Raw genomic sequence first — 53,168 nt, 5'->3', positions numbered from 1 at the left:
CCTACGGCAATCCCTTACGGCGTCACCGCCGGATGATCTAGCCCCGTGCGTAGTTCGGCGCCTCGGTGATCATCTGCACGTCGTGGGGGTGGCTCTCCTTGAGGCCCGCGGTGGTGATGCGGACGAAGCGGCCCTTCTCCTTCAGCTCGGGGATGTCGGCGGAGCCGACGTAGCCCATGGAGGCGCGCAGGCCGCCGACGAGCTGGTGGGCGACCGAGGCCAGCGGGCCGCGGTAGGGGACCTGGCCCTCGATGCCCTCGGGGACGAGCTTGTCCTCGGACAGGACGTTGTCCTGGAAGTAGCGGTCCTTGGAGAAGGAGCGCGCCTGGCCGCGGGACTGCATCGCGCCCAGCGAGCCCATGCCGCGGTACGACTTGAACTGCTTGCCGTTGATGAAGACCATCTCGCCCGGCGACTCCTCGCAGCCGGCCAGCAGCGAGCCCAGCATGACGGTGTCCGCGCCGGCCGCGATGGCCTTGGCGATGTCGCCGGAGAACTGCAGGCCGCCGTCGCCGATCAGCGGGATGCCCGCGGCGTGCGCGGCCTGGGCGGCCTCGTAGATCGCGGTGACCTGCGGCACACCGACGCCGGCGACGACGCGGGTGGTACAGATGGAGCCGGGGCCGACGCCGACCTTGATGCCGTCCGCGCCCGCGTCGATCAGCGCCTGCGCGCCGTCGCGGGTGGCGACGTTGCCGCCGACGACGTCGACGGTGATGTTGGACTTGACCTTGGCGATCATGTCGAGGATGCCGCGGCTGTGGCCGTGCGCGCTGTCCACGACGAGGAAGTCGGCACCGGCCTCGACCAGCGCCTGCGCCCGGTCGTACGCCTCGCCGCCGACGCCCACCGCCGCGCCGACGACCAGCCGGCCCTCGGCGTCCTTGGCGGCGTTCGGGTACTTCTCGGCCTTGACGAAGTCCTTGACCGTGATCAGGCCCTTGAGCAGACCGTTGTCGTCGACCAGCGGCAGCTTCTCGATCTTGTGGCGGCGCAGCAGGTCGATGGCGTCGTCGCCGGAGATCCCGACCTTGCCGGTGACCAGCGGCATCGGCGTCATGACCTCGCGGACCTGACGGGCGCGGTCCATCTCGAAGGCCATGTCGCGGTTGGTGACGATGCCCAGCAGCTTGCCGGCGGCGTCGGTGACCGGCACGCCGCTGATGCGGAACTTGGCGCACAGCGCGTCGGCCTCGGCGAGCGAGGCGTCGGGGCGGACCGTGATCGGGTCGGTGACCATGCCGGACTCGGAGCGCTTGACCAGGTCGACCTGGTTGGCCTGGTCCTCGATGGAGAGGTTGCGGTGCAGGACGCCCGCACCGCCCTGACGCGCCATGGCGATGGCCATGCGCGCCTCGGTGACCTTGTCCATCGCGGCGGACAGCAGCGGGATGTTGACCGAGACGTTCCGCGAGACCCGGGAGGCGGTGTTCACCGTGTTCGGCAGCACCTCCGACGCACCGGGCAGCAGCAGGACATCGTCGTATGTCAGCCCGAGCATGGCGAATTTGGCGGGCATACCGTCGACGTTGTCACTCATGACACCTTCCCCAATGCTCTTGCCTCAGCGCGGACTCCCATGCTAACGGCCTGGAGGGGTGTCCGATTCCACGGCGGATGAGGGGCTCGTCACTTGTGGGTTCGTACGGCGAGATCGGGCCGTGACGGCGGATGCGGCCTACTGCTCGGCCAGGGCCCGCAGGCGGCTGAGCGCGCGGTGCTGGGCGACCCGTACCGCGCCGGGCGACATCCCCAGCATCTGCCCGGTCTCCTCGGCGGTGAGCCCGACGGCGACCCGCAGCAGGACGAGCTCGCGCTGGTTCTCCGGGAGATTCGCCAGCAGCTTCTTGGCCCATTCGGCGTCGCTGCTCAGCAGCGCCCGCTCCTCGGGGCCGAGGGAATCGTCGGGCTGCTCGGGCATCTCGTCGGAGGGCACGGCCGTACTGCCCGGATGCCGCATCGCGGCCCGCTGCAGGTCGGCGACCTTGTGGGCGGCGATGGCGAAAACGAACGCCTCGAAGGGCTTTCCGGTGTCGCGGTAGCGCGGCAGCGCGCAGAGCACCGCGACGCAGACCTCCTGCGCCAGGTCCTCGACGAAGTGCCGGGCGTCCCCCGGCAGCCGCGACAGCCTGGTGCGGCAGTAGCGCAGGGCGAGAGGGTGGACATGGGCCAGGAGGTCATGGGTGGCCCGCTGGTCCCCTTCTACGGCGCGTGCGACGAGATCGCCGATCTCCTGATTGCCGTCATCGCGCATCGGTCCATGGTGCCTTGGTGCCGGACGATCAGTGGCAGCACCCCCGTCGTTGTGCCCCGAACCGTTACGAGCCGTCGCGCTAGCACTCACGTTCCACGCCTCCCCCGTTCGGGTTGTACCCATACCGACCGCGATCCCTCGCCGGTAGCTTGTCTGCGTGCCGTACGGCGTCGGGCAGGGCTTGTCCGTCATGAGGTCTCTTCTGGCCGAGTGAGAAGCCCCGGCCTCCGCCGGGGAGGAGTCACACCTCAAGGATGCGGCATCCGGTGAGGTTTCGGCGCCGGGCGTCGTCGCGGCGGGGTTACGACGGTCGCCGCCCGGTCAGCGGGTGGGTGCCGTAACCCCGTTTGCACAGCGGATTCAGCGGACCAGTCCCCAGCGGAAACCGAGCGCCACCGCATGCGCGCGGTCCGAGGCGCCGAGCTTCTTGAACAGGCGCCGGGCGTGGGTCTTGACCGTGTCCTCGGACAGGAACAGCTCACGGCCGATCTCGGCGTTGGAGCGGCCGTGGCTCATGCCCTCCAGCACCTGGATCTCGCGCGCGGTCAGCGTCGGCGCGGCGCCCATCTCCGCGGACCGCAGCCGGCGCGGGGCGAGCCGCCACGTCGGGTCGGCCAGCGCCTGGGTCACCGTCGCCCGCAGCTCGGCGCGCGAGGCGTCCTTGTGCAGATAGCCGCGGGCACCGGCGGCGACCGCGAGCGCGACACCGTCGAGGTCCTCGGCCACCGTGAGCATGATGATCCGGGCGCCGGGGTCGGCGGACAGCAGCCGGCGCACGGTCTCGACACCGCCGAGACCGGGCATCCGTACGTCCATCAGAATCAGGTCCGAGCGATCGGCGCCCCAGCGGCGGAGGACTTCCTCGCCGTTGGCCGCGGTCGTCACACGCTCGACGCCGGGCACGGTCGCAACCGCCCGTCGGAGCGCCTCTCGGGCAAGCGGGGAGTCGTCGCAGACGAGGACGGATGTCATGGCCGTCCTCCGCAGCTGATGCGCGTCACCTTGAGCCTCCAGGCTGGTACGTATCGTCACCTGTGCGATTGACGGCCCTCGGACACTTGCCCGAGGACTACCTCTGTCAACCGCCTCCGCACACTCAACGACGGTCACTCGAAAGAGTTACGGCTTCGGTGACCGTCTTCAGCACGCTCCGTAAGGAGCCGGATACGCAGACGGCATCGTGGGCGACCGGCATCCGCGCGTGCACCCTATGCCCTATTTGGCTCCCTTGCTTCCATTTTTGTGGAGTCTGCGACTAGATTCGCAATGAGTCATATTTACATCTGCTTCGACAGTAGATGTACGACCTTGAGTGGCCTTGAGTGCGGACTTGAGCACCGAGCCCGAATCAGCATCGCTTCGAGGGGACAAGCCATGGCAGATTTCTCCCGCCTCCCGGGCCCGAACGCAGACCTCTGGGACTGGCAGCTCCTCGCCGCCTGCCGCGGCGTGGACAGTTCGCTCTTCTTCCACCCGGAAGGCGAGCGCGGAGCGGCCCGCAGCGCGCGTGAGACATCGGCGAAGGAGGTCTGCATGCGCTGCCCGGTGCGGGCCGAGTGCGCGGCGCATGCCCTGGCGGTCCGCGAGCCCTACGGGGTCTGGGGCGGACTCACCGAGGACGAACGCGAAGAACTCATGGGCCGGGCCCGGCACCGGCTGATCCCGGCGACGTCACTGACCGCCGGACAGGCAGGCATGGGCGGCACCTGACCGTCCAGAGCGGATCATTTTCGAGGAAACGTTTCTGCAGAGACTGGGGCCCACGGACCGGGGCCCTTCCGCCGGTGCGGTCCACCGCACCTGTCGCACCCGTACGGCCGGTCCGGGCCCTTCAGCGCCCGTCCGCCGCTTCAGCGTCCGCGCCCCGCGGCGTCCACCAGCTGATCGAGCATCGCCCCGACCGCCGGAACCCGCGCCAGATCCGGCAGCGTGAGCGCGACGATCTCCCGGTGCACGGCCGGCTCCATCCGCACGGTCGTCGCCCCCTTGGGACGTACCGACTCCAGCGTCAGCTCGGGCAGTGCGGCGACGCCCAGACCCGCGCCCACCAGGCCGATCACCGCCGGATAGTCGTCCGTCGCGAAATCGATACGGGGGGTGAAGCCCGCGCTCTCGCAGACCTCGACGAGATGCCGGCGGCAGCGCGGGCAGCCCGCGATCCACGGTTCACCAGCCAGTTCTGCGAACCCCGCCGACTCCGCCCCGGCCAGCCGGTGGCCGTCCGGCACCAGCCCCGTCAGGCGGTCCTTGAGGATCGGCCGGACCACCAGGTCGTCCCACTCCGCGCCGGCCGCCGGGTCCGCGCCCCGCACCTCCGGGTAGCGGAAGGCCAGCGCGATCTCGCAGTCGCCGTTGCGCAGCATCTCGATCGAGCGGGGCGGCTCGGCCTCGACCAGCGAGACCCGGGTGCCGGGATGTGCGGCGCGCATCTTGGCCAGCGCGGTCGGCACCAGCGTCGAGCTGCCGGACGGGAACGACACCAGCCGCACCCGCCCCGCGCGCAGCCCGGCGATGGCCGCGACCTCCTCCTCGGCGGCGGTGAGGCCCGCCAGGATGCCGACGGCGTGCCGGACGAGCGCCTCGCCCGCCTGCGTCAGCCGCGTTTCACGGCCCGTACGGACCAGAAGGGGGGTGCCGGTGGCCTGTTCCAGGGCCTTCATCTGCTGGCTTACGGCGGGCTGGGTGCAGCCCAGTTCGCGCGCGGCGGCGGAGAAGGAACCGGTTCTGGCGACGGCGCGCAGCACGCGGAGATGGCGGGCCTCGATCATGCCTCAAGCATAAGCGAATCTTGGAGAGATCGTGAAAAAGCGACTGGGTTCTTTGGGTGGTGTGGTAAACGGTGGTGCGGGGGCGGCTTCCGGTTGCGCGCGCTGTGCGCGGCGGTGCGCCGGCGGGCTCCCCGTCGTCTGGCGACTGGGGTGGTGGGCCACACGGCGGCTGGGGTGGCGCTCGGGGTGGCGGCTCGCGCGGTGGTCCGCGCGGTGGTGGTGGCGTCTCGGGTGGTCATGGGGCATCCGGCGGCGGCGCTTCCGGTGGCCATGGGCCATGCATCGTCGGCATCGCTTCGGGCGGAGCAGTCGGCGGCGCCTTCTGCGGCGCCATGGCTTAGCGTGACGAGAGTGAGCACGACCTGGCGGCCCGGGAGCCCGATATGCAGCTGCTGACCGTGAATCTGGGGCGGGCCGCGCCGTCCGCCCATACGTCGACCGGGGGCACGGGCATCGACAAACGGCCGGCGGACGGCCCCGTGGCGGTCGCGGCCCCCGGCCCCAAGGGCGTCGGGGCGAGCGGGCTCGACGGCGACACGGTGGTCAATCTGCGCCACCACGGCGGCAACGACCAGGCCGTCTACGCCTACGCCCGCGAGGACCTGGACGACTGGGAGCGGGAGCTGGGCCGGCAGCTGGCCAACGGGGCGTTCGGCGAGAACCTCACCACGCTCGGCGTCGAGATCAGCGGCGCCCGGATCGGCGAACGCTGGCGGGTCGGGCCGCGGCTGCTGCTGGAGGTGTCCTCGCCGCGTATCCCGTGCCGGACGTTCCAGGAGTGGCTCGGGGAGCACGGCTGGATCAAGCGGTTCACCCAGGCGGCGGTGCCCGGCGCGTATCTGCGGGTGCTGGAGCCGGGCGAGATCCGCGCGGGTGATGCCGTCCAGGTGGTGCACCGGCCCGCGCACGAGGTGACCGTCGCGCTGATGTTCCGGGCCCTGACGACGCGGCCGGAGCTGCTGCCGCGGCTGCTGGAGGCGGGGGCGGCGCTGCATCCGGAGGCGCGGGCCAAGGCGCTGAAGCGGGCAGGGGACGAAGGGAACTGAGCGGCCGTTCGGGGTGGGAGGCCGCCTGCCGGGGCGGATAGCGTTCCGGTATGACGACTGCATTGATCACAGGAGCGACGGCGGGCATCGGGGCGGCGTTCGCCCGGCGGCTGGCGGGTGACGGCCACAACGTGGTGCTGGTGGCCCGCGATGAGAAGCGGCTGCGCGAACAGGCCACCGAACTGCACGACCGGCACGGCATCGAGGCGGAGGTACTGGTCGCCGACCTGGCGACCGAGGACGGCATCGCGGCCGTCGAGGCGCGGCTCGGCGAGTCGAAGCACCCGGTGGACGTACTGGTCAACAACGCGGGCTTCGGCAACAAGGGCGAGTACCTCGAAGTGCCGATGGCCGACGAGCTGAAGATGCTGAAGGTGCACTGCGAGGCGGTGCTGCGGCTGACCTCGACGGCGGTACGGGGGATGCGGGAGCGCCGGCGGGGTGCGGTGGTCAATGTGGCGTCGGTGGCGGCCTTTGTGCCGCGCGGTACGTACGGGGCGAGCAAGGCGTGGGTGGTGCAGTTCACGCAGGGGGCGGCGCGGGATCTGGCGGGCAGCGGGGTGCGGCTGATGGCGCTGTGCCCGGGGTTCGTACGGACCGAGTTCCATCAGCGGGCCGGGATGGGGACGGACAACATCCCCTCGTGGATGTGGCTGGACGCGGACAAGCTGGTGGATGCGGCGATGAAGGATCTGCTGCGAGGGAAGTCGCTGTCCATTCCCGACCCGCGGTACAAGGCGCTGATGGGGGCGGTGAAGCTGGCGCCTCGTGGTGTGCTGGGCGGCCTGTCCTCTCGGACCGGCCGCAAATACGGGCCGCGCTAGGCGGCTCGCTGCGCTTTGCCGGAACCCCACGTTGTCGGCTTTCCCGCCGTAGGGCTACTCGCCGTCGCGCCTGCGGCGGGGCCGTCCGCTGCGCTTAGCCCGGGCCCCACGTTGTCGTCTGCGGCGCCACGGTTCTTCTCGCCGTTGCGCCTGCGGCGGGCCCGTCCGCTGCGCGGGGCTGTTCGGCAGCGGCGCCGGGCTTACACGGCTCCGCCGCTACAGCCCGGCGCCTCCCGTGGGAGGTGGGGGAAAGACAGGTGGGTGCTGGTGCCGTCGTGCCAGGTGATGTGGATCGTGGTGCCTGTGATGGTGGTCGTGGCCAGTTCGCTTACGGGTGCGGGAGTTGGGTCGTCCGTCAGGGATGCCAGGGAGAGGAAGAGGGTGCCCCGGGGGTCTGATGTGGTGGTGCCCTCCAGGGCGGCTGTGTGGGTGGCGGGAGCGAAGAGGGTGCTTCCCGCCGGGGTTGTGCGGGGTGGGTGGGTGTAGCCCCGTACGGGGTGGAGCTGGGCAGTGGGGCCGTCGGGGGTGGTGGCCCAGCCGGTTTGGCGTACGGGGGTGCCGGGTGGGGCGCCGGTTACCAGGTGGGCGCGGACTTCGGTGCGGCCGTGGGCGGCGGTGGCGGACAGGATCCGGATTCCGGGGAGTTCGGCGCCGTCGGGGTGGTGCGGGGTGTGGGCGGAGGCCGCCCAGTCGGCGCCCGAGCTGTGCGGGACGGCGGGGCCGCGGGTGGTGGGGCGGCCGTCGATGAGCAGGGCGAAGTGGTTGTCGTCGGGCTCCCCTGCGGTCGGTCCCGTGCGGGTGGAGTAGGCGTAGCGGGCGTAGTACGGGTCGGGGGCGGGGCGGGTGCCGTTGCTGCCGTGGTTGTGGACGCGGACCAGGCCGTCGGAGGCGGTGGAGTGGAGGAGCAGACCGGTGGGGCCGAGGGGTTTGACGGTGTCCTTGGTTTCGGCGGGGAGGGGCTCTTCGGGGGACGTCCAGGCCGGGTGGCCGGGGGGCAGGAGCAGGCCGAGGAATCCCTTGGACGCCCAGTAGGGGGAAGCGGGGCCCGAGTAGGTCTGGAGCATGGGGGCGTAGGGGCCGTACCAGCCGAGGGGCAGCAGGCCGTGTGCGGTGACGGCGCCGCGGTCGAGGAAGTGCCGCAGTGTGCCGGAGGCCAGGCGGCGGGTGGCGCCGGGGGTGAGCGGGGTGTGGCCGGTGAGGGCGCCCAGCCAGGGGGCGGCGGTGGCGGCGAAGCGGTAGGTGAGGGAGCGGCCGAAGGGCAGCGGGGCGCCGTTGGCGTCGAACAGGCGGGTGTAGTCGGCCAGTTGGGCGTGCAGGCGGGTCCCGTAGGCGGTCAGGAGGGCGCGGTCGGCGGCGAGATGGGCGTGCAGGACGGGGTAGAAGTGCAGGGCCCAGGCGTTGTAGTGGTCGAAGGCGCGGTTGTCGCCGTCGGAGTACCAGCCGTCGCCCAGGTACCAGTCCTCGATACGGGTCAGTGCACGGTCGATGGCGGCCTGGGCGCGTACGGGCTCGATGCCCGCGTCCTGGAGGAACCCGGCGACGGTGAGGCCGAAGAGCCACCAGTTGTTGTCCACGGGGGACGGGGTGAGCGCGGGCAGCAGCCAGTCGGCGAGGCGGGTGCGGACCCGGTCGTCGAGGGTGTCCCAGAGCCAGGGGCGGGTCAGGCGCAGGCCCAGCGCGAGGGAGGCGGCTTCCACGCGGGCCTGCCGGGTGGTGTGGATGCGGGGCCAGGAGTCGGGGAGGGCGGTGTGCAACTCCCGCTCCGTGGTGGGGTTCCGGGGGCCTTCGGTCAGGCCTTCGGCGTAGCGGGGCAGGTGGCCCTGGGGGTCGGCGCCGTCGCTGCCGGCGACGCGGAGGGCGGCCAGCAGGAAGGTGCGGGCGAAGCCTTCGAGGGCGTCCGAGCGGGGGCCGGAGGAGCTGGGGCGGCCGCCGGGGAGGGCGATCAGGGCGTGGTGCGGTGAGGCGTACGGGACCGTGGCGCGCAGCAGGGCGTCGGCCGTGGCCTCCCAGTGGGCGCGGGTCCAGCCGGTGTACGGGCTGCGGGCGCGGTCCTCGGGCGGGAGCGGGAAGGGGTGTCCCGCGCCGGCGGTCCGCGCATCCTGCGGCGATGTGCTGTCCATGCCGTGCTCCTGTGCCATGTGTGGATCCAGGCCGGTCGATGGTGCGTTGTCACCCCCTCGGACGTCTCGTTCCTCCCCGCGAGGGGCACTCACTCACTATGCACGCGACCGCCGACACCCCGTCCGGGCCTGTGGACAACCCGCCGGCTCCGCCCGCCCTGCTGCTGTCGATGGGCCCCGGTGTCGCCGACCGGCTCCTGACCGGCCGCCACCGCGCCCGCCTCGTGGCCCTCGCCCGTACCGACCCGCATCTCGTCGCGCACGAGCTGGCCGACCCGACGCCCGCGGTCGGATCCGCCCTGGCAGCGGCCGAGGTCCTCCTCACCTGCTGGGGCGCCCCGCCGCTGACCGCCCATGTCCTCGACGCGGCCCCCCGGCTGCGTGCCGTCATCCATGCCGCCGGCTCCGTCAAACACCACATCACCGACGCCTGCTGGCAGCGCGGCATCGCCGTCACCTCGGCCGCCGCCGCCAATGCGCTGCCGGTCGCCGAATACACCCTCGCCGCGATCCTCTTCGCCAACAAACGCGTTCTGCACACCGCCCACCGCTACCGCACCCTGCGCGCCCCGCACGACTGGCAGCACGAGCTGACCGGCGCCGGCAACCACGGCCGCACCGTCGGCGTCATCGGCGCCTCCCGTATCGGCCGCCGCGTCATCGAGCTCCTCCGCCCCTTCGACCTGCGGGTCCTCCTCCACGACCCGTACGTCGCCCCCGCCGAGGCCGTCCGCCTGGGTGTCACCCCGGTGCCCCTCGGCGCCCTCTGCGCCGACAGCGACGTCGTCACCGTCCACGCCCCCGAACTGCCCGCCACCCGCCACCTGCTCGGTGCCCCGGAGCTGGCCCTGATGCCGGACGGCGCCACCCTCATCAACACCGCCCGCGGCTCTCTCGTGGACGAACCAGCCCTCCTCGCCGAGCTGCTGACGGGCCGCCTGAACGCCGTCCTCGACGTCACCGAACCCGACCTCCCGCCGCCCGCCTCCCCGTTGTACGAGCTCCCCAACGTCCTGCTGACGCCGCACATCGCCGGCTCCCTCGGCGGCGAGCTCCACCGGATGGCCGACCTGGCGCTGGACGAACTGGAGCGCTACGTCCACGGCCGGCCCTTCGCGGACCCGGTGCACCGGGGAACCCAGCACCGTTCGGCATGATCACGCCGAGCGTCACATTCCCCACTAAGCTGGGCATAACAATGCATATATCGCGCCGAGCTGCCAGGGAGGCGCCATGAAATTCGTACAGATAATCGACTACAAGACCGGGCGGCCCGAGGGCATGAACGCGCTCATGGACAAATGGGTCGAGCAGACCAAGGGCAAGCGGACCGCCACCCACAGCCTCATCGGCAAGGACCGCTCCGATGCGTCCCACTACGTCGAGATCGTCGAATTCCCCTCGCACGAAGAGGCGGTGAAGAACTCCCGGCTGCCGGAGACCGACCGGATCTTCCAGGAGATGGTGGCGCTCTGCGACGGGATGCCGTCGTTCACCGACCTCGATGTCATCCGGGACGAACAGCTGAACACCGCAACCGCCCGCCGGTTCTTCCACGAGATCGCGGTCGGGGGCAATCTCCAGGCCGTCGACGAGGTGTTCGCGGCCGACTACCGGGACCACGACGTCATCAAGGAGGAGGAGACCGTGGTCGGGTCCGACGTCATGCGGCAGGACGTCACCTCCTGGCGGGCCGCCTTCGACTTCACCTTCGACCTGGAGAGCCAGATCGCCGAGGGCGACGACGTGGTGACGCGCTGGACCTGGACCGGCACGCACAAGGGCGCGTTCATGGACGTCCAGCCGACCGGCAAGGTGTGCACCATGACCGGCATCACGACCTTCCGGTTCCGCGACGGAAAGATCCAGGAAGGCTGGTGGCACTACGACGTCCTGGGCCTGATGCGGCAACTGGGCGCGCTCTGACCGGACCGTCCGGCCGAGCCGGATGGCCAAGCGGGAGGACAAGCGGGAGCCCAGGCAAAAGGCCCCCGTTCCCGTCGTTCACGAACGGGAACAGGGGCCCTTCTGCTCGTTACGCAGCCGACGGCACGGCTACGCGGCGGTCAGGCGTCAGTGCGCGTGGCCGTGACCGTGGCCGTGACCGGCCTCGCCGTCCTCTTCTTCCTTCTTCTCGACGACCAGGGTCTCGGTCGTCAGGAGGAGGGAGGCGATGGAGGCGGCGTTCTCCAGGGCGGAGCGGGTGACCTTGACCGGGTCGATGACGCCGGCCTTGACCAGGTCGCCGTACTCGCCGGTGGCGGCGTTGAAGCCCTGGCCCTTGTCCTGCTCGGCGACCTTCGCGGTGATGACGTAGCCCTCGAGGCCGGCGTTCTCGGCGATCCAGCGCAGCGGCTCGACGGCGGCGCGGCGGACGACGGCGACACCGGTGGCCTCGTCGCCCTCCTTGCCGAGGTTGCCCTCGAGCACCTTGACGGCGTGGACCAGCGCGGAGCCACCACCGGAGACGATGCCCTCCTCGACCGCGGCGCGGGTCGCGGAGATGGCGTCCTCCAGACGGTGCTTCTTCTCCTTGAGCTCGACCTCGGTGGCCGCACCCACGCGGATGACGCAGACGCCGCCGGCGAGCTTGGCGAGGCGCTCCTGGAGCTTCTCGCGGTCCCAGTCGGAGTCGGTGGTCTCGATCTCGGACTTGATCTGGGCGACGCGGCCGGCGACGTCGTCGCTGTTGCCGCCGCCGTCGACGATGGTGGTGTCGTCCTTGGTGACGGTCACGCGGCGGGCGGTGCCCAGCACGTCCAGACCGGCCTGGTCGAGCTTGAGGCCGACCTCCTCGGCGATGACGGTGGCACCGGTGAGGGTGGCCATGTCGCCGAGCATCGCCTTGCGGCGGTCACCGAAGCCGGGGGCCTTGACGGCCACGGCGTTGAAGGTGCCACGGATCTTGTTGACGACCAGGGTGGAGAGCGCCTCGCCCTCGACATCCTCGGCGATGATCAGCAGCGGCTTGGAGCCACCCGCCTGGATGACCTTCTCCAGCAGCGGCAGCAGGTCCTGGATGGAGGCGATCTTGCCCTGGTGGATCAGGATGTACGGGTCCTCGAGGACGGCCTCCATCCGCTCCTGGTCGGTGACCATGTACGGCGAGAGGTAGCCCTTGTCGAAGGCCATGCCCTCGGTGAAGTCCAGCTCCAGACCGAAGGTGTTGGACTCCTCGACGGTGATGACACCGTCCTTGCCGACCTTGTCCATCGCCTCGGCGATGAGCTCGCCGACCTGCTTGTCCTGGGCGGACAGGGCGGCGACGGCAGCGATGTCCGACTTGGAGTCGATCGGGCGGGAGCTCGCCAGCAGCTCGTCGGAGACGGCCTTGACGGCCGCGTCGATGCCCTTCTTCAGGGCGGCCGGGGAGGCGCCCGCGGCGACGTTGCGCAGGCCCTCGCGGACCAGCGCCTGGGCCAGCACGGTGGCGGTGGTGGTGCCGTCACCCGCAATGTCGTTGGTCTTGGTCGCCACCTCCTTGACGAGCTGGGCGCCCAGGTTCTCGTACGGGTCCTCGACCTCGACCTCGCGCGCGATGGTGACACCGTCGTTGGTGATCGTCGGGGCGCCGAACTTCTTGTCGATGACGACGTTGCGGCCCTTGGGGCCGATCGTCACCTTGACCGTGTCGGCCAGCTTGTTGACGCCGCGCTCGAGGGCGCGACGGGCGTCCTCGTCGAACTTCAGGATCTTCGCCATGGGTTGCTTCAAGTCCTCTCATTGCGATCGTCGGCCTCGCCGCCGTGACCGCTATCGCTCATACGAACTGCGCCCCTGCCCCGGGTCGGTGAGAACGCGGGAACCAGGGGCGCAGATCAAGGCAAAACGTGGGTGAATTACTTCTCGACGATCGCGAGAACGTCGCGAGCCGAGAGGACGAGGTACTCCTCGCCGCTGTACTTCACCTCGGTGCCGCCGTACTTGCTGTAGAGCACGACGTCGCCAACGCTGACGTCGAGCGGAAGACGGTTGCCGTCCTCGAAGCGGCCCGGACCCACGGCCAGGACGACGCCCTCCTGGGGCTTCTCCTTCGCGGTGTCCGGAATGACCAGGCCCGAAGCCGTGGTCTGCTCGGCGTCGAGCGGCTGGACCACGATGCGGTCCTCGAGCGGCTTGATGGCAACCTTGGAGCTGGCGGTCGTCACGATCCGACCTCCCCCTTCGGAGATCTCACGGGGTTAACTGTCTGAGGTGGCGACCAGGTGGATCCGTCGTCGCGGGTGCCGGACCTGCCCGTTCGCGCATAGTTGGCACTCACCGGTGGAGAGTGCCAACGCCGAGACTATGACGCGGTTAGCACTCGGTCAAGCGGAGTGCCAATCGAGGTCGCGGCCTGTCGTCCGCGCGGCGACGCCCTGCCGCCGCCGGGGGCAGGAATTCGGACACACCCCTCACACCCGTCGCAACCCTGCGCACCGCTCCCTCGTCTCCTTTCCCGGACCGAAGGCCCCGGTGGGAGGGCCCGGACGGACAGAACGACGGAGGACTCGTGCGCGAACCGACCAGCGCTTCCCGGGCGTCACGGAGACGGCAGCGGGAGAGCGACGTCGAGCGCACGATGACGTTCGCCGCCCTCGCCCGCGCTCCCGACCGCCGCCGGACCGAGGCCTGGCTGCTCGCCCTCGTCGTCCCGATCGCCGTCTTCGGCTATGTCTGCACCGGACTGTCGATGACCGGCCGGCTGCCGTCCGGTCTGGCCGTGTTCACCGCCGTCATGCTGTCCGTCGCCTGGCTGCCGCACCTGGTCCTGCGCCGCTTCGCGGACCGCGCCGATCCGCTGATCCTGCCGCTGACGACGCTGCTGACCGGGCTCGGCCTGGTGCTGCTGAGCCGGCTGGACATCACCTACGCCGCCACCCCCCGGCTCAAGATTCCGCAGGCGGCCCCCGGGCAGCTGATGTGGACCGGGATCGGGGTGGCGGTCTGCATCGGGGTGCTGATCCTGCTGCGCGACCACCGGCGGCTGCAGCGCTACCTCTATCTGACGATGGCGGTCGCGCTGGTGCTGCTGATGGCGCCGGCGTTCTTCCCCGGCGACACCTTCGGCGCCAAGCGCTGGATCTTCCTCGGGCCGCTGTCGCTCCAGCCCGGCGAGTTCGTCAAGATCGCGATCGCGGTGTTCTTCGCCGGCTATCTGACGGTCAACCGCAATGCCCTGGCGCTGACCGGCCGGCGCGTCCTGGGCGTCCAGCTGCCGCCGGGGCGCCAGCTCGGGCCGATCGTCACCATCTGGGCCGTCAGCCTGCTGGTGCTGGTATTCGAGCGGGACCTGGGCACCTCGCTGATCTTCTTCGGCGTGTTCGTGATCATGCTGTACGTGGCGACCGAGCGCACCAGCTGGGTGCTGTGCGGGCTCCTGCTGGCCGTGGTGGGCGCGGGGACGGTGGGATCCCTCGAGCCGCATGTCCACGGCCGGGTCACCGCCTGGCTGGACCCCATGTTCGCGTTCACCAAGGAGGGCGAGAAGGCCGGGGCGTCGCAGCAGCTGGGGGAGGCGCTCTTCAGCTTCGGCTCCGGAGGCATCACCGGCACGGGGCTGGGTCAGGGCCGGCCCGAAATAGTCGGCTTCGCCGGCAACAGCGACTTCATCCTCACCACCGTCGGCGAGGAGCTGGGCCTGGCCGGGGTGATGGTCGTGGTGATGCTCTACGCGCTGCTCGCCCAGCGGGGCCTGCGGGTGGGCCTGACCTCCCGCGACCCGTTCGGCAAACTGCTGGCGGTCGGACTCTCCAGCGCGCTGGTGCTCCAGGTCTTCGTCGTCTCCGGCGGCGTCACCGGCCTGATCCCGCTCACCGGCAAGGCGCTTCCGTTCCTCGCCAAGGGCGGCTCGTCGCTCGTCGCGAACTGGGTGATGGTGGGGCTGCTGCTGCGGATCAGCGACACCGCCCAGCGCCGCCGCGAGCCGGTGGGCCCGCGGCCCCGGACGTAGCCCCGCGGACCGCGCGGCACGCTACGCGTAGTCCTCCAGCCGGGCGATGGCGAAGCCCTGCTGCTGGGCCGCGCGCAGCGCCGCGAGGGTCGCGGTCACCGCCCCGTGCCGGTCCCGGCGGAGGTCGAAGCGGACCAGGACGATGTCGCCGGGTTGCAGCCGGTGGTCCCGGGCGTGATAGGCCATCCGGCCGGGGGACGCCTCCTCGTTCCACAGCGGTACGACCTTGACGCCGCAGGCGGCGGCCATCCGCAGGGTGTCCAGGGTGTAGGCGCCGAGCGGCGGCCGGAACAGCTGCGGCCGCTGCCCCGTCTCGCGCCGCAGGGCGTCCTGCTGCCCGCAGATCGCCGCGCGCTGCGGCCCCGCACCGCCCAGCCGCGGCAGGGCGCGCCGGTGCCAGGTGGGGAACACGCTGTAGGGCACGTCGAGTTCGCGCATCATCCGGACGAACTCCGGGTCCTTCGCCGCGGCGTCGTCGACCGTCAGGAAGACCACCTTGGCGCGGGTCGGCACCCGGGTGATCACCGCCGGCAGCCCCTTGCCACGGCCCCGGGCGAGCCGCGGCTCGGTGGTCAGGAACGGCTTGAAGGCCGGCGGCTGCGGCACGCTGAGCGGCGCCCCGGCCAGCCCGTACTGGCGGCCCGCGGTCACCTGGCGCACATGCGCGTCCACCATCCTCAGGGCCTGGGAGTGCAGCGCGCGGGCATCGGGCGCTGCGACGGCCGGCCCGGCGGCCGGTACGTTGTCCAGCAGGTCCTCGCCGCGCACCGCACCACAGCCGGCGGCCAGCAGTCCGAGTACGGAGAGGGCCGCCAGGCCCCGAGCCCCGGCGGCGGCCCCCGCGGCCTCGGCCCCGGTCGTGCCCTCGCCGCGCACCCGGCCGGATCGGAAAAATCTGACAATCTGCATAACCCGGATCTTGGCAGTGCGCCCCGCCCGCACCGCGGCGCCACAACCCGCCACGCCGGTGCGGTCAGCCGACTGGCCCACAATGGGGCAGGTGACCGACCTCGACACCTTCACCGCCCTGCTCACCCCCGAGGGGCAGGAGCTGCTGGCCGCACTGCGGGACCACGATCCGGCCGACGACCTGGCCGCCGCGACCCGGCTGCGCCGTACCCACCCCGCGCCCCTGGTGTCGGCCGCCCTCGGGCAGGCCCGGCTGCGGCAGCGCGCGGTGGCGAAGTTCGGGGACGACGCCCGGCGGATGTACTTCACGCCGAACGGCGTCGAGCAGTCCACCCGCGCCACCGTGGCCGCCCACCGCGCCGCCCGGCTCGCCGCGCTCGGCGTCCGTACGCTGGCCGACCTCTGCTCCGGCATCGGCGGCGACGCCCTCGCCCTGGCCCGCGCCGGCATCTCCGTCCTCGCCGTCGACCGCGACCCGCTGGCCTGCGCCGCCGCCCGCGCCAACGCCGAGGCGCTGGGGCTGGCCGGTCTGATCGAGGTGCGCTGCGCGGATGTGACGGAGGTGGACACGGCCGGGTTCGACGCGGTGTTCGTGGATCCGGCGCGGCGGAGCACGGGCCGGGGCGGCCGCATCTTCGATCCCGAGGCGTACTCGCCGCCGCTGTCCTGGGCCGTGGAGGCGGCCCGTAAGGCCCCGTACGCGGCGCTGAAGATCGCGCCCGGCGTGCCGCACGAGGCGCTGCCGGAGGACGCCGAGACGGAGTGGATCTCCGACGGGGGCGATGTGAAGGAGGCGGTGGTCTGGTTCGGCGCCGCCTTCACGCCCGGCGGCCGCCGCGCGACCCTGCTCCCCGGCGGCGCCTCACTGCCCGGCGCCGGCCTGCCCGACCCCGAGCCGGGCTCGGTCGGCCGCTGGCTGTACGAGCCGGACGGCGCCGTGATCCGGGCCCACCTGGTGGCCGATGTCGCCCGGCAGATCGGCGGCCGGCTGATCGACCCGACGATCGCGTACCTCACGGCCGACGAGCTGACCGCGACCCCGTACGCCACCGCCTACGAGATCACCGACGTCCTGCCCTTCAACGTCAAGAAGCTGCGGGCGCTGCTGCGGGAACGCGGGATCGGCATCGCGGAGATCAAGAAACGGGGGTCGGCGGTCTCACCGGAGGAACTGCGCAAGAAGCTCCGCCTCGAAGGGGTGAACTCCTGCACGATCATCCTCACGCGGGTGGCGGGAAAGCCCAGCATGCTGTTGGGCAGGCCGGTACGAGGGTAGTCACGCGAGGGAGCCAGAGATGACCGGCGAGTACGTCACCGAGTGGGAAGACCCGGCCGATCTGCTGGTCGCGCTGGAGAAGGCGTACGGAATTCCGGTTCGTGCCGAGTACGTCGAGGAGCACCCGGTCCTCCTGCCACCCCGCGAAGACAGCCATGACCACTGCGCGTCGGAGCTCGCCTTCCAACTGCACAATGCGGGCGTACGGCCAGGAAAGGGCAACGGCTATCGCATCGGATCACCAGGAGACTGGTCGGGTGCGCTGGTCATCCCCGACTTCTCCGTGCTGCGCCGCGAGCCCACCGCGGCGGACGAGGCTCGCTACCAAGCTCACGAGGGCTGGTACCCGGTCGATCTGCTCGGCCTCGTCGGCGAGGTCACCTCGTCCCTCCACGAGATCGACTCCGGGCCCAAGTACCGGGCCTACGCATCCGCCGGAGTACCGGTCTATGCACTGATCCACCGTCAGGCCGGCAAGGCGTACGCCTTCTCCCATCCTGCGGCGGGTGAGTACACCACCGAAGTCGAGGTGGAGATCGGCCACACCCTGCCCCTCCCCACCCCCTACCCGGCCCTGGAGACCGCCTTCATGGTGGAGAGCTGAGCCCATCCCCTCAGGAGTACAGGTTCCGCTTGCTCAGCTCATGAACGTGGTCATGGGTGTGCCCGTGCCCGTGCCCGGTGTCCTCCCCCGGCACATGCGGCTCCGTCACCGGCAGCGACGAGTCCGCCGAGAGCCCCCAGTCCGACGCCGGACGGTTGCGGGCCACCATCTCCGCGCCCAGGGCCGCGACCATCGCCCCGTTGTCGGTGCACAGCTTGGGCCGCGGCACCCGCAGCGTGATCCCGGCGTCCTCGCAGCGCCGTTCGGCCAGGGCCCGCAGGCGGGAGTTGGCCGCGACCCCACCGCCGATCATCAGGTGGTCGACGCCGTTGTCCTTGCAGGCCCGCACGGCCTTGCGGGTCAGCACATCCACCACGGCCTCCTGGAAGGACGCCGAGACATCCGCCACCGGGACGTCCTCGCCGGCAGCCCGCTTGGCCTCGATCCAGCGCGCAACCGCCGTCTTCAGGCCGGAGAAGGAGAAGTCGTAGACCGGGTCGCGGGGGCCGGTCAGCCCGCGCGGGAAGCGGATCGCGTCCGGGTTGCCCTCCCTGGCGTAGCGGTCGATGACCGGGCCGCCCGGGAAGCCGAGGTTCAGCACCCGCGCGATCTTGTCGAACGCCTCGCCCGCCGCGTCGTCGATGGTCGAGCCCAGGGGGCGTACGTCCGAGGTGATGTCGGGGGCGAGGAGGAGGGAGGAGTGGCCGCCGGAGACCAGCAGGGCCATGGTCGGCTCCGGGAGCGGCCCGTGTTCCAGCTGGTCGACGCAGATGTGCGAGGCCAGGTGGTTGACGCCGTAGAGCGGCTTGCCCAGGGCGTAGGCGTATGCCTTCGCGGCCGAGACACCGACCAGAAGGGCGCCCGCGAGGCCGGGGCCCGCGGTGACCGCGATGCCGTCGAGGTCGCTCGCCGCCACCCCGGCGTCCTTCAGGGCGCGCTGGATGGTGGGGACCATCGCCTCCAGGTGCGCCCGCGAGGCGACCTCGGGGACGACGCCGCCGAAGCGGGCGTGTTCGTCGACGCTGGAGGCAACCGCGTCGGCCAGCAGCGTGTGGCCGCGGACGATGCCGACTCCGGTCTCGTCGCAGGAGGTCTCGATGCCGAGGACGAGCGGTTCGTCAGCCATGGGTCGGGTTTCCTTGCGTTCCGTGGACGGGAGATGCGGGTGATGCGGAGGGCTCCGCGGATGCGGACGGCTCGGCGGATGCGGACGGCTCGGCGGATTCGGTGGTCGGGCGCATGACCAGACGCATGACCAGGGCGTCGACATTGCCCGGCTGGTAGTAGCCGCGCCGGAAGCCGATCGGCTCGAAGCCGAAGCGCTCGTACAGGCGCTGCGCGCGGAGGTTGTCGACCCGTACCTCCAGCAGCACCTCGCGGCATTCGAAGGCGGTGGCGGCCGAGAGCAGTTCGGTCAGCAGCCGGGCGCCCAGGCCGGTGCCCCACTGGTCGCGGGCGGTGGCGATGGTCTGGATGTCGCCGGTGGCGTCGATGGCGCACAGGCCGCCGTAGCCGACGACACGGCCGTCCCGTTCGGCGACGAGATAGCGGCGGGTGGCACCCGCGCCGCGCGCGTGGGCCAGCTCGGACCAGAACATCCCCGCCGACCAGGCGTCCTCGGGGAACAGCTCGCGCTCCAGCGCCAGCACCGGCTCGATGTCCCACCAGCGCATCTCGCGCAGTACGACCTGGTCCGTCACCGCGGGGTGACCACCTTGTAGTTGGCCGGGACCTGGGCGTCGGGGCGGCGCAGATACAGCGGCTGCGGGGGCAGGAACTCCTCGCCGGCCGCGAGCTTTCCGGCGGCCAGTGCGGCGAGCGCGGCCGCGGACTGGTGCTCGGGGCCCTCGCGCCGTACGCCGGTGAAGACCGTGTCGTAGAGCAGTGCGCCCGCGCCCACCGAGGGCACCCCGGCCACCTGGCCGGCGATGTCGGCGGGGCGGTCGACGGCAGGTTCGGTCAGCCGCGTAATCAAGCGGGGCGCGGCGGAGCCGCTCGTTGAGGGGCGGTGGTCGGGCGACGGGCGGGCCTCGTAGCGCGCCCAGTAGACCTCCTTGCGGCGGGCGTCCGTCGCCACCACGAAGGGCTCCTCCAGGCCGGCGGCATACGCGATGCCGTCCAGCGAGCACAGGCCGTGCACCGGGACGCCGAGGACGGAGCCGAAGGTCGCCGCCGTGACGAGCCCCACACGCAGTCCGGTGTACGGGCCGGGCCCGACGCCGACCACGATGTCGCTGACCGCGTCGAGCTTGCGGCCGGCCTCGGCCAGCACCCGGTCGACGGCGGGGAGCAGCAGCTCGCCGTGCCGTCGGGCGTCCACCTGGCGGGACTCGGCGAGGACGCGCGAACCGTCGTGCAGGGCGACGGTGACGGCGGGGGTGGCGGTGTCAAGAGCTAGCAGCAGCACGCCTTAAGCCTACGGCCCGGGCGGCGGGGGTCGGCGCCTCGGCCGGTGGTGCCCGTCGCGGTGCTAACGTCGGCCCATAAGTATGCCCGGCGGCAGAAACGGAAAGGTGGCACAGCGGTGCCCGCTAAGAGCAGCACGATCGTCACCGCTCTCACCGCGGCCGCCCTGGTCGCGGTCGGCGTGCTCGGCTACCAGGCCTCGGCGTCCGCCCCGGACCGTCTGACGGCCCGCGGCGAGAGCCACCACGGCAAGCGCGCCGCGCACCACAGCCCTCCCGCGAAGAAGGACCGGACACCGCGCCCCGCCGCCGTCCCGGCGGCCTCCGGCACCGGCAAGCGGGTCGTCTACGCGCTGGGCGCCAAGCGGGTCTGGCTGGTGGATGCGCAGGGCAAGGCGCTGCGGACGTATCAGGTCACGCCGAGCACGGTGAGCCCGGCGGCGGGCAGCTACCAGGTCACCCAGCGCTCCGTGAGTCTGACCGGCTCCGACGGCCTGGCGATCGAGCATGTGGTGCTGTTCGCCAAGACCGAGGGCGTGGTGATCGGTTTCAGCGCGGCGGTCGACGGCTCCACGCCCAAGCCGGGCCCTGGTGCGGCGAAGAAGACCGGCGGTGTGCGGGAGTCCCGGGCCGACGGCAAGGCGATGTGGGACTTCGCGCTGGTCGGCACCAAGGTCGTCGTGGTCGCCTGACGGCCGTCAGGTCCGTGCGGCAACACCCCTCCAACACCCCTCCTACGGGCTACGCCGCATCGCGTCCTTTGGTGGACGCGGGTCCCTCTTTCCCGTCCCGGCGGTCCGTGCGGGGCTCCGTCGCGGCATCGGGCGGCGTGGAGACGGCACTGGCCGCGGCGCACGCCGCCAGCAGCTGATGCATCGTCGGCGGCTGTTCGGGGGCGTCGCGCTCGGCGCGCCGGGCCGCCGCGACGGTGGCGCCCCCGCGGCGTTCAGGCGTGGGGGAAGGCTGGTGGGCCATGTGAACGCCTCCCGGGCTCCTGGGACAAGCGACAGTGGCCAGGCCGGCAACTTAGGCTGACCTAACCGGGACTCTCCCCACCCATGTGACCACGCGCGGTACCGCGTGCGCAACATCTTGCCGACGCCTTGTCGGAAACTACGGGAGGGCGGGTCCGGTGGGTCCGGCGCAGCCGGACCCCGGCCCTCAGCAGCTCTCCAGCCTGCCGAGCCCCGCGTCCGCCCAACGGGCACCGAGCCCGGTGACCGTCACCTCGCGGACGTCGTCCCGCTCCGCCTCCGGATGACTGTCGAGGCCCGGCGCATCGGCGCCCACGGCCCGGCCGATCACCACATGCAGCCGGTCGTCGGACAGGTCCTCGACCTTGCCGTCGCCCCATTCCACGACCACCACGGACTCGGGCAGCGAGACATCGAGATCCAGGTCCTCCATCTCGTCGAGGCCGCCGCCCAGGCGGTAGGCGTCGACGTGGACGAGGGCCGGGCCGCCGGTCAGCGACGGGTGCACCCGGGCGATGACGAAGGTGGGCGAGGTCACGGCGCCGCGTACGCCCAGGCCCTCCCCCAGGCCCCGGGTCAGCGTGGTCTTGCCGGCGCCCAGCTCACCGGTGAGCAGCACCAGATCGCCGGGGCGCAGCAGCGAGGCCAGTCTGCGGCCCAACTCCTGCATCTGATCGGGGGTCTTGACGGTGACATGCGCGATCGCGCCGCTGATGCTCATGCCGAAACCTCGCTGCGCTCACTCATGCCGCAAATGGTACGGGCCCGGACGGCACCCCACGTCGGGGTGACCCGAGGCAGGAGCCGTTGCCGGTTGCGGTGGATGGAGTGACCACACCCCGGCACACTGCCGGGCCGGGCCGTCGCGTCCGCCGTCTCAGGCCCTGGCCGAGCGCGAGCTGCGGGCCGTCGCGCTGGCCCGTTCCACCAGCGACACCAGCTGGTCGTTGACCAGCTCGGGCCGCTCCAGCATCACCAGATGCCCGGCGCCCGGGATGCACAGCAGATCGGCGTGCGGCAGCCGTTCGGCGATGGTGCGGCTGTGGTCGGCGGGGGTGATCAGGTCCTTCTCCCCGGCGAGCACCAGCGCCGGCTTCGCGTCGTACGCCACCAGCGCCTCGGTCTTGTCGTGCACCGCGAAGGCCGGATAGAACTCGGCGACCACATCGATCGGGGTCGCCTCGATCAGCCGCTCGGCGAACCGCGCGATGCCCGGGTCCACGTTCTCCGGCGTCCCGAACGAATACCGCTTGATCAGCCCCGCGAACAGATCGGCGGTGGCCCGCCGCCCCCGCTCGACGATCTCGCTCTGCGACCCCAGCGCCCTGAGCAGCCCCGGCGCCAGCGCGTGGAACGCCTTCACCCCCATCGACGGCAGACCGAACGCGACCTCGCTCAGACGGCCCGCCGAGGTGCCGATCAGCGCCACGCCGACCACCCGCTCCGCGACGTACTCGGGGAACTGGTCGGCCAGCGCCATCACCGTCATCCCGCCCATGGAGTGCCCGACCAGCACGATCGGCCCCTCGGGCACGGCGGCGTCCAGCACCGCCTTGAGATCGCGGCCCAGCAGGTCGATGGTGACCGGATCCGTACCGTCGATCTGGCCGTGGCCGCGCGCCGAGCGGCCGTGGCTGCGCTGGTCCCAGTGGACCGTACGGACGATGCCGCGCAGCGCCGCGCGCTGGAAGTGCCAGGAGTCCTGGCTGAGGCAGTAGCCGTGGCTGAAGACGACGGTGGGCGCCACCGAACGGCGCCCCAGCGCGGCCAGCAGCCGCTTGCGGACGCCCTGTGCGCCCTGCACTCCCTGCCCGTCCAGCGCGGCGCGGGCGCCGTCCTTGGCGCCCTTGCCGTTCTTCGCCGCCTTGGCGGTCCTGGCGGTCTTCCCGCCGTTCCCGGGTGCCTCCCCCGGCTCGTCCACCTCGTAGTACAGCTCGGTGCCGTCCTCGGCGACGGCCGAGCCGGAGGTGCCGCGCAGAGTGCCGTACGGGCCCTCGGCGTCCAGCGCCAGCCGGGCCCGCCGCCGCATCCCCCGGCCCACGGTCATCCGCTCTATCGCCACCCCGGCCGCCGCCCCCGCCGCGATCACCCCGATCGCCGCGCCCGCGATACCGGCGTGCCGTCCCGCGCGCGCCCAGTTGTTGACCGAATCGGCCGCCGTCTCGAGCGCCTTCGCCGCCACGTCCTGGCTGTCGCTCATCGCCCACCCCCCGTACGAGTCGGATCCGCTTCACCACCGGTGTCCTCGGCACCGGTGGTCACGACGCCACCTTTCCCGGCATCCGTATCCACATAGACGCGCGGCACTCTCGTCCCGATCCTTGTGACGATTTCGTACCCGATGGTTCCGGCCGCCTCGGCCCAGTCCTCCGCGAGGGGCTCGCCGCGGTCGCCGGGCCCGAACAGCACTGCCGGATCGCCCGCCGCCGCGCGGTCCCCGTCGAGATCGACCACGAACTGATCCATCGCGATCCGCCCGGCGACCGTCCGCCGCCTGCCCGCCACCAGCACCGAGCCTCGGCCGGAGGCGTTCCGCGGGATGCCGTCGGCGTAGCCGAGCGGGATCAGCGCGAGGGTGGTGTCACCGGCCGTGGTGTAGTGGTGCCCGTACGACACGCCGTGGCCGCCCGGGGCCCGTTTGACGGACGCCAGCGACGCCTCCAGGGTCATCGCCGGCCGCAGGCCGAAGTCATGGGGCGTGCCGAGCTCGGCGCTGGGCGACACGCCGTAGATGCCGATACCGCCGCGTACCAGGTCGTAGTGCGCGTCAGGGAGGGTGAGCAGCGCCGCAGTGTTGGCGATATGCCGCACCTCGGGGCGCAGTCCGGCGGCCCCGGCGACCTCAAGCGCCTCCTCGAAGGCGGCCGTCTGCAGCGGGATGGAGGGGTGTCCGGGCTCGTCGGCACAGGCGAAGTGCGACCACAGGCCGGTGACCTTGACGGCGCCGTCGGCCTCGGCCTTGGCGGCCGCCGCGGTGAGTTCCGGCCAGTCGGCGGGCTGGCAGCCGTTGCGGCCGAGACCGGTGTCGGCCTTGAGCTGGACCCGGGCCGGGCGCCCGCACGCGCGGGCCGCCTCGGTCACCTCGCGCAGCGCCCACAGCCCGCTCACCGAGACGTCGATGTCCTGCTCGACGGCCTTGCCCCAGGGGCCGCCCGGCGTCCACAGCCAGCACAGCAGCCGCCCGGTGTCGCCGGCCGCGCGCAGCGCGAACGCCTCCTCGGGCAGCGCCGTGCCCAGCCAGCTCGCACCGGCCTGGCGGGCGGCGCGGGCGCAGGGCACCGCGCCGTGTCCATAGCCGTCGGCCTTGACCACGGCCATCAGCTCTGCCCGGGGTGCGCGGTCTCGCAACGCGCGCACATTCGACCGCACGGCGGCGACGTCGATCGTGGCGCGAGCCCGCTTCGCTGTCTCGTTCATCCCCCTCAGTGTCGCAGGCGGGCCCGCGCCGCCCCGGGGCACCGGTGGGAAAAGGGCCGTCACCCGGCCCTCACACGCCGGTCTTGCGGCCCCAGACATGGACGATGTCGTTCTTCTGCAGCAGGCCCCAGAGCCGCTTCGAGTCCTCCCAGGCGAGGTTGACGCAGCCGTGCGAGCCGGTCCCCGCGTAGATGTCGTCGTAGACGCCGTGCAGCGCCTCACCGCCGTCGAAGAACTGCGCGTACGGCATCGGCGTGTGGTACAGCGACGAGGTGTGGTTCTTGTTCCTCCAGTAGATCCGGTAGTCGCCGGTACGGGTCTCCATGGTCGGCCGGCCGGAACGCATCGCCACCGGGGGGAAGATCACCTCTCCGTCCTGCTGCACCCACAGGAGCTGCCGGGACAGATCCACACAGACCACGCGCTCGTTACGGTTCGGGCACAGCTCGACCAGGTTGGGGTCCTTCCGGGCCTGCAGCAGCCGCACCATGGCGCCGGTGACCGGTCCCGCGAAGCCGGTGGCGGGCTCGATGCGCTGCTGCCGCTGGAAGGTCGCGATGGCCTGGCAGTCCCCGGCGGACTGGCGGCCGTCCGCCTCCCGGTCCAGATACTCCTCGACCGCCCGCTGCGCGGGACCGGTCGACCTGCTGCACCGCGGCGCCGCGTTGGGGTCGTCCTGGACCTCGGACTCCGGCACCAGCTCGATGTGGCGCACGGGCCCGTTGGGCTTCCGCGGCTCCGGGCCCTGGCGGGTGGGACCGTGCGGGATGGCGGGCGGCAGGGCCCGGTCGGGCAGCTTCTGGCGCTCCTGGTGCTGGTACGACTGGGGCAGCGGGATCCCGGGGACCAGCTCGGACCCGTCACCGCCGTGCCCGCGGGGATGGGGCTCGGTGCCGGGCGGCTGCGGCAGGGGATGCGCGGCGGCGGCACGGGCGGAGTGCTGGACGGTGGCGGCCAGGCGTGCCACGGACAGTCCGGTGTCGGGCGGCGGCACGGGCCGGGGCCCGGCGGCCGGGTGAAGCACTACGGGGATCGGCCCGGCGGCAGCCGCGGGCACTCCGACGAAGGTGAACAGCGAGGCGCCGATCAACAGCGCCGGCAGGGTGCGATTCATGCACTCACCCATGCCGTGACCGCGCGCCCGCACCGCGCGCCACGCGGCAGGTTCGCCCTGACGCCCCGCGGCGTTCCCCCGCGGGGCGTAACGTCCGCCGCCGTCCCGGGCCCGCCCGGCGCTGCCCGCGGCCCGGTCCGGCGGCTCAGTCCACCACGTCCCGCCAGGCCTCGCCCAGGTGGTCGGCGACCTCCGTGGCCAGGATCGGCGCCCCCTGCGGTCCGGCGGCGCGACGGGCCGCCAGCCCGTGCAGATACGCACCCACGGACCCCGCATCGCGCGGTGACAGCCCGGCGGCCAGCAGCGAGCCCGTCACCCCCGACAGCACATCGCCGCTGCCCGCCGTGGCCAGCCAGCCCGTCCCGGTGGGGTTGACCCGTACCGGCCCCCACGCGTCCGCCACCAGCGTCGTCGACCCCTTGAGCAGCACCGTCGCCCCGTACCGCCCGGCCAGCTCCCGGACGGACCGCAGCCGCGCCGCCTCGATCTCCTCCCGCCCCCGCCCGAGCAGCGCCGCGGCCTCCCCGGCATGCGGGGTCAGCAGCGTCCCGGCCGTACGGTGCCGCACCCGCTCCGGCGTCAGGAAGCGCAGCCCGTCCGCATCCACCAGCACCGGCACATCCGCCGCCAGCACATCCTCCAGCGCCTCCGACTCGTCCCCCATCCCCGGCCCGATCACCCAGGACTGCACCCGCCCCGCCCGGTGCGGCGGCCCGGCATGCACCAGCGTCTCCGGGAACCGCGCCAGCACCGCATCCGCCGCCGGCCCGACGTACCGCACGGCCCCCGCACCGCCCCGCAGCGCACCGGCCACCGCCAGCACCGCCGCCCCCGGATACCGCGCAGAACCGGCGACGACGCCCACCACCCCCCGCCGGTACTTGTCGCTCTCGGCCCCCGGGCGCGGCAGCAGCTCCGCCACCTCCGCATGCTGCAGCGCCTCCGCCTCGGCGTCCTCCGGCAGCGCGAGCCCGATGTCCACCAGCCGCAGCGCCCCCGCACGCTCCCGCGCCGGATCGATCAGCAGCCCCGGCTTGTACGCGCCGAACGTCACCGTCGCATCGGCGTACACCGCCTCGCCGGCCACCTCCCCGCTGTCCGCGTCCACCCCGCTGGGCAGATCGACCGCCACCACGGTCGCCGACTGCCTTACTGCGTATAGGAGTTGAGCCGCCTCGGCGCGCAGCCCGCCCCTCCCGCCGATCCCCACGATCCCGTCCACCACCAGATCGGCCCGTGCGACATCCCGTGCCCTGTCTCGTGGCGCGTCGCCCGAAACCCGCCCGCCGGCCGCCAGCAGCGCCGCCAGGCCCCCCGGGTGCGCCCGGCCGGGCGACAGCAGCACGGCCACCACCCCGGCCCCGCGCCGCGCCAGCCGGGCCCCGGCATACAGCGCGTCCCCGCCGTTGTCCCCACTGCCGACCAGCAGCGCCACCCGGGCCCCGTACACCCGGCGTCCCAGCAACTCCGCACAGGCAACGGCCAGTCCGGCCGCCGCCCGCTGCATCAGGGCCCCCTCCGGCAGCCGCGCCATCAACTCCCGCTCGGCGGCCCGTACGGTCTCCACGCTGTAGGCAGTCCTCATGACGCCCAGTCTCACACCGCAACGGCAGCGGGGGCCCCGCCACACGCGAGGCCCCCGCAACACCCTCCGGCAGGCGGCCGGACCCGGCCGGCTATCGGGAATCAACCGCAGTGCGCCGGGCTTCAGCCCGATGATGAAGCGATTCTGAGAAGCGCTCCGCCCTGCACTCGGAGCGGACGATTTTGCTGCGTGATGCACCGGTGGGCACGCATGGACTCTCCCCCACGCCACAGCTGGGCATGGAAGTGCAGCAGGTGCGGTACCCGCCACGACCGCGACTGGAACACGGGAGTCAACATCAAGCACGAAGGCCGCCGCATACGCGCGGCGGCCTCCTGAAGACAGCACCATTCCCCCCCAGGAACCAGGAACCCGACTCGAGGCGCACCGTCACCACGGACGCCAGGGAGGGAATCCCCCACATTCATGTGAGGGAGGAGGTCAACCCTCGGCGATCACCACGGCCGAAGCCACCCCGGCGTCATGACTGAGCGACACATGCCAGGACCGCACGCCGAGTTCCGCCGCGCAGGCCGCGACCGTACCGCGCACCCGCAGCCGCGGCCGCCCGCTGTCCTCGACGTACACCTCCGCGTCCGTCCAGTGCAGCCCGCCCGGCGCACCCAGCGCCTTGGCCACCGCCTCCTTGGCCGCGAACCGCGCCGCCAGGGAAGCGATCCCGCGCCGCTCCCCGCTGGGCAGCATCAACTCCGCCTCGATGAACAGCCGCTGCGCCAGTTCCGGCGTGCGCTCCAGCGCCGCCCCGAACCGGTCGATCTCGGCAACATCGATCCCGACCCCGATGATCACTTGCTCACTCCACCGTCACCGATTTGGCGAGATTACGCGGCTGGTCGACCTCGTTCCCGCGCGCGGTGGCCAGTTCGCACGCAAAGACCTGGAGCGGCACCGCGGAAACCATCGGCTGCAGCAGCACCGGCGTCCGCGGAATCCGTACGAGGTGATCGGCGTAGGGCACGACCGCCTCGTCGCCCTCCTCCGCAATCACAATGGTGCGCGCCCCACGGGCCCGGATTTCCTGGATGTTCGACACGATCTTGTCGTGGAGCACGGAACGGCCGCGCGGCGAGGGCACCACGACCACGACCGGCACATCGTCCTCGATCAACGCGATCGGACCGTGCTTGAGTTCACCCGCCGCAAAGCCCTCCGCATGCATGTACGCGAGTTCCTTGAGCTTCAGCGCGCCTTCCAGCGCCACCGGATAACCGACATGCCGCCCCAGGAAGAGCACGGTGTTCTTGTCGGCCAGCCCGCGCGCCAGCTCCCGCACCGGCTCCATCGTCCCGAGCACCTGACGCACCTGGTCCCCGATGGCCGCCAGCTCGCGCACCACATCCCGGATCTCGTCGCCCCACTTGTTCCCCCGCACCTGCGCGAGGTAGAGAGCCACCAGATAACACGCCACCAGCTGCGTCAGAAACGCCTTGGTCGACGCCACCGCGACCTCCGGTCCGGCATGCGTGTACAGCACCGCATCCGATTCCCGCGGAATGGTGGACCCGTTCGTATTGCAGATGGCGAGGACCTTGGCCCCCTGCTCCCGCGCATGCCGCAGCGCCATCAGCGTATCCATCGTCTCGCCGGACTGGCTGATGGCGATCACCAGCGTCCGCCGGTCGAGAATCGGGTCCCGGTACCGGAATTCACTCGCCAGTTCCGTCTCGCAGGGAATCCGCGTCCAGTGCTCGATGGCGTACTTGGCGATCATTCCCGCGTGATAGGCGGTACCGCACGCCACGATGACGACCTTGTCGACCTCGCGCAGCACCTCCTCGGAAATCCGCACCTCGTCGAGGGAGAGCACCCCGGAGCCGTCGATCCGGCCCAGCAGCGTGTCGGCCACCGCCTTCGGCTGCTCCGCGATCTCCTTCAGCATGAAGTAGTCGTAGCCGTCCTTCTCGGCCGCCGACGCGTCCCAGTCGACGTGATACGCCCGCACCGGCGCCGGCACCCCCTCGAAGTCCGTCACCGTGACCCCGTCCCGGCGCAGCTCGACGACCTGGTCCTGCCCCAGTTCGACGGCCTCCCGGGTATGCGCGATGAACGCCGCGACATCCGAGGCGAGGAAGGCCTCGTCCTCCCCGATCCCCACCACCAGCGGCGAGTTACGGCGCGCACCGACCACCAGGTCCGGGGCATCCGCATGCACCGCCACCAGCGTGAACGCCCCCTCCAGCCGACGGCACACCTGCCGCATCGCCTCCGGCAGCTCACCGCACGACGAATACGCCTCGGCCAGCAGATGCGCGACGGCCTCGGTGTCCGTCTCGGAATGCAACTCATGCCCGCGGTCGGCCAGTTCGGCCCGCAGCGCGGCGAAGTTCTCGATGATGCCGTTGTGGACGACGGACACCCGCCCGGCGTTGTCCAGGTGCGGATGCGCATTCTCGTCCGTGGGCCCGCCATGGGTGGCCCACCGGGTATGCCCGATCCCCGTCGTCCCCGCGGGCAGCGGCCGGTCCGCCAGCTCCTTCTCCAGATTGGCCAGCTTCCCCGCCTTCTTGGCCGCCGCCAGTCCCCCATCGGCCAGTACGGCAACCCCCGCGGAGTCATATCCGCGGTACTCCAGCCGCTTCAGGCCTGCCAGCACAACATCAAGGGCGGACTGCCCGCCCACATAGCCCACGATTCCGCACATGGGGGCAGCCTACGACGCACCCCGCACCGAACCTCCGCATGGCCCGCGCGACGGGCTACCGGCCGCCTTCGGGCCCGGGGCGAACAAGCACCCGCGCCGGCCCCGGAGCGAGAGGCCGGCTCCCCTGCCGCCCTCAATAACCCCGCTCTATCCTCTCCAGCGCCTCCCGCACCGTCTCCAGGAACTCCTCGTCCTCGTCCTCGTCCGTACCGGGTCTGCTGCCCCGTTCGTAGTTCGCCAGGATGTCGGCGAGGTCCTCCCCCAAGTCCTCCTCGGGCAGTTCCTCGGTCAGTTCCGCGCGCACCCGGGCGGCGAAATCCGTCGCGGCGAATTCCTCCGCCTCGTATCCCTGGCGCTTCTCCTCGGCTCGCTGTCGCAGCAGCCCCAACAGGCGTGTGCGCACGCCCACCCCCTGTCTCGCCCGTCTCGTCCTCACCGACCGTACCGGGCAATATCCGCCGGGTACAGGCACTCACGCCAACCTCCGGACGAACCGCCCCCAATCGCGCCGCGACACCCCCAACCGGCCCCCCGAGCGGACCCGCCGTGCAGGCCTGCGCACAATGGGCACGTGCCCCTCACGACGGATCCGCAGCAGCGACGCCGCGACAGTTCCCCGTACGTCGATCTGACGCGCGCTCAGTGGAGTGCCCTGCGGGAGAAGACCCCGCTGCCCCTGACGGCCGATGAGGTCGAACGGCTGCGCGGCCTGGGCGATGTCATCGACCTGGACGAGGTGCGCGATGTCTACCTCCCGCTCTCCCGGCTGCTGAATCTCTACGTCGGCGCGACGAGCAATCTGCGGGGCGCACTGAACACCTTCCTGGGGGATGCGGGCGGGGGTCAGGGCGCCCAGCCCGGCACGCCGTTCGTCATAGGGGTGGCGGGGAGCGTCGCGGTCGGCAAGTCCACCACCGCGAGGCTGCTGCAGGCCCTACTGGCCCGCTGGCCGGAGCATCCGCGGGTCGAGCTGGTGACCACGGACGGGTTCCTCTTCCCCAACGCCGAGCTGCACCGGCGCGGGCTGATGTCCCGCAAAGGCTTCCCGGAGTCGTACGACCGCCGGGCGCTGACCCGCTTCGTGGCGGATGTGAAGTCGGGCCGGGCGGAGGTCACCGCGCCCGTCTACTCCCACCTCATCTACGACATCGTCCCCGGCGAGCGGCTGACCGTGCACCGCCCCGACATCCTCATCGTCGAGGGGCTGAACGTGTTGCAGCCCGCCCTCCCGGGCAAGGACGGCCGCACCCGCCTCGGCCTCGCCGACTTCTTCGACTTCTCGGTGTACGTGGACGCGCGGGCGGAGGACATCGAGCAGTGGTATCTGGGGCGTTTCCGCAAGCTGCGGGAGACGGCGTTCCAGAACCCGTTCTCGTACTTCCGCAAGTACACCCAGGTGCCGGAGGAGGAGGCGCTGGACTACTGCCGGATGATGTGGCGGACCATCAACAAGCCCAACCTCCTGCAGAATGTCGCTCCGACCCGCGGCCGCGCCAACCTGGTGCTGCGCAAGGGCCCCGACCACAAGGTGCAGCGGCTGTCGCTGCGCAAGCTCTAGCCCGACTCCAGGAGTGCGCAACCGATGCTGCATCTGCGACTGATGGTTCCCGCGGATCGCACGGACGAGGTCCTGCAGCTGCTCGACGCGACGGTCGGCACGGCCCATCTGGCGGTACTGACCGGCGCCGCCCGGGATCCGCAGGGCGATGTGGTGCTGTGCGACGTCGCCCGGGAGGCCGGGGACGGGGTGCTGGCCCGGCTGCGGGCGATGGGCCTGGACCAGCACGGGTCGATCGCCGTGGAGGACATCGATCTGTCGCTGTCGGCGCGCGCCGACCTCGCGGAGGAGCAGGCGCCCGGTGAGGGCGCCGACGCGGTCCTGTGGGAGTCGCTGACCGACGAGACCCATGAGGAGTCCACACTCTCGGTCACCTACCTGGCGTTCCTGGCCCTCGCGACGCTGATCGCGGCCTGCGGTGTGGTGCTGGACAACGCCATCCTGATCGTGGGGGCGATGGCGGTGGGACCGGAGTTCGGCCCGCTGGCCGGGCTGTGCACGGCCCTGGTGCAGCGTGCGCCCCGGCTGGCCTGGCGCTCGATGACCGCGCTGGTGGTCGGCTTCGCCGTCGCCATGGTGCTGACCGTCGGCTTCAGCTTCTTCATGGACGCGGTGGGGCTGTTCACGCAGCACAAGGTCCAAGGCTCCCGCCCCAACACGTCCTTCATCTGGCAGCCGGACCTGATGTCCTTTGTGGTGGCCTTCCTGGCCGGTATCGCCGGCACCCTCTCGCTGACCTCGGCGAAGTCGGGCGCCCTGGTGGGTGTGGCCATCTCCGTGACGACCGTCCCGGCGGCCGCCAACGCCGCCGTCGCCTTCAGCTACGGCGACTACTCCCAGACCTGGGGCTCGACCGGTCAGCTCCTGCTGAACCTGGCCGGCATCGTGATCGCGGGCACCGTCACTCTCGCCCTCCAGAAGGTCCTGTGGGCCTGGCACGACAGCGGCCCCGCACAGCGCCCTCGGCGCTAGCGGGGCCGGCGAACGCCGCTATCCCAGCGCCGACTTGACCACATCGGCGAGACGCCCGGCGATCGCCCGCGCCTGCTCGATGTCCGCGGCCTCGACCATCACCCGGACGAGCGGCTCGGTGCCCGACGGGCGGAGGAGCACCCGGCCGGTGGCGCCCAGGTCGCGCTCCGCCTCGGTGACCGCGGCGGTCAGCTCGGCGGAGGTGGCGACGCGTGACTTGTCGACGTCGCGGACGTTGATGAGGATCTGCGGCAGCCGCTCCATGACGCCGGCCAGGTCGACGAGCGGGCGGCCGGTGGCGGCGACCCGGGCCGCCAGCATCAGGCCGGTCAGCGTGCCGTCGCCGGTCGTCGCGTGGTCCAGCACGATGACGTGCCCGGACTGCTCGCCGCCCAGCGCGAAGCCGTGGGCCTTCATCTCCTCCAGGACGTAACGGTCACCGACCGCCGTCTGGACGAACTCGATGCCCTCGCGCTCCATGGCCAGCTTGAAGCCCAGGTTGGACATGACGGTGGCGACCACGGTGTTCTTGCGCAGCGCCCCCGCCTCGCGCATGCCCAGCGCGAGGACGGCCAGGATCTGGTCGCCGTCCACCTCGTTGCCCTCGTGGTCCACGGCCAGGCAGCGGTCCGCGTCGCCGTCGTGCGCCACACCCAGGTCGGCGCCGTGCTCGACGACGGCGGCCCGGAGCTTGTCGAGGTGCGTGGAGCCGCAGCCGTCGTTGATGTTCAGACCGTCGGGCTCGGTGCCGATGGTGATGACCTCGGCGCCGGCCCGTGCGAAGGCCTCGGGCGAGACCCGGGCCGCCGCGCCGTGCGCACCGTCGATGACGATCTTCAGCCCGTCGAGGCGGTTGGGCAGGACGCCGACCAGATGCGCGACGTAGTTGTCGAAGCCCTCGTCGTAGACGGTGACCCGGCCCACGCCGTCACCGGTCGGCCGCTCCCACGGCTCGCCGCTGCTGTGGGCCCGGTAGGTCTGCTCGATCCGGTCCTCCAGCTCGTCGGCGAGCTTGTGGCCGCCGCGGGCGAAGAACTTGATGCCGTTGTCGGGCATCGGGTTGTGGCTGGCGGAGAGCATCACGCCGAGGTCCGCGCCGAGCGCGCCGGTCAGATACGCCACCGCCGGGGTCGGCAGCACACCCACCCGCAGGACGTCCACACCCGCGCTGGCCAGGCCCGCGACGACGGCGGCCTCCAGGAACTCCCCCGACGCACGGGGGTCGCGTCCGACCACGGCCACCGGCCGGTGCCCCTCGAAAGTCCCGGCCTCCGCGAGCACATGCGCCGCGGCGACCGAGAGACCGAGCGCGAGCTCCGCCGTCAGGTCCGCATTGGCGACGCCGCGCACACCGTCCGTGCCGAAGAGTCGTCCCACTGGTGTCCTCCGAGTGTCTGAGCTTGGACCAGGGCTTTGCATCCAGGTATACGCCCCTGGCCTCAGGGATAGGCCTCGCGTCTACGCATCCGGTCCCGGATAGCCGAACGCCCCGGCGCACGGGAGTGCCACCGGGGCGTTCGACAAGAGCTGCAGGATGCAGCGGGCGCGATTAGCGCTTGCTGTACTGCGGCGCCTTGCGGGCCTTCTTGAGACCGGCCTTCTTGCGCTCGACCGCACGGTCGTCACGCTTGAGGAACCCGGCCTTCTTCAGCGGGCCGCGGTTGTTGTCGACGTCCGCCTCGTTCAGCGCACGGGCGACGCCCAGGCGCAGCGCACCGGCCTGGCCGGAGATGCCGCCGCCGGCGATGCGGGCGATGACGTCGTAGCGGTTGTCGAGCTCGAGCACCTTGAAGGGCTCGTTGACTTCCTGCTGGTGCACCTTGTTGGGGAAGTAGCCCTCGAGGGTGCGGCCGTTGATCTTCCACTGGCCGGTGCCCGGAACGATCCGGACGCGGGCGATGGCGTTCTTGCGACGGCCCAGGCCGGCGGCCGGCTGCGGGTCGCCGAAGCGGGACGCGAGCGACTCGGAGGTGTACTCGCCCTCGAGCGGCGCCTCGGTCTCGCTGGTGTACTGCTCGACCTCGGCCTCTTCGAGCGGGGTCTCGGCGGTGGTCTCAGCCACGATGCTCCTCAGATTCTCTTCGTCTTAGGGGGTGGCCGGACTTACTGCGCGACCTGGGTGATCTCGAACGGCACCGGCTGCTGGGCAGCGTGCGGGTGCTGGTCGCCCGAGTAGACCTTCAGCTTCGAGAGCATCTGACGGCCCAGGGTGTTCTTGGGGAGCATGCCCTTGACGGCCTTCTCGACGGCCTTCTCGGGGTTCTTGTCGAGGAGCTCGTCGTAGCGCACCGAGCGCAGACCGCCCGGGAAACCGGAGTGGCGGTAGGCCAGCTTCTGGGTGCGCTTGTTGCCGGAGAGGTGCACCTTGTCGGCGTTGATGATGATGACGAAGTCACCGGTGTCAACGTGAGGGGCGTAAACCGGCTTGTGCTTGCCCCGCAGGAGAGAGGCGGCCTGGCTGGCCAGACGGCCCAGGACTACGTCCTGCGCGTCAATGATGTGCCACTGGCGCTGAACATCGCCGGGCTTGGGGCTGAACGTACGCACGTCTTAGCCTTCGCTTCTTAAGTGATGGGTCCTGTACTGGTCACCTGAGCTGATCACACGGCAAGGCGGCACTACGGGTGACGCAACCCGATCGTCCGCCGCCGGCCATCGGCCCGGTGTCCGGCGTAAGGGCCCCTCACGTGAGATAGAGCAAGCCAATACGCATAACGAACCAGCAGGATACCGACGCGACCCCACACGGGTCAAAACGCGTCCCGAACCAGCGTACGACCGCGCGTCCGCTACCGCTTGCGCTCCACCCTCCGCTCGTCCCACACCGGCTCCGCCGACTCCCGCACCAGCCCGTCCGACCCGAACACCAGGAACCGGTCGAACGCCCTGGCAAACCAGCGGTCATGCGTCACCGCCACCACCGTCCCCTCATACGCCTCGAGCCCCTCCTGCAACGCCTCCGCCGACTCCAGATCCAGGTTGTCGGTCGGCTCGTCCAGCAGCAGCGCCGTCGTGCCGGAGAGCTCCAGGAGAAGGATCTGGAAGCGGGCCTGCTGGCCGCCCGAGAGGCGGTCGAAGCGCTGCTCGGCCTGTTTCTCCAGTTCGTAGCGGCGCAGTGCGGACATGGCCTGGCCCTTGTCCTTGGCGTGCTCGGTCCAGAGGATGTCCAGCAGGGTGCGGCCCAGGAGCTCTGGGTGCGCATGGGTCTGGGCGAAGTGGCCCGGGACGACGCGGGCGCCCAGTTTCCAGGTGCCCTGGTGCGCCACTGGATTGTCGGAATCCCCCGCCAGCAGCCGCAGGAAATGCGACTTCCCGGAGCCGTTGGAGCCCAGTACGGCCACCCGCTCGCCGTAGAAGATCTCCAGGGAGAAGGGCTTCATCAGGCCGGTGAGCTCCAGGTTCTCGCAGGTCACCGCCCGTACGCCGGTCCGCCCGCCGCGCAGCCGCATGGTGATCTCCTGCTCCCGCGGCGGCTCCGGCGGCGGCCCGGCCTCCTCGAACTTCCGCAGCCGGGTCTGCGCGGCGGCGTACCGCGAGGCCATCTCATGACTGACCGAGGCCGCCTGCCGCAGCGACACCACCAGCTTCTTGAGCTGGGCGTGCTTCTCGTCCCAGCGCCGCCGCAGCTCCTCGAAGCGGGCGAAGCGTTCCTTGCGGGCTTCGTGGTAGGTGGCGAAGCCGCCGCCGTGCACCCAGACGTCCGAGCCCGCCGGACCCGGCTCGACGCTGATGATCTTCTCCGCGGCGGAGGCCAGCAGCTCCCGGTCGTGCGAGACGAACAGCACCGTCTTACGGGTCTGGCGCAGCTGCTCCTCCAGCCACCGCTTCCCCGGCACGTCCAGATAGTTGTCCGGCTCGTCCAGCAGCAGCACCTCGTCCGTGCCCCGCAGCAGCGACTCCAGGACCAGGCGCTTCTGCTCGCCGCCGGACAGGGTGCGCACCTGGCGCCACTGGGCCTTCTCGTACGGGACCCCCAGCGCCGCCATCGTGCACATGTCCCAGACGGTCTCGGCCTCGTAGCCGCGCGCCTCCGCCCAGTCGCTGAGCGCCTGCGCATAGGCCATCTGCGCGGCCTCGTCGTCCGTGGTCATGAGCGCCAGCTCGGCGGCGTCGACCGCCGCCGCGGCCTCCCGGATCCGCGGCTGTGCCACGGAAACCAGCAGGTCACGCACCGTACGGTCGTCCCGTACGGACCCCACGAACTGCGGCATCACGCCCAGGCCGCCGCTGACCGTCACCGCCCCGCCGTGCGGCTGCAGCTCCCCCGCGATCAGCCGCAGCAGTGTCGTCTTCCCGGCGCCGTTGGCCCCCACCAGCGCGACGGAGGCCCCCTCCCCCACCCGGAAGGAGACATCCCCCAGCAGGGCCCTCCCGTCCGGCAGGTAGTACTCCAGGTGCCCTGCTTCCAGATGTCCCATGGGCTGGATTGTCAGGGCCTGCGGCGGATTCCGCCAAACGGTTTCCCCGCCGGCCCCCTGCCGACCGGCAACCGTGCCGGAAACCGCCCCGAAGACCGCCCCGAAGATCGCTTTACAAAAGGGCCACCGAAGTGCCGCCTTCCCGTGTCCCACGGGTCGTTAGGATGCGCGGCATGAGCTTTGGGCAAGGGGGGCCGTTCGACGGCCCCGGGGGAAATGGCACTCCGGACTGGGGCGCACTCGCCGAAGAGAGCGAGGCGGCGTCCCGTCGTAAACGCTGGATGCTGATCGGCGGCGGCGCGCTCGCCGCGCTCGCGGTGGCCGGCATCGTCACCGTCGCCGTCATCAGCAGCGGCGGCGACTCGCCGAACGGCAATCCCACCGCCCGGCCCACGGCATCCGGCGAGGTCACACCGGACGACAAGCCGTCCTTCCCCGACTACACGGTGCCACCGCCGCCGAACCCGCGCGACTACATCTCCGACCCCAAGAAGGACAGGGCGCCGCTCACCCCCGCCACGCTCTTCCCCGACAAGAGCATGGTCATCGGCGAGCACACCTACCCGCGGACGAACACCGCCACCACCGGCGACTGCACCTCCGCCAGCCAGGGCCCGCTCGGCTCCCTGCTGTCCCACAACGGCTGCACCAAGCTGCTGCGCGCCACCTACTCCAAGGGCGGCGTCTCGGCCACGGTCGGCGTCGCGGTCTTCACCTCCCCGGCCCAGGCCACCAAGGTCATGAACCAGTGGAAGGGCGGCAACATCACCCCGCTCGCCGGCGGCGGCGTCCCGTCCGCCTTCTGCCAGGGCACCCGGTGCCGTACGACGGCCAACGCCACCGGCCGCTACGCGTACTTCACCATCGCCGGCTACAACAACGGCAAGGCGACGACCACCTCCGAGACCAAGGCCCAGGCGATCGGCCGGGACGGCGCCTCCTACGCCTTCGCGCGGATCACCCAGCGCGGCAAGGACCAGGCCCAGAAGGCCGCGGAGAAGCAGGCCGAGGAGGCCCGCCGCAAGGCCGAGCAGCAGCAGTCCTGACGGCTCACAGTGGCGCCGCCCCCCAACGGCGCCACCGCCCGGCCCTCAGCAGCAGCCGCCCCCGGCCGGCAGCGACCGCTTGTTCCGCGCCTCCTTGTTCCGCGCCATGAGCAGCTCGTCCGCCGGATAGCCGACCTCCTCCAGCGTCAGCCCGTGCGGCCGCACCACATGCACCGCGGAGTCCCGCACGCCCGCCGCCAGCACCTTCCCGGGCCACTCCACCGGCCGGTGCCCGTCGCCGACGAACAGCATCGCCCCGACCAGCGACCGCACCATGTTGTGGCAGAACGCATCGGCCTTGACGGTCGCGGTGATGATCCCGTCCGCCCCCCGCACCCAGCTCAGCTCCTGCAGCGTACGGATCGTCGTGGCGCCTTCCCGCCGCTTGCAGTACGCCGCGAAGTCGTGCTCCCCCAGCAGCGGCCGCGAGGCGGCATTCATCGCCTCGACGTCCAACTCCCAGTCGTGCCACAGCACATGGCCCCGCAGCAGCGGGTCGACGCCCCCGTGGTGATCGGTCACCCGGTACGCGTACCGCCGCCAGATCGCCGAGAACCGCGCATTGAAGCCGTACGGCGCCTCCGTGAGCCGCCACACCCGGACGTCCTTCGGCAGCCGCCCGGCCAGCCGCCGCAGCAGCTTCTCCCGGTGCTCGGCCCACAGGCCCTCCGGCAGGTCCACATGCGCCACCTGCCCCCGCGCATGCACCCCGGCATCGGTCCGCCCCGCGACCGTGAGCTCGTACGTCGTCTCCCCGGACCGCGTCACCGTGCGCAGCGCGTCCTCGATCTCCGCCTGGACGGTCCGCTGCCCTGCGGCCTGCTTGGCCCAGCCGGAGAATTCCGTGCCGTCGTACGACAGGTCCAACCGCACCCGGACGTAACCGGGCTCCACTTCGTCACTCACGCAAGCAATCCTCTCGCAGCCACGGCAATGCGAAGCGGGCCCGCCCCCGAAGGGACGGGCCCGCTCACAGCCAGGCAGTGCCTCAGGCGTCCTTGGCCTCGTCCTCGGCCGGAGCCTCGGCGGCAGCCTCGGACTCCTTCACCGCGCGCTTGGTCGCGGCCTCGGCCTCGGCAACGGTGGCCTTCTTGGCGATCTCGCCCTCGACCAGCTCGATGACCGCCATCGGGGCGTTGTCGCCACGACGGTTGCCGATCTTGGTGATGCGGGTGTAGCCACCCGGACGCTCCGCGAACCGCGGCGCGATCTCCACGAAGAGCGTGTGGACGACGCTCTTGTCCGAGATCAGCTGCATGACCTGACGGCGGTTGTGAAGGTCGCCCTTCTTCGCCTTGGTCACCAGACGCTCGGCGTACGGACGCAGACGACGGGCCTTGGCCTCGGTCGTCGTGATGCGGCCGTGCTCGAAGAGGCTGGTCGCCAGGTTGCGCAGCATCGCCTTCTCGTGCGACGCGCTGCCGCCCATACGGGCACCCTTGGAGGGCTTCGGCATGGTGTTTCTCCTTGGTATCTGCCCCGGCCGTACTAGGTACCGGGGTCAGGACCCGATGAGCGGTCGCTCACCGGCAACAACCAGCGCCCCGAAAGGGGCGCGGGGAACTGCGCGACCGGCCGGAGCCGGCCCGCAGCCACAATCAGACCGTCGGGCCCGAGCTCTTAGTACTGCTCGGTCTCGACGAACCCGGCATCCGCGTCGTCGTCGGCACCGAAGGCGTCGGCCGCGGCGGTCGGGTCGAATCCGGGCGGGCTGTCCTTGAGCGCCAGGCCCATACCGGCCAGCTTCGCCTTGACCTCGTCGATCGACTTCGCACCGAAGTTGCGGATGTCGAGCAGGTCGGCCTCGGAGCGCGCCACGAGCTCACCCACGGAGTGGATGCCCTCACGCTTGAGGCAGTTGTACGAGCGAACGGTGAGCTCGAGCTCCTCGATCGGCAGCGCCAGGTCGGCGGCAAGGGCGGCGTCCGTCGGGGACGGGCCCATGTCGATGCCCTCGGCGTCGATGTTGAGCTCGCGGGCCAGACCGAACAGCTCGACCAGGGTCTTACCGGCCGACGCCATGGCGTCACGCGGACGCATGGCCTGCTTGGTCTCGACGTCGACGATCAGCTTGTCGAAGTCGGTGCGCTGCTCGACACGGGTCGCCTCGACCTTGTAGGTGACCTTGAGCACCGGCGAGTAGATGGAGTCGACCGGAATACGGCCGATCTCCTGGCCCACCTGCTTGTTCTGGACGGCGGAGACGTAGCCGCGACCGCGCTCGACGGTCAGCTCCATCTCCAGCTTGCCCTTGCCGTTGAGCGTGGCGAGGACCAGGTCCGGGTTGTGCACCTCGACACCGGCCGGCGGCGCGATGTCGGCGGCGGTCACCAGGCCGGGGCCCTGCTTGCGCAGGTACATCACGACCGGCTCGTCGTGCTCCGAGGAGACGACCAGCTGCTTGATGTTCAGGATGAGGTCGGTGACGTCCTCCTTGACGCCCGGCACGGTGGTGAACTCGTGCAGCACGCCGTCGATGCGGATGGACGTGACCGCCGCACCCGGGATCGAGGACAGGAGGGTCCGGCGGAGAGAGTTGCCGAGGGTGTAGCCGAAGCCCGGCTCCAGCGGCTCGATCACGAACCGGGAGCGGTATTCGTCGACGACCTCTTCGGTCAACGAGGGACGCTGAGCAATCAGCATGGTGTTCGTTCCTTCAGTCGTGGACGCCCGCTATTTGACGCCCGCTGTACTTCAAAGGGTACGGGCGGTACGACGCCGATGGCTCCGTACCGCCCAGACCATTCCGCTCAGCTCTTACTTGGAGTAGAGCTCAACGATCAGCTGCTCCTGCACCTGGGTGTCGATCACCTGGCGCTCGGGCAGGCTGTGCACGAGGATCCGCAGCTGCGAGGGGATCGCCTCCAGCCAGGCCGGAACGGTCTTCTCGCCGGCCTCGGCCTTGGCCACCTCGAAGGGGGTCAGGTTCCGGGACTTCTCGCGGACCTCGATGATGTCGTTCACGGACACGCGCGCCGACGGGATGTCGGTCTTGCGGCCGTTGACGTTGACGTGTCCGTGACGGACCAGCTGACGGGCGTGGTCGCGGGACTTGGCGAAGCCGGCCCGGTAGATCACGTTGTCGAGACGGGTCTCAAGGATGCGCAGAAGGTTCTCACCGGTCTTGCCGGTCTTCTGGTTCGCTTCCTTGTAGTAGTTCACGAACTGCTTCTCAAGGACACCGTAGATACGGCTGCACTTCTGCTTCTCACGAAGCTGGAGCAGGTACTCGCTGTCCTTGGTGCGCCCGCGTCCGTGCTCACCCGGGGGGTAAGGACGAATCTCGATCGGGCACTTTGCGCTTTCACACTTGCTGCCCTTGAGGAACAGCTTCTGCTTCTCCCGACGGCAACGCTTGCAGTCGGCCCCGGTGTAACGCGCCATATTGTCTTGTCTCCTACTTCAGATGGTCAGACGCGGCGACGCTTGGGCGGGCGGCATCCGTTGTGCGGGGTGGGGGTGACGTCCTGGATCGAGCCGACCTCAAGACCGGTCGCCTGAAGCGAACGGATGGCGGTCTCGCGACCCGAACCCGGGCCCTTGACGAAGACGTCAACCTTGCGCATGCCGTGCTCCTGCGCGCGGCGGGCGGCCGACTCGGCGGCCATCTGCGCGGCGAAGGGGGTGGACTTGCGCGAGCCCTTGAAGCCGACGTGGCCGGCAGAGGCCCAAGAGATCACGTTCCCGGTCGGGTCGGTGATCGAGACGATCGTGTTGTTGAACGTGCTCTTGATGTGAGCGTGCCCGTGGGCGACGTTCTTCTTCTCCTTGCGGCGCACCTTCTTGGCGCCGGCCGTACGGCCCTTCGGAGGCATGAAATTCTCCCGTGGAGGTGGTCGGTCCTACAGCGAAGACCGCTTGGGGGGCTTGGGGGGTGTCCCCCAGAGCACACAGTGCGTCCTGCTGAGGACTACTTCTTGCCCGGCTTCTTCTTGCCGGCGATCGCGCGACGCGGACCCTTGCGGGTACGGGCGTTCGTGCTGGTGCGCTGACCGTGCACCGGCAGACCGCGACGGTGACGCAGACCCTGGTAGCAGCCGATCTCGACCTTGCGGCGGATGTCGGCCTGGATCTCGCGACGGAGGTCACCCTCGGTCTTGAGGTTGTTGTCGACGTACTCGCGGATCTTGACGAGGTCTTCCTCGGCCAGGTCGCGGACCCGGGTGTTCGGGTTCACGCCGGTGGCGGCGAGGGTCTGCTGCGACAGCGTCCGCCCGATACCGAAGACGTAGGTGAGGGCGACCTCCACACGCTTTTCGCGCGGGAGATCAACGCCTGCGAGGCGTGCCATTGATGTGGCTCCTGATGGCTATTCGGAGGTCTTCCGCAGCACCGTTCCCGTAAGACTCTGAAGAATTACGAGCCGGGTCCCCGGCCTCCGAGCCGGGGGTGTCGTCCCACGCAAGCGATGCGGGGGTCGGGTGACTGCGTATGTACGTATTGTGCTTGCGTCGCGCGAAAACTGCGAAATGCAGGTGGTCGGCGTGCGTCAGCCCTGGCGCTGCTTGTGGCGCAGGTTGTCGCAGATGACCATGACCCGGCCGTGGCGGCGGATCACCTTGCACTTGTCGCAGATCTTCTTGACGCTCGGCTTGACCTTCATGGGATGTGAGGTTCTCCGGGTCAGTGCCGTCACCCCACGGGAGCGGGGCGCCGACAAGATCTACTTGTAGCGGTAGACGATCCGGCCACGCGTCAGGTCGTACGGAGAGAGCTCCACCACGACCCGGTCATCCGGGAGAATACGGATGTAGTGCATCCGCATCTTGCCGCTGATGTGCGCGAGGACCTTGTGACCGTTCTGGAGCTCTACACGGAACATAGCGTTCGGCAGAGACTCGATCACGGTGCCCTCGATCTCGATGGCACCTTGCTTCTTGGCCACGCTTCGCCTTTCGAATCGGCTACCTTGATCGACTCCGTACGGCGTGTTCCCTACAGTACGCAGGCACACGAATGCACCGGAGCCGACGCGTCAGTCTACGTCACGCCCCCAGAAAGATGAAATTGAGACCCTGAGCGCCCTTGACCCCCATGGCGCACACCGGGCCGCGCGGCCACCGCCGGCAGATCATCACCGGACGCACACCGGCCCGGAGGCTGGTCAGCCGTCCGGGCCGGGCATCGGTGCCGTGGAATCGCCGTGGCATTCCCCCCGTCTTGCCGTGCACCGGAGGAATGCCGAAATCGGCTCGATGATTCGACCGCCGGGCGGCCCGGGGCCGGGCTCCGCTACGCCAGCGGGTCCGGCGCGGCCACGATGCCGTACTCGGCGAGCTTCGCCTTGCCGCCGTCGACCGCGGTCAGCACCAGCGGGCCCTGCTCGGTCAGCGCGACCGAGTGCTCCCAGTGCGAGGACCAGCTGCCGTCATTGGTCTTGACCGTCCAGTCGTCGTCCAGGACGTGGGTCTTCGCGGTGCCGAGATTGACCATCGGCTCGATCGCGATGCAGAAGCCGGGCACCAGCTTCGGGCCGCGGCCGCGCTTGCGGTCGACGTAGTTCAGCAGATGCGGGTCCATGTGCATCTGCGAGCCGATGCCGTGGCCGCCGTAGTCCTCGACGATGCCGTACTTACCGCTCGACGGGCGCGGCTGCCGCCGGATGTAGCCCTCGATCGCCTTGGAGATGTCGACCAGGCGGTTGCCCTTGGTGACGGCCGCGATACCGGCCCACATGGACTCCTCGGTGACCCGGCTGAGCTCGGCCAGCTCCGCGGAGTGACCGGACCCGACGAACGCGGTGTACGCCGCGTCGCCGTGCCAGCCGTCGATGATCGCACCGCAGTCGATGGAGATGATGTCCCCGTCGGCCAGGACCGTCTCGGCGTCGGGGATGCCGTGCACCACGACGTCGTTCACCGAGGTGCAGATCGTCGCGGGGAACCCGCCGTACCCGAGGAAGTTGGACTTCGCGCCGTGCTCGGCCAGCACCTTGCGCGCCACGTCGTCCAGGTCCTTGGTCGTGGCGCCCGGCACCGCGGCCTTCCGGGTCGCCGCGTGGATGGCGGCGACCACCAGCCCCGCCTCGCGCATCTTCGCGATCTGCTCGGGGGTCTTGATCTCCACCATGGCCGTGTCTTCCGCCTTCGTTCTCGTCCGTGGGTCCGAACTGCTCGAACCAACAGTACGGCCGCGGTGCCCAAGGGGACACCGCGGCCGTACCGAACCGTTTTACTTGGCCAGGGCCTGCAGCGCGGCCATCGCGCGCTCCGTGACCTCCGCGACCTTGCCGAGCGCCGGGATCGTGACGACCAGATCCTGGGCCTTGTAGTAGTCGATGATCGGCTCGGTCTGCGTGTGGTAGACGTCCAGCCGGTTGCGGACGGTCTCCTCGCGGTCGTCGTCGCGCTGGTACAGCTCGCCGCCGCAGACGTCACAGACGCCCTCGGCCTTCGGCTTGTTGTACTCCGCGTGGAAGACGTGGCTGCTGTCCTTGCGGCAGATCCGCCGGCCGGCGATCCGCTTGACGACCTCGTCCTCCGGGACCTCCAGGTCCAGGACGGCGTCCAGCTGAAGGTCGTTCTCCTTCAGGTAGTCGTCCAGCGCCTCGGCCTGGCCCACGTTGCGCGGGAAGCCGTCCAGCAGAAAGCCGTTCGCCGCGTCCTCGTGCCCCATCCGGTCCTCGGCCATGCGGATGGTCACCGAGTCCGGTACCAGGTTCCCCGCGTCCATGTAGGACTTCGCCTCGAGACCGAGCGGCGTGCCCTGACTGATGTTCGCGCGGAACAGGTCCCCCGTGGAGATGTGCGGGATCGCGAGGTTCTTGGCGAGGTACGCGGCCTGCGTACCCTTACCGGCCCCCGGAGGTCCGACGAGGACGATTCGCATCAGCGGAGGAACCCTTCGTAATTGCGCTGCTGGAGCTGACTCTCGATCTGCTTCACGGTTTCCAGACCCACACCCACGATGATCAGGATGCTCGTCCCGCCGAACGGGAAGTTCTGTTGCGTGTTGAACAGCACCAACGCCACTGTTGGTACGAGTGCGATCAGCCCCAGATACAGCGAGCCCGGCCACGTGATCCGGTTGAGCACGTAGCTGAGGTACTCGGCCGTCGGGCGACCAGCCCGGATACCCGGGATGAAGCCACCATACTTCTTCATGTTGTCGGCAACTTCTTCGGGGTTGAAGCTGATGGCGACGTAGAAAAAGGCGAAGAAGACGATCAGCAGGAAGTACGTAACGATGTAAACGGGGTGATTTCCCTTGGTGAAGTTGGTGGCGATCCAGTTCGCCCATCCCGCCTTCGACCCGCTGAACTGAGCGATGAGGGCCGGAATGTAGAGCAGCGATGACGCGAAGATGACGGGAATCACACCCGCCTGATTCACCTTGAGCGGGATGTAAGTGGACGTACCGCCGTAGGAACGGCGCCCGATCATCCGCTTCGCGTACTGCACCGGAATGCGCCGCTGCGCCTGCTCGACGAAGACCACCAGGGCGACCATCGCCAGGCCCACCGCGATCACGGCGAAGAACTCGATCCAGCCGTCGGCGAGCTTGCCGGTGATCTTGATCTGCCACAGGGCGCCGGGGAAGCCGGCGGCGATCGAGATGAACATCAGGATCGACATGCCGTTGCCGATACCGCGGTCGGTCACCAGCTCACCGAGCCACATGATCAGGCCCGTACCGGCGGTCATCGTGATGACCATCGTGATGGTGGTGAAGATGGAGTCGCTCGGCACGATCTCGCTGGCGACCGGGCAGCTCCGGAAGAGCGCGCCGCTGCGGGCGGTGGCCACCAGGCCGGTGCCCTGCATGATGGCGAGCGCCACGGTCAGATAGCGGGTGTACTGGGTGATCTTCGCCTGGCCGGTCTGCCCCTCTTTCTTGAGGGCCTCCAGCCGGGGGATGACCACGGTCAGCAGCTGGAGGATGATGCTCGCCGTGATGTACGGCATGATCCCCAGCGCGAAGATCGTGATCTGCAGCAGCGCACCACCGCTGAACATGTTCACCAGGGCGAACAACCCGCTGTTGCCGCCGGCCTGCTGCATGCAGGTCTCGACGTTCGCGTAGTTCACCCCGGGGACCGGGACATGTGCGCCGATCCGGTAGAGCACGATGATGCCCAATGTGAACAGCAGCTTCTTGCGCAGGTCGGGCGTCTTGAACGCTCGGGCGAACGCGGTGAGCACGGTGCCTCCTGCGCCTCCCGCCTCACAAGCGGGAGGTGACGGTCTTGAGGATCGACGAATACTTGGCAGCCAAGCCGCACGGACAGGGAGCCCGCGCGGCGGGGGTCGGGGCAAAGCCCCGGAAAACAACAGTGCCTGCCACCTTACCGGCGACCGTACCCCCGTGGAACGACCAACCGGGGATGCCCCAATCAATGGGCATCCCCGGTCAGTTGAACCAACGAACTCAGATGAGTTCGGTGACGCTGCCGCCGGCAGCGGCAATCTTCTCCTTGGCGGAGCCGGAAACGGAGTCAACCGTCACCGTCAGCGCCACGGAAATCTCGCCCTGGCCCAGGACCTTGACGAGCTCGTTCTTGCGCACCGCGCCCTTGGCGACCAGGTCGGCCACCGTGACCTCGCCACCCTGCGGGTAGAGCGCGGCCAGCTTGTCCAGGTTCACGACCTGGAACTGCTTGTGAGCGGGGTTCTTGAAGCCCTTCAGCTTCGGGAGGCGCATGTGGAGCGGCATCTGGCCACCCTCGAAGCGCTCCGGAACCTGGTAACGGGCCTTGGTGCCCTTGGTACCACGACCAGCGGTCTTACCCTTGGACGCCTCACCACGACCGACACGGGTCTTGGCGGTCTTGGCGCCCGGGGCGGGCCGGAGGTTGTGGACCTTCAGCGGGTTCTGCTCCGCCATGTCAGTCGACCTCCTTGACCGTCACGAGGTGGCGGACGGTGTGCACCATGCCGCGGAACTCGGGGCGGTCCTCCTTGACAACCACGTCACCCAGGCGCTTGAGGCCCAGGGAACGCAGGGTGTCGCGGTGGTTCTGCTTGCTGCCGATGTAGGACTTGGTCTGCGTGATCTGAAGGCGAGCCATTACGCGCTCACCCCAGCACGCGCCCGCAGCAGAGCGGCGGGAGCCACGTCCTCCAGGGGCAGGCCACGACGGGCCGCGATCTCCTCGGGGCGCTGAAGGCCCTGAAGCGCGGTCACCGTGGCGTGCACGATGTTGATCGGGTTCGACGAACCGAGCGACTTGCTCAGCACGTCGTGGATGCCCGCGCACTCCAGGACGGCGCGCACCGGGCCACCGGCGATCACACCGGTACCGGGGGAAGCCGGCTTGAGCAGGACGACGCCCGCAGCCTTCTCGCCCTGGATGGGGTGCGGGATGGTGCCCTGGATACGGGGGACCTTGAAGAAGTTCTTCTTGGCCTCTTCCACGCCCTTGGCGATGGCAGCCGGAACTTCCTTGGCCTTGCCGTAACCGACACCCACGGTGCCGTCACCGTCGCCCACCACGACCAGCGCAGTGAAGCTGAAGCGACGACCACCCTTGACAACCTTGGCGACGCGGTTGATCGCGACTACGCGCTCAACGTACGCGGTCTTCTCGGCGGCAGCGCCACCGTCGCGACCCTTCCGGTCCCGCCGCTCGCCGCCACCGGCACCGCTTCCGCGGCGCTGGGGTCCAGCCATTGGATTTACCTCTCTCTGTTACGTCCGCTAGCTCCGGAACCGGGGCTTAGAACTTCAGCCCGGCTTCGCGGGCGGCGTCGGCCAGAGCGGCAATCCGCCCGGCGTACTGCTTGCCACCACGGTCGAACACGACGGCCTCGACACCGGCGGCCTTGGCACGCTCGGCAACCAGGGCGCCAACCTTCTGGGCCTGGGCGCTCTTGTCGCCCTCGCCGCCACGGATGGACGCGTCCAGGGTCGACGCCGACGCGAGCGTGTGGCCCGCGATGTCGTCGATGACCTGCGCGGTAATACCGCGGTTGGAACGCGTCACGACCAGGCGCGGACGCGCCGGCGTACCCGAAATCCGCTTACGGATGCGGATGTGGCGACGCTTAGCGGCAGCGCGCTTGTAGGCGTTGCCCTTAGCGATCTTCACACCGTATGCCATGGCTTACTTACCAGCCTTTCCGACCTTGCGGCGGATGACCTCGCCGGCGTACTTGACGCCCTTGGCCTTGTACGGGTCAGGCTTGCGCAGCTTGCGGATGTTCGCCGCCACCTCGCCGACCTTCTGCTTGTCGATGCCCTCGACGCTGAGCTTGGTCGGGGACTCGACCTTGAAGGAGATCCCCTCGGGGGCCTCGATCAGGATCGGGTGGCTGTAGCCCAGCGCGAACTCCAGGTTGGAGCCCTTCGCCTGGACGCGGTAACCGACACCGCTGATCTCGAGCGCCTTGCTGTAGCCCTGGGTCACGCCGGTGATCATGTTCGCCACCAGCGTGCGGGACAGGCCGTGCAGGGCCTTGTTCTGACGCTCGTCGTTCGGGCGGGTGACGACGATGACGCCGTCCTCACCCTTGGCGACCTCGATGGGCGCCGCGACGGTGTGCGCGAGGGAACCCTTGGGGCCCTTCACCGAAACCGTGCGGCCCTCGATGGTGACGTCCACACCAGCGGGAACCTGGATGGGCAGCTTGCCAATACGCGACATTAGCTATTCCTCCGTTCCCTGGTTACCAGACGTAGGCGAGGACTTCCCCACCCACGCCCTTCTTCTGCGCCTGCTGGCCGGTCAGGAGACCGTGGGACGTGGAGATGATCGCCACGCCCAGGCCGCCGAGGACCTTCGGCAGGTTGGTGGACTTTGCGTAGACCCGCAGGCCCGGCTTCGAGATCCGCTTGATGCCGGCGATCGAGCGCTCGCGGTTCGGACCGAACTTGAGGTCGAGAACGAGGTTCTTGCCGACCTCGGCGTCCTCGACCTTCCAGCCGGTGATGTAACCCTCCTGCTGGAGGATCTCCGCGATGTGCGACTTGATCTTGCTGTGCGGCATCACGACGGTGTCGTGGTACGCCGAGTTCGCGTTCCGCAGACGGGTCAGCATGTCTGCGATGGGGTCAGTCATGGTCATGAATTGGCCTTCGGCCTCTCTCGCCGGGGTTTCCTATGTGCGCCATCCCTCTCCCCGAACAGAGTCGGGACGGGTGCGGCGCGGGGACCTACGGCGTAGTAAGCGACGTTTGCGGGCTCGGCCCGCGGTCGGTCTCGGGCGGCGGAACGCCCAAACCCCTCTACCCTACGGGAACAGGGGCTTCGGCGCCCGCCGACCGATTGCTTACCGAGAGCCTCCAGGGAATCCCAACTAGGGGATTACCAGGAGCTCTTGGTCACGCCCGGCAGCTCGCCACGGTGAGCCATCTCACGAAGGCACACGCGGCACAGGCCGAACTTGCGGTACACGGAGTGCGGGCGGCCGCAGCGCTGGCAGCGGGTGTACGCACGCACACCGAACTTCGGCTTGCGAGCAGCCTTGGCAATCAGAGCCTTCTTCGCCATCTCGCTCACGCCTCCTTGAACGGGAAGCCGAGGTGACGAAGGAGAGCGCGGCCCTCATCGTCGTTGGTCGCCGTGGTGACCACGGTGATGTCCATACCCCGGGTACGGTCGATCTTGTCCTGGTCGATCTCGTGGAACATGACCTGCTCCGTGAGACCGAAGGTGTAGTTGCCCCGACCGTCGAACTGCTTCGGGGACAGACCACGGAAGTCGCGGATGCGCGGCAGCGCGAGCGACAGCAGGCGGTCCAGGAACTCCCACATGCGGTCACCACGGAGGGTGACGTGGGCACCGATCGGCTGGCCCTCACGCAGCTTGAACTGCGCGATGGACTTACGGGCCTTGGTGACGGCCGGCTTCTGACCGGTGATCGTGGTGAGGTCCTTGATGGCACCCTCGATCAGCTTGGAGTCGCGGGCGGCGTCGCCCACACCCATGTTGACCACGATCTTGGTCAGACCGGGGATCTGCATGACGTTCTCGTACGAGAACTCGTCCTTCAGCTTCCCGGCGATCTCTTCGCGGTAGCGCAGCTTCAGACGCGGCGCGTTGGTGGTGGCAGTCATCAGATGTCCTCACCGGTCCGCTTGGCAACGCGGATCTTGTTGCCTTCGTCGTCGAAGCGGTATCCGACGCGGGTGACAACCTTCTGGCCGTCCTTCTCCACAACCAGCTGAACGTTGCTGACGTGGACAGGGGCCTCGGTCGTCACGATGCCGCCGGTCTTCGAACCACGAGCCGTCTGACCGGCCTTGGTGTGCTTCTTGACCCGGTTGACACCCTCGACCAGGACACGGTCCTCGCGGGGGAAGGCCTGGATGACCTTGCCCTGCTTGCCCTTGTCCTTACCGGTGATGACCTGGACCAGGTCGCCCTTCTTGATCTTCATCGGTTACAGCACCTCCGGCGCGAGCGAGATGATCTTCATGAACTTCTTCTCGCGCAGCTCACGGCCCACGGGGCCGAAGATACGGGTGCCGCGGGGGTCGCCATCGTTCTTGAGGATGACGGCCGCGTTCTCGTCGAAGCGGATGTACGAGCCGTCCGGACGGCGGCGCTCCTTGACGGTGCGAACGATGACGGCCTTGACGACGTCACCCTTCTTCACGTTGCCACCGGGGATCGCGTCCTTCACGGTGGCGACGATGACGTCACCGATGCCCGCGTAGCGGCGACCGGAACCACCGAGAACACGGATGCAAAGGATTTCCTTCGCACCAGTGTTGTCGGCGACACGCAGTCGCGACTCCTGCTGGATCACGTCTATCTCCTGAATGTCTGCCGGTTCCCGGCAGGGGTTTCACGTGAAACCCCTGCCGAGCCTGGCGGAACTGTTCCTAGGGGGTCCCCCTAGGAGGGATTACTTGGCCTTCTCGAGGATCTCGACGATGCGCCAGCGCTTGGTGGCGGACAGCGGCCGGGTCTCCATCAGGAGGACGCGGTCGCCGACACCGGCAGCGTTCTGCTCGTCGTGCGCCTTGAGCTTGTTGGTACGGCGGATGACCTTGCCGTACAGCGCGTGCTTGACACGGTCCTCGACAGCGACGACGACGGTCTTGTCCATCTTGTCGCTGACGACGAGACCCTCACGGGTCTTGCGGAAACCGCGCTCGTTCGTCTCAGTCACATTCTTCTCGCTCATCAGGCGCTCTCCACCGTCTCGATGCCCAGCTCGCGCTCACGCATCAGGGTGTAGATCCGGGCGATGTCCTTGCGGACGGCCTTCAGCCGGCCGTGGTTCTCGAGCTGTCCGGTCGCCGCCTGGAAGCGGAGGTTGAACAGCTCTTCCTTGGCCTCACGCAGCTTGGCAACGAGGTCCTCGTTGTTCAGCTCGCGCAGCTCGGACGCCTTGGTAACGGCCGACATCACGATTCACCTGCCTCGCGCCGAACGATGCGGCACTTCATCGGAAGCTTGTGGGCGGCGCGGGTCAGCGCCTCCTTAGCAACCTTCTCGTTCGGGAAGGACAGCTCGAACATCACCCGACCGGGCTTGACGTTCGCGACCCACCACTCCGGAGAACCCTTACCGGAACCCATGCGGGTCTCGGCAGGCTTCTTCGTGAGCGGGCGGTCCGGGTAGATGTTGATCCAGACCTTGCCGCCACGCTTGATGTGACGGGTCATCGCGATACGAGCGGACTCGATCTGACGGTTCGTCACGTAGGCCGGGGTGACGGCCTGGATGCCGTACTCACCGAAGGCCAGCTCGGTGCCACCCTTGGCCATGCCATTGCGCTTCGGGTGGTGCTGCTTGCGGTGCTTGACCCTGCGAGGGATCAGCATGTCGGTCAGGCCTCCGTTCCGGTGCTCTCAGCCGGAGCAGCGGCAGCGGCCTCGGCCTTGGGGGCCTCGGCAGCGGCGCTCTGCTGCGGCTTGCGGCCGCGGCCGCCACGCTCGCCACCGCGACGCGGGCGGTCGTTACCGCCACCGCGGGCCGGGCGGTTACCCGCACGGGCGGCAGCGTTCTCGGCGCGAACCTCGGCGATGTTCTTGACGTCGCCCTTGTAGATCCAGACCTTCACGCCGATGCGGCCGAAGGTGGTCTTGGCCTCGAAGAAGCCGTAGTCGACGTTCGCACGGAGAGTGTGCAGGGGCACACGGCCCTCGCGGTAGAACTCCGAGCGGGACATCTCGGCGCCGCCGAGACGGCCACCGCACTGGATCTTGATGCCCTTGGCGCCGGCCTTCATCGTCGACTGCATGCTCTTGCGCATGGCGCGACGGAAGGAGACGCGGGAGGACAGCTGCTCGGCGACGGCCTGGGCCACCAGCTGAGCGTCGGTCTCGGGGTTCTTGACCTCGAGGATGTTCAGCTGGACCTGCTTGCCGGTCAGCTTCTCCAGCTCGCCGCGGATGCGGTCGGCCTCGGCGCCGCGGCGGCCGATGACGATGCCCGGACGAGCGGTGTGGATGTCAACGCGGACGCGCTCACGGGTGCGCTCGATCTCCACCTTCGAGATACCGGCGCGCTCCATGCCCTTCGTCATCATGCGACGAATGGCGACGTCTTCCTTGACGTAGTCCTTGTACAGCTTGTCGGCGTACCAACGCGACTTGAAGTCGGTGGTGATGCCGAGTCGGAACCCATGCGGGTTTACCTTCTGGCCCATTACCGGGTTCCTTCCTTGCTGCTGACGACCACGGTGATGTGGCTGGTCCGCTTACGGATCCGGTAGGCACGGCCCTGGGCACGCGGACGGAACCGCTTCAGGGTCGGGCCCTCATCCACGTACGCCTCGCTGATGACCAGCGTGGAGGCGTCGGTGTGGTCGTAGTTGTGCGCGGCGTTGGCAATGGCGCTGTCCAGCACCTTGCCCACCGGCACGCTCGCGGCCTGCGGGGCGAAACGCAGGACCGCCTGAGCCTCCGTGGCATCCATGCCACGGATAAGGTCCACCACGCGGCGGGCCTTCATGGGCGTGACGCGGATGTACCGCGCCTGGGCCCTGGCTTCCATGGTTGTCCCTTCGGTGTCAGTCATAGTCTTCGCACTCCGGTCGATCAGCGACGACGCGACTTGCGGTCGTCCTTCTCGTGGCCGCGGAAGGTGCGGGTCGGCGCAAACTCGCCGAGCTTGTGGCCGACCATCGACTCGGTGACGAACACCGGGACGTGCTTGCGGCCGTCGTGCACCGCGATCGTGTGGCCGAGCATGGCCGGGACGATCATCGAGCGGCGGGACCAGGTCTTGATGACGTTCTTGGTGCCTGCATCGTTCTGTACGTCCACCTTCTTGGCGAGGTGGTCGTCGACGAAGGGCCCCTTCTTGAGACTGCGCGGCATCTAAACCCGCTCCTAGCGCTTCTTGTTCGTCTTGCGGCGGCGGACGATGTACTTGTTGCTGGCCTTCTTCG

At 70.0% G+C, this 53,168-nt stretch carries 64 protein-coding genes (1 of these 64 cut by a window edge); 12 read left to right on the top strand and 52 right to left on the bottom strand.

The window, feature by feature from the left end:
* Positions 1-37 precede the first annotated feature (37 nt).
* The 3 genes from guaB to ADL29_RS20870 all read right to left on the bottom strand — a co-directional run bounded on the left by guaB (position 38) and on the right by ADL29_RS20870 (position 3,226).
* Positions 38-1,540, bottom strand: a complete 1,503-nt coding sequence (gene guaB / locus ADL29_RS20880) for an IMP dehydrogenase (RefSeq protein ID WP_053925116.1) — start codon at positions 1,538-1,540, stop codon at positions 38-40.
* A gap of 138 nt (positions 1,541-1,678) precedes the next feature.
* A complete protein-coding gene (locus tag ADL29_RS20875; protein ID WP_046927482.1) occupies positions 1,679-2,254 on the bottom strand; it encodes a sigma-70 family RNA polymerase sigma factor in 576 nt (191 codons plus the stop codon).
* A gap of 360 nt (positions 2,255-2,614) precedes the next feature.
* Entirely contained in the window at positions 2,615-3,226 is a 612-nt protein-coding gene (locus ADL29_RS20870) for a response regulator transcription factor (protein WP_003948568.1), read from the bottom strand.
* A gap of 402 nt (positions 3,227-3,628) precedes the next feature.
* Between ADL29_RS20870 and ADL29_RS20865 the strand changes: the two genes are divergently transcribed.
* On the top strand, positions 3,629-3,964 hold the full coding sequence (locus ADL29_RS20865; protein WP_046927481.1) for a WhiB family transcriptional regulator: 336 nt from the start codon (positions 3,629-3,631) through the stop codon (positions 3,962-3,964).
* 140 nt (positions 3,965-4,104) lie between these two features.
* Here ADL29_RS20865 and ADL29_RS20860 read toward each other — a convergent pair whose 3' ends face one another.
* Complete coding sequence (locus ADL29_RS20860) at positions 4,105-5,022, bottom strand: LysR family transcriptional regulator (RefSeq protein WP_053925115.1); 918 nt, start codon at positions 5,020-5,022, stop codon at positions 4,105-4,107.
* Between the two features lie 383 nt (positions 5,023-5,405).
* Between ADL29_RS20860 and ADL29_RS20855 the strand changes: the two genes are divergently transcribed.
* Together ADL29_RS20855 and ADL29_RS20850 are read left to right on the top strand one after the other, a co-directional pair.
* Complete coding sequence (locus tag ADL29_RS20855) at positions 5,406-6,068, top strand: MOSC domain-containing protein (RefSeq protein WP_046927479.1); 663 nt, start codon at positions 5,406-5,408, stop codon at positions 6,066-6,068.
* A gap of 50 nt (positions 6,069-6,118) precedes the next feature.
* Positions 6,119-6,892, top strand: a complete 774-nt coding sequence (locus ADL29_RS20850; RefSeq protein ID WP_053925114.1) for an SDR family NAD(P)-dependent oxidoreductase — start codon at positions 6,119-6,121, stop codon at positions 6,890-6,892.
* Positions 6,893-7,092: 200 nt separating this feature from the next.
* On the opposite strand, the gene ADL29_RS20845 is transcribed toward ADL29_RS20850, so the two are convergent.
* Complete coding sequence (locus tag ADL29_RS20845) at positions 7,093-9,012, bottom strand: DUF2264 domain-containing protein (RefSeq protein ID WP_053925113.1); 1,920 nt, start codon at positions 9,010-9,012, stop codon at positions 7,093-7,095.
* A gap of 98 nt (positions 9,013-9,110) precedes the next feature.
* Here ADL29_RS20845 and ADL29_RS20840 point away from each other — a divergent pair, with 98 nt between their 5' ends.
* Complete coding sequence (locus tag ADL29_RS20840; RefSeq protein ID WP_078971160.1) at positions 9,111-10,169, top strand: hydroxyacid dehydrogenase; 1,059 nt, start codon at positions 9,111-9,113, stop codon at positions 10,167-10,169.
* Between the two features lie 76 nt (positions 10,170-10,245).
* Positions 10,246-10,938: an ester cyclase gene (locus ADL29_RS20835; RefSeq protein WP_053925112.1), complete on the top strand. Its 693-nt coding sequence runs from the start codon at positions 10,246-10,248 to the stop codon at positions 10,936-10,938.
* 147 nt (positions 10,939-11,085) lie between these two features.
* Here the strand turns inward: ADL29_RS20835 and groL are convergent, their stop codons facing one another.
* Together groL and groES are read right to left on the bottom strand one after the other, a co-directional pair.
* Positions 11,086-12,714 carry a chaperonin GroEL gene (groL, locus tag ADL29_RS20830; protein ID WP_046927476.1) on the bottom strand — a complete coding sequence of 543 codons (1,629 nt, stop codon included), beginning with the start codon at positions 12,712-12,714 and terminating at the stop codon, positions 11,086-11,088.
* Between the two features lie 137 nt (positions 12,715-12,851).
* Positions 12,852-13,160: a co-chaperone GroES gene (gene groES / locus ADL29_RS20825; protein ID WP_019710502.1), complete on the bottom strand. Its 309-nt coding sequence runs from the start codon at positions 13,158-13,160 to the stop codon at positions 12,852-12,854.
* A gap of 413 nt (positions 13,161-13,573) precedes the next feature.
* Between groES and ADL29_RS20820 the strand changes: the two genes are divergently transcribed.
* A complete protein-coding gene (locus ADL29_RS20820) occupies positions 13,574-14,944 on the top strand; it encodes an FtsW/RodA/SpoVE family cell cycle protein (RefSeq protein WP_053925111.1) in 1,371 nt (456 codons plus the stop codon).
* Between the two features lie 21 nt (positions 14,945-14,965).
* Here ADL29_RS20820 and ADL29_RS20815 read toward each other — a convergent pair whose 3' ends face one another.
* Positions 14,966-15,853 (bottom strand): polysaccharide deacetylase family protein, encoded by an 888-nt coding sequence (locus ADL29_RS20815; RefSeq protein ID WP_053925110.1) that lies wholly within the window; start codon positions 15,851-15,853, stop codon positions 14,966-14,968.
* An 82-nt stretch (positions 15,854-15,935) separates the two neighbouring features.
* Between ADL29_RS20815 and ADL29_RS20810 the strand changes: the two genes are divergently transcribed.
* On the top strand, positions 15,936-17,129 hold the full coding sequence (locus tag ADL29_RS20810) for a class I SAM-dependent methyltransferase (protein WP_053925109.1): 1,194 nt from the start codon (positions 15,936-15,938) through the stop codon (positions 17,127-17,129).
* 19 nt (positions 17,130-17,148) lie between these two features.
* On the top strand, positions 17,149-17,733 hold the full coding sequence (locus tag ADL29_RS20805; RefSeq protein ID WP_053925108.1) for a Uma2 family endonuclease: 585 nt from the start codon (positions 17,149-17,151) through the stop codon (positions 17,731-17,733).
* Between the two features lie 10 nt (positions 17,734-17,743).
* Here ADL29_RS20805 and tsaD read toward each other — a convergent pair whose 3' ends face one another.
* From tsaD to tsaB, 3 genes are read right to left on the bottom strand one after another with little or no spacing between them, the layout of a single operon-like run.
* Positions 17,744-18,859 carry a tRNA (adenosine(37)-N6)-threonylcarbamoyltransferase complex transferase subunit TsaD gene (gene tsaD, locus ADL29_RS20800; RefSeq protein WP_053925107.1) on the bottom strand — a complete coding sequence of 372 codons (1,116 nt, stop codon included), beginning with the start codon at positions 18,857-18,859 and terminating at the stop codon, positions 17,744-17,746.
* Entirely contained in the window at positions 18,852-19,406 is a 555-nt protein-coding gene (gene rimI / locus ADL29_RS20795) for a ribosomal protein S18-alanine N-acetyltransferase (RefSeq protein WP_053925183.1), read from the bottom strand. The genes tsaD and rimI overlap by 8 nt, the downstream gene beginning before the upstream one ends.
* 23 nt (positions 19,407-19,429) lie before the next feature.
* On the bottom strand, positions 19,430-20,140 hold the full coding sequence (gene tsaB, locus ADL29_RS20790; RefSeq protein ID WP_053925106.1) for a tRNA (adenosine(37)-N6)-threonylcarbamoyltransferase complex dimerization subunit type 1 TsaB: 711 nt from the start codon (positions 20,138-20,140) through the stop codon (positions 19,430-19,432).
* A 117-nt stretch (positions 20,141-20,257) separates the two neighbouring features.
* On the opposite strand from tsaB, the gene ADL29_RS20785 reads away from it, so the two are divergent.
* Positions 20,258-20,830 (top strand): hypothetical protein, encoded by a 573-nt coding sequence (locus tag ADL29_RS20785; RefSeq protein ID WP_053925105.1) that lies wholly within the window; start codon positions 20,258-20,260, stop codon positions 20,828-20,830.
* 49 nt (positions 20,831-20,879) lie between these two features.
* Here ADL29_RS20785 and ADL29_RS20780 read toward each other — a convergent pair whose 3' ends face one another.
* From ADL29_RS20780 to ADL29_RS20740, 9 genes are all read right to left on the bottom strand, one after another.
* On the bottom strand, positions 20,880-21,113 hold the full coding sequence (locus ADL29_RS20780) for a hypothetical protein (RefSeq protein ID WP_053925104.1): 234 nt from the start codon (positions 21,111-21,113) through the stop codon (positions 20,880-20,882).
* Between the two features lie 186 nt (positions 21,114-21,299).
* Positions 21,300-21,833, bottom strand: coding sequence for a tRNA (adenosine(37)-N6)-threonylcarbamoyltransferase complex ATPase subunit type 1 TsaE (gene tsaE / locus ADL29_RS20775; RefSeq protein ID WP_046927469.1), 534 nt, complete (start codon positions 21,831-21,833; stop codon positions 21,300-21,302).
* A gap of 156 nt (positions 21,834-21,989) precedes the next feature.
* Entirely contained in the window at positions 21,990-23,312 is a 1,323-nt protein-coding gene (locus ADL29_RS20770) for an alpha/beta fold hydrolase (RefSeq protein ID WP_053925103.1), read from the bottom strand.
* Positions 23,309-24,529, bottom strand: a complete 1,221-nt coding sequence (alr, locus tag ADL29_RS20765; protein WP_078971158.1) for an alanine racemase — start codon at positions 24,527-24,529, stop codon at positions 23,309-23,311. Before alr ends, ADL29_RS20770 begins: the two co-directional genes overlap by 4 nt.
* A 70-nt stretch (positions 24,530-24,599) precedes the next feature.
* Positions 24,600-25,643 (bottom strand): L,D-transpeptidase, encoded by a 1,044-nt coding sequence (locus ADL29_RS20760; RefSeq protein WP_053925102.1) that lies wholly within the window; start codon positions 25,641-25,643, stop codon positions 24,600-24,602.
* Positions 25,644-25,788: 145 nt separating this feature from the next.
* Positions 25,789-27,228 (bottom strand): NAD(P)H-hydrate dehydratase, encoded by a 1,440-nt coding sequence (locus tag ADL29_RS20755; RefSeq protein WP_053925101.1) that lies wholly within the window; start codon positions 27,226-27,228, stop codon positions 25,789-25,791.
* Between the two features lie 441 nt (positions 27,229-27,669).
* Entirely contained in the window at positions 27,670-28,038 is a 369-nt protein-coding gene (locus ADL29_RS20750) for a holo-ACP synthase (RefSeq protein WP_053925100.1), read from the bottom strand.
* A gap of 4 nt (positions 28,039-28,042) precedes the next feature.
* Positions 28,043-29,890 carry a glutamine--fructose-6-phosphate transaminase (isomerizing) gene (glmS, locus tag ADL29_RS20745; protein WP_053925099.1) on the bottom strand — a complete coding sequence of 616 codons (1,848 nt, stop codon included), beginning with the start codon at positions 29,888-29,890 and terminating at the stop codon, positions 28,043-28,045.
* A 133-nt stretch (positions 29,891-30,023) separates the two neighbouring features.
* On the bottom strand, positions 30,024-30,293 hold the full coding sequence (locus ADL29_RS20740; RefSeq protein WP_053925182.1) for a hypothetical protein: 270 nt from the start codon (positions 30,291-30,293) through the stop codon (positions 30,024-30,026).
* 168 nt (positions 30,294-30,461) lie between these two features.
* Here ADL29_RS20740 and coaA point away from each other — a divergent pair, with 168 nt between their 5' ends.
* Together coaA and ADL29_RS20730 are read left to right on the top strand one after the other, a co-directional pair.
* Positions 30,462-31,448: a type I pantothenate kinase gene (gene coaA / locus ADL29_RS20735; RefSeq protein WP_046927464.1), complete on the top strand. Its 987-nt coding sequence runs from the start codon at positions 30,462-30,464 to the stop codon at positions 31,446-31,448.
* A gap of 24 nt (positions 31,449-31,472) precedes the next feature.
* A complete protein-coding gene (locus ADL29_RS20730) occupies positions 31,473-32,420 on the top strand; it encodes a DUF389 domain-containing protein (RefSeq protein WP_053925098.1) in 948 nt (315 codons plus the stop codon).
* An 18-nt stretch (positions 32,421-32,438) separates the two neighbouring features.
* Here ADL29_RS20730 and glmM read toward each other — a convergent pair whose 3' ends face one another.
* The 4 genes from glmM to ADL29_RS20710 all read right to left on the bottom strand — a co-directional run bounded on the left by glmM (position 32,439) and on the right by ADL29_RS20710 (position 36,838).
* Positions 32,439-33,797, bottom strand: coding sequence for a phosphoglucosamine mutase (glmM, locus tag ADL29_RS20725; RefSeq protein ID WP_053925097.1), 1,359 nt, complete (start codon positions 33,795-33,797; stop codon positions 32,439-32,441).
* 172 nt (positions 33,798-33,969) lie between these two features.
* Entirely contained in the window at positions 33,970-34,482 is a 513-nt protein-coding gene (gene rpsI, locus ADL29_RS20720; RefSeq protein WP_053925096.1) for a 30S ribosomal protein S9, read from the bottom strand.
* 41 nt (positions 34,483-34,523) lie between these two features.
* Positions 34,524-34,967, bottom strand: coding sequence for a 50S ribosomal protein L13 (rplM, locus tag ADL29_RS20715; protein WP_046927461.1), 444 nt, complete (start codon positions 34,965-34,967; stop codon positions 34,524-34,526).
* Positions 34,968-35,209: 242 nt separating this feature from the next.
* Entirely contained in the window at positions 35,210-36,838 is a 1,629-nt protein-coding gene (locus ADL29_RS20710; protein WP_053925095.1) for an ABC-F family ATP-binding cassette domain-containing protein, read from the bottom strand.
* A 173-nt stretch (positions 36,839-37,011) separates the two neighbouring features.
* On the opposite strand from ADL29_RS20710, the gene ADL29_RS20705 reads away from it, so the two are divergent.
* Positions 37,012-37,884, top strand: coding sequence for a hypothetical protein (locus tag ADL29_RS20705; protein ID WP_053925094.1), 873 nt, complete (start codon positions 37,012-37,014; stop codon positions 37,882-37,884).
* A gap of 45 nt (positions 37,885-37,929) precedes the next feature.
* On the opposite strand, the gene truA is transcribed toward ADL29_RS20705, so the two are convergent.
* The 28 genes from truA to rplB all read right to left on the bottom strand — a co-directional run.
* Entirely contained in the window at positions 37,930-38,790 is an 861-nt protein-coding gene (gene truA, locus ADL29_RS20700) for a tRNA pseudouridine(38-40) synthase TruA (RefSeq protein WP_053925093.1), read from the bottom strand.
* Between the two features lie 82 nt (positions 38,791-38,872).
* Positions 38,873-39,340: a 50S ribosomal protein L17 gene (gene rplQ, locus ADL29_RS20695; protein WP_046927457.1), complete on the bottom strand. Its 468-nt coding sequence runs from the start codon at positions 39,338-39,340 to the stop codon at positions 38,873-38,875.
* Positions 39,341-39,504: 164 nt separating this feature from the next.
* Positions 39,505-40,527, bottom strand: a complete 1,023-nt coding sequence (locus ADL29_RS20690; protein WP_003956430.1) for a DNA-directed RNA polymerase subunit alpha — start codon at positions 40,525-40,527, stop codon at positions 39,505-39,507.
* A gap of 114 nt (positions 40,528-40,641) precedes the next feature.
* On the bottom strand, positions 40,642-41,268 hold the full coding sequence (gene rpsD, locus ADL29_RS20685) for a 30S ribosomal protein S4 (RefSeq protein ID WP_046927456.1): 627 nt from the start codon (positions 41,266-41,268) through the stop codon (positions 40,642-40,644).
* Between the two features lie 26 nt (positions 41,269-41,294).
* Complete coding sequence (rpsK, locus tag ADL29_RS20680; RefSeq protein WP_004571845.1) at positions 41,295-41,699, bottom strand: 30S ribosomal protein S11; 405 nt, start codon at positions 41,697-41,699, stop codon at positions 41,295-41,297.
* 95 nt (positions 41,700-41,794) lie between these two features.
* Positions 41,795-42,175 (bottom strand): 30S ribosomal protein S13, encoded by a 381-nt coding sequence (gene rpsM, locus ADL29_RS20675; protein WP_018090888.1) that lies wholly within the window; start codon positions 42,173-42,175, stop codon positions 41,795-41,797.
* Between the two features lie 198 nt (positions 42,176-42,373).
* Entirely contained in the window at positions 42,374-42,487 is a 114-nt protein-coding gene (gene rpmJ / locus ADL29_RS20670; RefSeq protein WP_003956441.1) for a 50S ribosomal protein L36, read from the bottom strand.
* A 60-nt stretch (positions 42,488-42,547) separates the two neighbouring features.
* The gene (gene infA, locus ADL29_RS20665; RefSeq protein WP_014047798.1) at positions 42,548-42,769 is read right to left on the bottom strand and encodes a translation initiation factor IF-1; all 222 of its coding nucleotides are present in this window, start codon (positions 42,767-42,769) and stop codon (positions 42,548-42,550) included.
* A 347-nt stretch (positions 42,770-43,116) separates the two neighbouring features.
* On the bottom strand, positions 43,117-43,953 hold the full coding sequence (gene map, locus ADL29_RS20660) for a type I methionyl aminopeptidase (protein WP_046927455.1): 837 nt from the start codon (positions 43,951-43,953) through the stop codon (positions 43,117-43,119).
* 102 nt (positions 43,954-44,055) lie between these two features.
* Complete coding sequence (locus tag ADL29_RS20655) at positions 44,056-44,712, bottom strand: adenylate kinase (protein ID WP_046927454.1); 657 nt, start codon at positions 44,710-44,712, stop codon at positions 44,056-44,058.
* Positions 44,712-46,025 carry a preprotein translocase subunit SecY gene (gene secY / locus ADL29_RS20650; protein ID WP_046927453.1) on the bottom strand — a complete coding sequence of 438 codons (1,314 nt, stop codon included), beginning with the start codon at positions 46,023-46,025 and terminating at the stop codon, positions 44,712-44,714. Before secY ends, ADL29_RS20655 begins: the two co-directional genes overlap by 1 nt.
* 226 nt (positions 46,026-46,251) lie before the next feature.
* Positions 46,252-46,707: a 50S ribosomal protein L15 gene (gene rplO, locus ADL29_RS20645; RefSeq protein WP_053925092.1), complete on the bottom strand. Its 456-nt coding sequence runs from the start codon at positions 46,705-46,707 to the stop codon at positions 46,252-46,254.
* Between the two features lies 1 nt (position 46,708).
* Positions 46,709-46,891, bottom strand: coding sequence for a 50S ribosomal protein L30 (gene rpmD, locus ADL29_RS20640; protein ID WP_046927451.1), 183 nt, complete (start codon positions 46,889-46,891; stop codon positions 46,709-46,711).
* Positions 46,891-47,493 (bottom strand): 30S ribosomal protein S5, encoded by a 603-nt coding sequence (gene rpsE / locus ADL29_RS20635; RefSeq protein WP_030413022.1) that lies wholly within the window; start codon positions 47,491-47,493, stop codon positions 46,891-46,893. Before rpsE ends, rpmD begins: the two co-directional genes overlap by 1 nt.
* A 46-nt stretch (positions 47,494-47,539) precedes the next feature.
* Complete coding sequence (gene rplR / locus ADL29_RS20630; RefSeq protein ID WP_053925091.1) at positions 47,540-47,923, bottom strand: 50S ribosomal protein L18; 384 nt, start codon at positions 47,921-47,923, stop codon at positions 47,540-47,542.
* Positions 47,924-47,926: 3 nt separating this feature from the next.
* Positions 47,927-48,466, bottom strand: coding sequence for a 50S ribosomal protein L6 (gene rplF / locus ADL29_RS20625; protein WP_053925090.1), 540 nt, complete (start codon positions 48,464-48,466; stop codon positions 47,927-47,929).
* Positions 48,467-48,488: 22 nt separating this feature from the next.
* Entirely contained in the window at positions 48,489-48,887 is a 399-nt protein-coding gene (gene rpsH / locus ADL29_RS20620) for a 30S ribosomal protein S8 (protein WP_046927448.1), read from the bottom strand.
* Positions 48,888-49,126: 239 nt separating this feature from the next.
* Positions 49,127-49,312: a type Z 30S ribosomal protein S14 gene (locus tag ADL29_RS20615; protein ID WP_003956452.1), complete on the bottom strand. Its 186-nt coding sequence runs from the start codon at positions 49,310-49,312 to the stop codon at positions 49,127-49,129.
* 5 nt (positions 49,313-49,317) lie between these two features.
* Entirely contained in the window at positions 49,318-49,878 is a 561-nt protein-coding gene (gene rplE, locus ADL29_RS20610) for a 50S ribosomal protein L5 (protein ID WP_046927447.1), read from the bottom strand.
* Complete coding sequence (rplX, locus tag ADL29_RS20605; protein ID WP_053925089.1) at positions 49,878-50,201, bottom strand: 50S ribosomal protein L24; 324 nt, start codon at positions 50,199-50,201, stop codon at positions 49,878-49,880. Before rplX ends, rplE begins: the two co-directional genes overlap by 1 nt.
* A gap of 3 nt (positions 50,202-50,204) precedes the next feature.
* Entirely contained in the window at positions 50,205-50,573 is a 369-nt protein-coding gene (gene rplN, locus ADL29_RS20600; RefSeq protein WP_003998823.1) for a 50S ribosomal protein L14, read from the bottom strand.
* A gap of 99 nt (positions 50,574-50,672) precedes the next feature.
* Positions 50,673-50,954, bottom strand: coding sequence for a 30S ribosomal protein S17 (gene rpsQ, locus ADL29_RS20595; RefSeq protein ID WP_006604882.1), 282 nt, complete (start codon positions 50,952-50,954; stop codon positions 50,673-50,675).
* A complete protein-coding gene (rpmC, locus tag ADL29_RS20590) occupies positions 50,954-51,178 on the bottom strand; it encodes a 50S ribosomal protein L29 (protein ID WP_046927445.1) in 225 nt (74 codons plus the stop codon). The genes rpsQ and rpmC overlap by 1 nt, the downstream gene beginning before the upstream one ends.
* Positions 51,178-51,597, bottom strand: a complete 420-nt coding sequence (rplP, locus tag ADL29_RS20585; protein ID WP_004571829.1) for a 50S ribosomal protein L16 — start codon at positions 51,595-51,597, stop codon at positions 51,178-51,180. The genes rpmC and rplP overlap by 1 nt, the downstream gene beginning before the upstream one ends.
* A 5-nt stretch (positions 51,598-51,602) precedes the next feature.
* A complete protein-coding gene (gene rpsC, locus ADL29_RS20580; RefSeq protein ID WP_053925088.1) occupies positions 51,603-52,424 on the bottom strand; it encodes a 30S ribosomal protein S3 in 822 nt (273 codons plus the stop codon).
* A complete protein-coding gene (gene rplV, locus ADL29_RS20575; RefSeq protein ID WP_009997296.1) occupies positions 52,424-52,771 on the bottom strand; it encodes a 50S ribosomal protein L22 in 348 nt (115 codons plus the stop codon). The genes rpsC and rplV overlap by 1 nt, the downstream gene beginning before the upstream one ends.
* Positions 52,772-52,815: 44 nt before the next feature.
* Complete coding sequence (rpsS, locus tag ADL29_RS20570) at positions 52,816-53,097, bottom strand: 30S ribosomal protein S19 (RefSeq protein ID WP_016571057.1); 282 nt, start codon at positions 53,095-53,097, stop codon at positions 52,816-52,818.
* A 12-nt stretch (positions 53,098-53,109) separates the two neighbouring features.
* Positions 53,110-53,168, bottom strand: partial view of a 50S ribosomal protein L2 gene (gene rplB / locus ADL29_RS20565; protein ID WP_030283452.1) — the end only. The gene runs 778 nt beyond the window's last position; 59 of the gene's 837 nt are visible here — the last part of the coding sequence; its start codon lies beyond the right edge, outside the window — the gene reads right to left on this strand; the stop codon is at positions 53,110-53,112.

This window comes from Streptomyces chattanoogensis (assembly GCF_001294335.1).
In the GTDB taxonomy this organism is placed as follows: Bacteria; Actinomycetota; Actinomycetes; order Streptomycetales; family Streptomycetaceae; genus Streptomyces; species Streptomyces chattanoogensis.
The sequence above is the reverse complement of the archived record's forward strand: the minus strand, read 5'-3'. Positions and strand labels throughout refer to the sequence as shown.

What these genes read in the sequence shown, in the direction of transcription:
- rpsD (WP_046927456.1), bottom strand. Translation starts at nt 41,268, where the DNA reads ATGGCGCGTTACACCGGGGCCGACTGCAAGCGTTGCCGTCGGGAGAAG.
- ADL29_RS20820 (WP_053925111.1), top strand. Translation starts at nt 13,574, where the DNA reads ATGACGTTCGCCGCCCTCGCCCGCGCTCCCGACCGCCGCCGGACCGAG.
- rpsS (WP_016571057.1), bottom strand. Translation starts at nt 53,097, where the DNA reads ATGCCGCGCAGTCTCAAGAAGGGGCCCTTCGTCGACGACCACCTCGCC.
- ADL29_RS20705 (WP_053925094.1), top strand. Translation starts at nt 37,012, where the DNA reads ATGAGCTTTGGGCAAGGGGGGCCGTTCGACGGCCCCGGGGGAAATGGC.
- rpsK (WP_004571845.1), bottom strand. Translation starts at nt 41,699, where the DNA reads ATGCCTCCGAAGGGCCGTACGGCCGGCGCCAAGAAGGTGCGCCGCAAG.
- ADL29_RS20710 (WP_053925095.1), bottom strand. Translation starts at nt 36,838, where the DNA reads ATGGGACATCTGGAAGCAGGGCACCTGGAGTACTACCTGCCGGACGGG.
- glmS (WP_053925099.1), bottom strand. Translation starts at nt 29,890, where the DNA reads ATGTGCGGAATCGTGGGCTATGTGGGCGGGCAGTCCGCCCTTGATGTT.
- rplX (WP_053925089.1), bottom strand. Translation starts at nt 50,201, where the DNA reads ATGAAGATCAAGAAGGGCGACCTGGTCCAGGTCATCACCGGTAAGGAC.
- ADL29_RS20690 (WP_003956430.1), bottom strand. Translation starts at nt 40,527, where the DNA reads ATGCTGATTGCTCAGCGTCCCTCGTTGACCGAAGAGGTCGTCGACGAA.
- rpmC (WP_046927445.1), bottom strand. Translation starts at nt 51,178, where the DNA reads ATGTCGGCCGTTACCAAGGCGTCCGAGCTGCGCGAGCTGAACAACGAG.
- tsaE (WP_046927469.1), bottom strand. Translation starts at nt 21,833, where the DNA reads ATGAGCATCAGCGGCGCGATCGCGCATGTCACCGTCAAGACCCCCGAT.
- ADL29_RS20850 (WP_053925114.1), top strand. Translation starts at nt 6,119, where the DNA reads ATGACGACTGCATTGATCACAGGAGCGACGGCGGGCATCGGGGCGGCG.
- rplQ (WP_046927457.1), bottom strand. Translation starts at nt 39,340, where the DNA reads ATGCCGAAGCCCTCCAAGGGTGCCCGTATGGGCGGCAGCGCGTCGCAC.
- ADL29_RS20835 (WP_053925112.1), top strand. Translation starts at nt 10,246, where the DNA reads ATGAAATTCGTACAGATAATCGACTACAAGACCGGGCGGCCCGAGGGC.
- map (WP_046927455.1), bottom strand. Translation starts at nt 43,953, where the DNA reads ATGGTGGAGATCAAGACCCCCGAGCAGATCGCGAAGATGCGCGAGGCG.
- ADL29_RS20870 (WP_003948568.1), bottom strand. Translation starts at nt 3,226, where the DNA reads ATGACATCCGTCCTCGTCTGCGACGACTCCCCGCTTGCCCGAGAGGCG.
- ADL29_RS20655 (WP_046927454.1), bottom strand. Translation starts at nt 44,712, where the DNA reads ATGCGAATCGTCCTCGTCGGACCTCCGGGGGCCGGTAAGGGTACGCAG.
- rplF (WP_053925090.1), bottom strand. Translation starts at nt 48,466, where the DNA reads ATGTCGCGTATTGGCAAGCTGCCCATCCAGGTTCCCGCTGGTGTGGAC.
- ADL29_RS20615 (WP_003956452.1), bottom strand. Translation starts at nt 49,312, where the DNA reads ATGGCGAAGAAGGCTCTGATTGCCAAGGCTGCTCGCAAGCCGAAGTTC.
- ADL29_RS20810 (WP_053925109.1), top strand. Translation starts at nt 15,936, where the DNA reads ATGGGGCAGGTGACCGACCTCGACACCTTCACCGCCCTGCTCACCCCC.
- ADL29_RS20845 (WP_053925113.1), bottom strand. Translation starts at nt 9,012, where the DNA reads ATGGACAGCACATCGCCGCAGGATGCGCGGACCGCCGGCGCGGGACAC.
- ADL29_RS20815 (WP_053925110.1), bottom strand. Translation starts at nt 15,853, where the DNA reads ATGCAGATTGTCAGATTTTTCCGATCCGGCCGGGTGCGCGGCGAGGGC.
- ADL29_RS20865 (WP_046927481.1), top strand. Translation starts at nt 3,629, where the DNA reads ATGGCAGATTTCTCCCGCCTCCCGGGCCCGAACGCAGACCTCTGGGAC.
- rpsE (WP_030413022.1), bottom strand. Translation starts at nt 47,493, where the DNA reads ATGGCTGGACCCCAGCGCCGCGGAAGCGGTGCCGGTGGCGGCGAGCGG.
- ADL29_RS20760 (WP_053925102.1), bottom strand. Translation starts at nt 25,643, where the DNA reads ATGAATCGCACCCTGCCGGCGCTGTTGATCGGCGCCTCGCTGTTCACC.
- rplE (WP_046927447.1), bottom strand. Translation starts at nt 49,878, where the DNA reads ATGACTGCCACCACCAACGCGCCGCGTCTGAAGCTGCGCTACCGCGAA.
- ADL29_RS20855 (WP_046927479.1), top strand. Translation starts at nt 5,406, where the DNA reads ATGCAGCTGCTGACCGTGAATCTGGGGCGGGCCGCGCCGTCCGCCCAT.
- ADL29_RS20730 (WP_053925098.1), top strand. Translation starts at nt 31,473, where the DNA reads ATGCTGCATCTGCGACTGATGGTTCCCGCGGATCGCACGGACGAGGTC.
- guaB (WP_053925116.1), bottom strand. Translation starts at nt 1,540, where the DNA reads ATGAGTGACAACGTCGACGGTATGCCCGCCAAATTCGCCATGCTCGGG.
- alr (WP_078971158.1), bottom strand. Translation starts at nt 24,529, where the DNA reads ATGAACGAGACAGCGAAGCGGGCTCGCGCCACGATCGACGTCGCCGCC.
- groL (WP_046927476.1), bottom strand. Translation starts at nt 12,714, where the DNA reads ATGGCGAAGATCCTGAAGTTCGACGAGGACGCCCGTCGCGCCCTCGAG.
- rpmD (WP_046927451.1), bottom strand. Translation starts at nt 46,891, where the DNA reads ATGGCTCGCCTTCAGATCACGCAGACCAAGTCCTACATCGGCAGCAAG.
- ADL29_RS20860 (WP_053925115.1), bottom strand. Translation starts at nt 5,022, where the DNA reads ATGATCGAGGCCCGCCATCTCCGCGTGCTGCGCGCCGTCGCCAGAACC.
- rpsH (WP_046927448.1), bottom strand. Translation starts at nt 48,887, where the DNA reads ATGACCATGACTGACCCCATCGCAGACATGCTGACCCGTCTGCGGAAC.
- tsaD (WP_053925107.1), bottom strand. Translation starts at nt 18,859, where the DNA reads ATGGCTGACGAACCGCTCGTCCTCGGCATCGAGACCTCCTGCGACGAG.
- ADL29_RS20805 (WP_053925108.1), top strand. Translation starts at nt 17,149, where the DNA reads ATGACCGGCGAGTACGTCACCGAGTGGGAAGACCCGGCCGATCTGCTG.
- rplO (WP_053925092.1), bottom strand. Translation starts at nt 46,707, where the DNA reads ATGGCGGAGCAGAACCCGCTGAAGGTCCACAACCTCCGGCCCGCCCCG.
- ADL29_RS20875 (WP_046927482.1), bottom strand. Translation starts at nt 2,254, where the DNA reads ATGCGCGATGACGGCAATCAGGAGATCGGCGATCTCGTCGCACGCGCC.
- rplV (WP_009997296.1), bottom strand. Translation starts at nt 52,771, where the DNA reads ATGGAAGCCAGGGCCCAGGCGCGGTACATCCGCGTCACGCCCATGAAG.
- rpmJ (WP_003956441.1), bottom strand. Translation starts at nt 42,487, where the DNA reads ATGAAGGTCAAGCCGAGCGTCAAGAAGATCTGCGACAAGTGCAAGGTG.
- rpsM (WP_018090888.1), bottom strand. Translation starts at nt 42,175, where the DNA reads ATGGCACGCCTCGCAGGCGTTGATCTCCCGCGCGAAAAGCGTGTGGAG.
- rplR (WP_053925091.1), bottom strand. Translation starts at nt 47,923, where the DNA reads ATGGCATACGGTGTGAAGATCGCTAAGGGCAACGCCTACAAGCGCGCT.
- ADL29_RS20840 (WP_078971160.1), top strand. Translation starts at nt 9,111, where the DNA reads ATGCACGCGACCGCCGACACCCCGTCCGGGCCTGTGGACAACCCGCCG.
- rimI (WP_053925183.1), bottom strand. Translation starts at nt 19,406, where the DNA reads ATGCGCTGGTGGGACATCGAGCCGGTGCTGGCGCTGGAGCGCGAGCTG.
- ADL29_RS20755 (WP_053925101.1), bottom strand. Translation starts at nt 27,228, where the DNA reads ATGAGGACTGCCTACAGCGTGGAGACCGTACGGGCCGCCGAGCGGGAG.
- ADL29_RS20770 (WP_053925103.1), bottom strand. Translation starts at nt 23,312, where the DNA reads ATGAGCGACAGCCAGGACGTGGCGGCGAAGGCGCTCGAGACGGCGGCC.
- ADL29_RS20780 (WP_053925104.1), bottom strand. Translation starts at nt 21,113, where the DNA reads ATGGCCCACCAGCCTTCCCCCACGCCTGAACGCCGCGGGGGCGCCACC.
- rplP (WP_004571829.1), bottom strand. Translation starts at nt 51,597, where the DNA reads ATGCTGATCCCTCGCAGGGTCAAGCACCGCAAGCAGCACCACCCGAAG.
- rpsC (WP_053925088.1), bottom strand. Translation starts at nt 52,424, where the DNA reads ATGGGCCAGAAGGTAAACCCGCATGGGTTCCGACTCGGCATCACCACC.
- rpsQ (WP_006604882.1), bottom strand. Translation starts at nt 50,954, where the DNA reads ATGAGCGAGAAGAATGTGACTGAGACGAACGAGCGCGGTTTCCGCAAG.